Source organism: Salinactinospora qingdaonensis (genome assembly GCF_039539445.1).
Taxonomy (GTDB): domain Bacteria; phylum Actinomycetota; class Actinomycetes; order Streptosporangiales; family Streptosporangiaceae; genus Salinactinospora; species Salinactinospora qingdaonensis.
In genome coordinates, this window is sequence record NZ_BAABDD010000007.1 from 229,665 (window position 1) to 280,338 (window position 50,674).

Annotated in this window: 34 protein-coding genes and 1 pseudogene (1 of these 35 running past the window's edge); 23 read left to right on the forward strand and 12 right to left on the reverse strand. The window is 67.3% G+C overall.

The window, feature by feature from the left end; translation table 11 throughout:
- Positions 1-922, reverse strand: partial view of a sugar ABC transporter ATP-binding protein gene (locus ABD848_RS10185; RefSeq protein WP_344970276.1) — the 5' portion only. Its footprint begins 539 nt before the window's first position; 922 of the gene's 1,461 nt are visible here — the first part of the coding sequence; it begins with the start codon at positions 920-922; its stop codon lies beyond the left edge, outside the window.
- A gap of 355 nt (positions 923-1,277) precedes the next feature.
- On the opposite strand from ABD848_RS10185, the gene ABD848_RS10190 reads away from it, so the two are divergent.
- The 8 genes from ABD848_RS10190 (at position 1,278) to ABD848_RS10225 (ending at position 12,348) form a co-directional block, all read left to right on the forward strand.
- The gene (locus ABD848_RS10190; protein ID WP_344970176.1) at positions 1,278-2,324 is read left to right on the forward strand and encodes a LacI family DNA-binding transcriptional regulator; all 1,047 of its coding nucleotides are present in this window, start codon (positions 1,278-1,280) and stop codon (positions 2,322-2,324) included.
- Positions 2,325-2,630: 306 nt separating this feature from the next.
- A complete protein-coding gene (locus ABD848_RS10195; RefSeq protein WP_344970178.1) occupies positions 2,631-3,692 on the forward strand; it encodes a LacI family DNA-binding transcriptional regulator in 1,062 nt (353 codons plus the stop codon).
- An 89-nt stretch (positions 3,693-3,781) separates the two neighbouring features.
- Positions 3,782-5,053 (forward strand): sugar ABC transporter substrate-binding protein, encoded by a 1,272-nt coding sequence (locus tag ABD848_RS10200; protein WP_344970181.1) that lies wholly within the window; start codon positions 3,782-3,784, stop codon positions 5,051-5,053.
- Positions 5,054-5,084: 31 nt separating this feature from the next.
- On the forward strand, positions 5,085-6,056 hold the full coding sequence (locus ABD848_RS10205; protein WP_344970184.1) for a carbohydrate ABC transporter permease: 972 nt from the start codon (positions 5,085-5,087) through the stop codon (positions 6,054-6,056).
- Positions 6,056-6,925 (forward strand): carbohydrate ABC transporter permease, encoded by an 870-nt coding sequence (locus ABD848_RS10210; protein WP_344970186.1) that lies wholly within the window; start codon positions 6,056-6,058, stop codon positions 6,923-6,925. The genes ABD848_RS10205 and ABD848_RS10210 overlap by 1 nt, the downstream gene beginning before the upstream one ends.
- Before the next feature lie 250 nt (positions 6,926-7,175).
- Positions 7,176-9,170, forward strand: a complete 1,995-nt coding sequence (locus ABD848_RS10215) for a glycoside hydrolase family 31 protein (RefSeq protein WP_344970188.1) — start codon at positions 7,176-7,178, stop codon at positions 9,168-9,170.
- 454 nt (positions 9,171-9,624) lie between these two features.
- Positions 9,625-10,818, forward strand: a complete 1,194-nt coding sequence (locus tag ABD848_RS10220) for a glycosyltransferase (RefSeq protein WP_344970190.1) — start codon at positions 9,625-9,627, stop codon at positions 10,816-10,818.
- A gap of 546 nt (positions 10,819-11,364) precedes the next feature.
- Positions 11,365-12,348 (forward strand): NAD-dependent epimerase/dehydratase family protein, encoded by a 984-nt coding sequence (locus tag ABD848_RS10225; RefSeq protein WP_344970192.1) that lies wholly within the window; start codon positions 11,365-11,367, stop codon positions 12,346-12,348.
- 70 nt (positions 12,349-12,418) lie between these two features.
- Here the strand turns inward: ABD848_RS10225 and ABD848_RS10230 are convergent, their stop codons facing one another.
- Together ABD848_RS10230 and pstS are read right to left on the reverse strand one after the other, a co-directional pair.
- Positions 12,419-13,270: an RNA polymerase sigma factor SigF gene (locus ABD848_RS10230; protein ID WP_425567486.1), complete on the reverse strand. Its 852-nt coding sequence runs from the start codon at positions 13,268-13,270 to the stop codon at positions 12,419-12,421.
- A 713-nt stretch (positions 13,271-13,983) separates the two neighbouring features.
- Positions 13,984-15,114, reverse strand: coding sequence for a phosphate ABC transporter substrate-binding protein PstS (pstS, locus tag ABD848_RS10235; protein ID WP_344970197.1), 1,131 nt, complete (start codon positions 15,112-15,114; stop codon positions 13,984-13,986).
- A 376-nt stretch (positions 15,115-15,490) separates the two neighbouring features.
- On the opposite strand from pstS, the gene glgX reads away from it, so the two are divergent.
- Together glgX and treY are read left to right on the forward strand one after the other, a co-directional pair.
- Positions 15,491-17,647, forward strand: a complete 2,157-nt coding sequence (gene glgX / locus ABD848_RS10240; RefSeq protein WP_344970200.1) for a glycogen debranching protein GlgX — start codon at positions 15,491-15,493, stop codon at positions 17,645-17,647.
- Between the two features lie 92 nt (positions 17,648-17,739).
- A complete protein-coding gene (gene treY / locus ABD848_RS10245; protein WP_344970202.1) occupies positions 17,740-20,067 on the forward strand; it encodes a malto-oligosyltrehalose synthase in 2,328 nt (775 codons plus the stop codon).
- A gap of 6 nt (positions 20,068-20,073) precedes the next feature.
- Here treY and ABD848_RS10250 read toward each other — a convergent pair whose 3' ends face one another.
- Complete coding sequence (locus ABD848_RS10250) at positions 20,074-20,256, reverse strand: hypothetical protein (RefSeq protein WP_344970204.1); 183 nt, start codon at positions 20,254-20,256, stop codon at positions 20,074-20,076.
- 910 nt (positions 20,257-21,166) lie between these two features.
- Between ABD848_RS10250 and treZ the strand changes: the two are divergent.
- A pseudogene (gene treZ / locus ABD848_RS10255) lies at positions 21,167-23,014 on the forward strand (malto-oligosyltrehalose trehalohydrolase); the annotation flags it as partial.
- A gap of 88 nt (positions 23,015-23,102) precedes the next feature.
- On the opposite strand, the gene ABD848_RS10260 reads toward treZ, so the two are convergent.
- Both ABD848_RS10260 and ABD848_RS10265 read right to left on the reverse strand, forming a co-directional pair.
- Positions 23,103-23,288 carry a DUF397 domain-containing protein gene (locus tag ABD848_RS10260; RefSeq protein WP_344970207.1) on the reverse strand — a complete coding sequence of 62 codons (186 nt, stop codon included), beginning with the start codon at positions 23,286-23,288 and terminating at the stop codon, positions 23,103-23,105.
- A 13-nt stretch (positions 23,289-23,301) separates the two neighbouring features.
- Complete coding sequence (locus ABD848_RS10265; protein ID WP_344970209.1) at positions 23,302-24,147, reverse strand: helix-turn-helix domain-containing protein; 846 nt, start codon at positions 24,145-24,147, stop codon at positions 23,302-23,304.
- Positions 24,148-24,330: 183 nt separating this feature from the next.
- Between ABD848_RS10265 and ABD848_RS10270 the strand changes: the two genes are divergently transcribed.
- Positions 24,331-24,675, forward strand: coding sequence for a hypothetical protein (locus ABD848_RS10270; RefSeq protein WP_344970212.1), 345 nt, complete (start codon positions 24,331-24,333; stop codon positions 24,673-24,675).
- A 168-nt stretch (positions 24,676-24,843) separates the two neighbouring features.
- On the opposite strand, the gene ABD848_RS10275 is transcribed toward ABD848_RS10270, so the two are convergent.
- Positions 24,844-26,142, reverse strand: a complete 1,299-nt coding sequence (locus ABD848_RS10275) for a purple acid phosphatase family protein (protein WP_344970215.1) — start codon at positions 26,140-26,142, stop codon at positions 24,844-24,846.
- Positions 26,143-26,951: 809 nt separating this feature from the next.
- Between ABD848_RS10275 and ABD848_RS10280 the strand changes: the two genes are divergently transcribed.
- The 6 genes from ABD848_RS10280 to ABD848_RS10305 all read left to right on the forward strand — a co-directional run bounded on the left by ABD848_RS10280 (position 26,952) and on the right by ABD848_RS10305 (position 36,760).
- Entirely contained in the window at positions 26,952-27,089 is a 138-nt protein-coding gene (locus ABD848_RS10280; protein WP_344970217.1) for a hypothetical protein, read from the forward strand.
- A 72-nt stretch (positions 27,090-27,161) separates the two neighbouring features.
- A complete protein-coding gene (locus ABD848_RS10285; RefSeq protein ID WP_344970220.1) occupies positions 27,162-28,601 on the forward strand; it encodes a non-reducing end alpha-L-arabinofuranosidase family hydrolase in 1,440 nt (479 codons plus the stop codon).
- A gap of 221 nt (positions 28,602-28,822) precedes the next feature.
- The gene (locus ABD848_RS10290; RefSeq protein WP_344970222.1) at positions 28,823-29,482 is read left to right on the forward strand and encodes a TetR/AcrR family transcriptional regulator; all 660 of its coding nucleotides are present in this window, start codon (positions 28,823-28,825) and stop codon (positions 29,480-29,482) included.
- A gap of 578 nt (positions 29,483-30,060) precedes the next feature.
- A complete protein-coding gene (locus ABD848_RS10295) occupies positions 30,061-30,726 on the forward strand; it encodes a PAS and ANTAR domain-containing protein (RefSeq protein ID WP_344970225.1) in 666 nt (221 codons plus the stop codon).
- A 635-nt stretch (positions 30,727-31,361) separates the two neighbouring features.
- Entirely contained in the window at positions 31,362-34,286 is a 2,925-nt protein-coding gene (locus tag ABD848_RS10300; RefSeq protein WP_344970227.1) for a glycoside hydrolase family 48 protein, read from the forward strand.
- A 611-nt stretch (positions 34,287-34,897) separates the two neighbouring features.
- A complete protein-coding gene (locus ABD848_RS10305; RefSeq protein WP_344970228.1) occupies positions 34,898-36,760 on the forward strand; it encodes a glycoside hydrolase family 6 protein in 1,863 nt (620 codons plus the stop codon).
- 620 nt (positions 36,761-37,380) lie between these two features.
- Here ABD848_RS10305 and ABD848_RS10310 read toward each other — a convergent pair.
- Positions 37,381-40,056: a penicillin acylase family protein gene (locus tag ABD848_RS10310; RefSeq protein ID WP_344970229.1), complete on the reverse strand. Its 2,676-nt coding sequence runs from the start codon at positions 40,054-40,056 to the stop codon at positions 37,381-37,383.
- A 515-nt stretch (positions 40,057-40,571) separates the two neighbouring features.
- On the opposite strand from ABD848_RS10310, the gene ABD848_RS10315 reads away from it, so the two are divergent.
- From ABD848_RS10315 to ABD848_RS10325, 3 genes are all read left to right on the forward strand, one after another.
- Positions 40,572-41,900 (forward strand): aminotransferase-like domain-containing protein, encoded by a 1,329-nt coding sequence (locus tag ABD848_RS10315; protein ID WP_425567489.1) that lies wholly within the window; start codon positions 40,572-40,574, stop codon positions 41,898-41,900.
- A gap of 159 nt (positions 41,901-42,059) precedes the next feature.
- Entirely contained in the window at positions 42,060-43,013 is a 954-nt protein-coding gene (locus ABD848_RS10320) for a D-alanine--D-alanine ligase family protein (RefSeq protein WP_344970230.1), read from the forward strand.
- 506 nt (positions 43,014-43,519) lie between these two features.
- Positions 43,520-43,741 (forward strand): hypothetical protein, encoded by a 222-nt coding sequence (locus ABD848_RS10325; protein ID WP_344970232.1) that lies wholly within the window; start codon positions 43,520-43,522, stop codon positions 43,739-43,741.
- Positions 43,742-43,842: 101 nt separating this feature from the next.
- Here ABD848_RS10325 and ABD848_RS10330 read toward each other — a convergent pair whose 3' ends face one another.
- Entirely contained in the window at positions 43,843-44,865 is a 1,023-nt protein-coding gene (locus tag ABD848_RS10330; protein WP_344970235.1) for an aldo/keto reductase, read from the reverse strand.
- Positions 44,866-44,980: 115 nt separating this feature from the next.
- Here ABD848_RS10330 and ABD848_RS10335 point away from each other — a divergent pair, with 115 nt between their 5' ends.
- Entirely contained in the window at positions 44,981-45,613 is a 633-nt protein-coding gene (locus ABD848_RS10335) for a TetR family transcriptional regulator (RefSeq protein ID WP_344970238.1), read from the forward strand.
- 153 nt (positions 45,614-45,766) lie between these two features.
- On the opposite strand, the gene ABD848_RS10340 is transcribed toward ABD848_RS10335, so the two are convergent.
- Positions 45,767-46,240, reverse strand: a complete 474-nt coding sequence (locus tag ABD848_RS10340; RefSeq protein WP_344970241.1) for an SSI family serine proteinase inhibitor — start codon at positions 46,238-46,240, stop codon at positions 45,767-45,769.
- A 750-nt stretch (positions 46,241-46,990) separates the two neighbouring features.
- Positions 46,991-47,458: an NUDIX hydrolase gene (locus tag ABD848_RS10345; protein WP_344970245.1), complete on the reverse strand. Its 468-nt coding sequence runs from the start codon at positions 47,456-47,458 to the stop codon at positions 46,991-46,993.
- Between the two features lie 228 nt (positions 47,459-47,686).
- On the opposite strand from ABD848_RS10345, the gene ABD848_RS10350 reads away from it, so the two are divergent.
- The gene (locus ABD848_RS10350; protein ID WP_344970247.1) at positions 47,687-49,540 is read left to right on the forward strand and encodes a serine/threonine-protein kinase; all 1,854 of its coding nucleotides are present in this window, start codon (positions 47,687-47,689) and stop codon (positions 49,538-49,540) included.
- A gap of 77 nt (positions 49,541-49,617) precedes the next feature.
- Here ABD848_RS10350 and ABD848_RS10355 read toward each other — a convergent pair.
- Positions 49,618-50,674 (reverse strand): MerR family transcriptional regulator (locus ABD848_RS10355; RefSeq protein ID WP_344970250.1); only part of this gene is annotated, 1,057 nt, incomplete at its 5' end.

Here is a 50,674-nt window from a genome sequence, read left to right on the forward strand (position 1 = left end):
CGGGACGCCCCGCAGTCAGCTTGGTACCGCCGACCCGCACCGTTCCGGCGTCGTAGCCGTCGACGCCAAAGATCGCGCGCACCACCTCGCTGCGCCCGGCCCCCACCAGGCCGGCCAGCGCGACGATCTCCCCGCTGCGCACCGAGAAGTTCACATCGGAGAACACGCCGGTGCGGGTGAGCCCCGCAACGTCGAGAACGACCTCGCCCACGTCGGTCTCCTGCTTGGGGAACAGGGCGGTGACGTCGCGGCCCACCATGCTGCGCACGACCGCGTCCACGGTCAGTTCCGCGGTGGGCTCGGTCGAGATGTAGCGGCCGTCGCGCATCACGGTGATCCGGTCGCACAAGGCGAAAACCTCGTCGAAGCGGTGGGAGATGAACAGCACCGCCGCCCCGTTGTCGCGCAGCGACCGCGCCACCGCGAACAGGCGCTCCACCTCGATTCCCGACAGCGCTGCCGTGGGCTCGTCCATGATCAGCACCCGAGCGTCGAAGGACAGCGCCTTGGCGATCTCCACCAGTTGCTGGTCGGCGATGGACAGCCCGCGTGCGGGACGGTCGGGGTCGATGTGCACCCCCAACCGGGCGAACAGCCGGTTGGTCGCGGCGCGCATGGCCGAGCGGTCGATGCGCCGGCCACGGCCCAACGGTTGGCGTCGGATGAAGATGTTCTCGGCGACCGAGAGGTCGGGGAAGAGGGTGGGCTCTTGGTAGATCACGGCCACGCCCGCTCGCTGCGCGTCGGCGGGACCGGCGAACACGGTGGGCTGGCCGTCGACCTCGATGTGGCCCTCATCGGGCTGGTGCACGCCGGCGATCGTCTTGACCAGCGTGGATTTTCCCGCCCCGTTCTCGCCGCACAGCGCGTGGATTTCGCCCGCGCGCAACTCCAGCGAAACGCCCTGGAGAGCCTTGACCATCCCGAAGGACTTGGCCGCCTCGACCAGAGCCAGCGGCGGGGGTGCCGGCGAAGGCTGTGTGCCCACGGCGCCCTCCTTGCCATCAGGGTCACTGCTTGCCGCAGCAATACCAAAAACGTTTTAAGTCAATGAGGACGTTAGGTGGGCCACATGCGTACGTCAAGTGGATGACGCCAATGTTGACATCGTGTGACTTAATCGATGTCTGGCGCGTGCACACCGTAGTTATCGTCGATAGGGCTCTACAAGGTATGATCTAGTTCACGAGCATATATTGACACGTTTCAAACCCCCCTTTGTGACGATGAGCCGCCGGAGGAAACCATCCGGCCCAGCACGCCCGGGAGTAGCACCCTTGTCCTCGTCTGACGACGCGAAACGGCCCGTTGGCATCAACGACGTGGCGGCTCACGCCGGTGTCTCGCCGGGCACGGTCTCCAACGTCCTCAACCGTCCCGAGCGGGTGGCCGAGAGCACGCGCGAGCGGGTCGAGCGCGCCATCCGCGAACTCGACTACGTGCGCAACTCCTCGGGACGCAGCCTGCGCTCTGGCCGTACCGACTCGGTGGGCATGCTCGTTCTCGACGTCACCAACCCCTTCTTCACCCAGGTCGCGCGCGGCGTCGAAGACGAGGCCACCGAGGAAGGGCTGGCGGTGGTGCTGCTCAACTCCGCTGAGCAGGCCCAGCGGCAGCGCCAGTCGTTGCGGCTGCTAGCCGAGCAGCGCGCGGCCGGCGCCGTCGTCATGCCCGTTGACAGCGATGCCGCCGACCTGCTCTGGCTACGCAAGCAGGGCGTGCCGTGGGTGTTGCTGGACCGCGGCGACGTCACCGAGGACCTGGCGTGCAGCGTCTCGGTGGACAACCACGCCGGCGGCATCGCCGCGGGACGCCACCTCATCAACCTCGGCCACGAACAGGTGAGCTTCCTCAGCGGGCCGCTCAGCATGGAGCAGTGCCGCACCCGGTTGGCCGGATTGCGCGCGGCCATGGCCGAGAGCGGCCTCGATCCCGACGCCGCCGTTCGCGTGATCGAAAACGAACAGCTCAACGCCGAATGCGGAGAGAAGTCGGTCGAGGAGGTGCTGGCCGGAGGGCCAAGGCGGCGCCCCCAAGCCGTGTTCTGCGCCAACGACCAGCTTGCCCTGGGACTGCTCAAAGGACTGGGGGGCCGCGGGTTGACCTCTCCGGGAGACCTGTCCGTGGTCGGCTACGACGACGTCGACGTGGCGGCGCTGGTCCACCCCGGGCTGACCACCGTCGCCCAGCCCAAATACGAACTGGGTCGCGCCGCGATGCGGCTGCTGCTGTCCGAACTCAACGACGCTGAACACCGCCATGAACGACTGCGCTTTGCCCCCGAGCTCATCGTGCGCGGTTCCACCGCCGCCTACCGCGAGTAAGTGCTGCATGCGCGCTAGGACAAGGCTCGACAACGCCCGGCGCCGGCCTTGCCTTCAATGCCACCGGTATCACCGCCCACCGTCCTGCCCCTTTTGAAGGCGGGGCGGCGGCGTTTCGTGAGCTGGCCACTACGGGGGAGGGATCGTTCATAACGATTCCCGTTGCCCGGCCCAAGCGTTGGCAGGAAATCTCGGGGCAATGCTTGCGTTACGTGTGACCTGCACACTATGTTCTCTTTCACGCCGTCGAAGCGCTTCGAAATCGTGTCGCGGTTATCGACTGCTTTCGCTCGCCGAGGAGGAGCCATGGTGACCATCGCTGACGTCGCCCGCCATGCGGGGGTCTCTATCAGCACGGTCTCTTATGTGCTGTCGGGCAAGCGCTCCATCTCCGCCGACACCGAACGCAAGGTCCGCGACTCCATTCATGACCTGGGTTATCAGCCCAACGCTGGAGCGCGGGCGCTGGCCAGTAGCAAGAGCAACGTGCTCGCCCTCGTGGTGCCGCTGCGCTCCGACATGAACTTGCCGGTGCTGATGCAGTTCGCCACTGGTGTCGTCACCGCGGCCCGGGCCCACGAGCACGACGTGCTGCTGCTGACCCAGGATGAAGGGGTGGCCGGGCTGCGGCGCGTGGCCGGGACCGCTCTGACCGATGCGATTATCGTCATGGACGTCGAACAGCGCGATCCGCGGATCGACGTCCTGCGACGGCTCCACCAGCCCAGTGTCCTCATCGGCGTCCCTGAGGAACCGTCGGGACTGGCCTGTGTCGATCTCGACTTCGCCGCCGCCGGCGGCGAGTGCGTCGACCATCTGTGCGACCTTGGGCATCGCAGTCTCGGCTTCATCGGAGCACCCACCCCTGTCTATGAGCGCGGCACAAGCTTCGCTCGGCGTACTTTGGCCGGTTTCCAGTCGGCCGCCGAGCGGCGGGGGGTCGCCGCGGCGAGCGTGGCCTGCGATCCAAGCTATGCCGGGGTTCGGGATGCCCTAGCCGAGCTACGGGCCAAAACGCCCGACCTGACCGGCGTGATCGTCCACAACGAGGACGCCCTCGCGCCGCTACTCGACATCGTCCAAGCTGAGGGCAGTGCCATCCCCGACGATCTCTCCATCGTCGCCATCTGCCCCGACCAGCACGCCCAGAACCTGCCCGTGCCCGTCAGCGCCGTGACCATACCGACCGAGGAGATCGCCCGCAACGCGGTCGAGATGGTCATGCACGCCCTCGACTCGGGGATGGACGCCGAGGTCCGGCTGTTATCGCCGGAGTTGCACATACGGGCGAGTTCTGGACCGGCTCCCGTATCGGCCCCGAGGGAAGCCAACGCCGCGTCACCGGACACGGACCAAGCACGACCCTAGCGGCCTGCTGAGATAACTATCAGCCGCCTTGTTGTCGAAGCGCTTCGACAAATTCTGGTTCACCCATAACAGGCTTTGAGGAATTCTCTATGAACACCTCCACCACGGCCGGCCAGCCGCCGGTTCCACCATCCCCTCGCCGTCACCTGCTGGCACTGGGGGCTCTCACGTCCGCCGCGGCCATGGTCCTCAGCGGTTGTGCTTCGGAGTCCGGCGATGGGACCTCGGCCTCGACGACCATCACCGAGCTGGACTACTACACCGACGAGCAGGGCAGTGCCGCCTGGCACGAGGCGCTGTCGACGTGTGAGAACCAGACCGGTGTCACCGTGGAGCGCCAGGAGGTCCCTCCCGACCAGATGTTGCAGCAGGTGCTGCAACAAGTCGGCTCCAACTCGCTGCCCGATTTGATCTTCATCGACAACCCGCAGTTGCAGCAGGTCGCAGAGACGGGCGCGCTCACCCCACTGTCGGACTACACCATCGACACCGAGGGCTACTACGACAGCATCACCGAGGCCGGAACCTACGAGGGGCAACTCTACGGCCTGGCGCCCGGCGTCAACGGACTCGCGCTGTTCTACAACAAGACCTACTTCCAGGAAGCCGGCATCGAGCCGCCCACCACCTGGGAGGAGCTCAGCTCGGCCGCGGCCGAGCTCACCACCGGCGACCGCTACGGCCTGGCCTTCTCGGCCATTGACGGCGAGGAGGGCACTTGGCAGTTCCTGCCGTTCTTCTGGAGTAACGGCGCCCAGCTCGACGAGCTGGACTCGCCCGAGGCCGTTGAGGCGCTGGGCTACGTCACCGGCCTCGTGGAAGAGGGCTCGGTGTCGTCCTCGGTGCTGGAGTGGAACCAAAACGACGTCGCCGACCAGTTCGTGGCCGGCCACACCGCCATGATGGTCAACGGTTCCTGGAACCTGGCCCGATTGCAGGAGGAGCAGGAGCTGGACTACGGAGTCGTGCCGATTCCGGTTCCCGAGGCCGGCGACGAGCCCGTAGTCGCGCTCGGCGGCGAGGTGGGCGCCATCCCCGCGACCGACCCGGAGAGCCAGGAGGCCGCCGCCCAGGTCCTGGACTGCCTCCTCTCGCCCGACGTGCTCATGGACTGGAGCTCCTCCCACGCCTATGTGCCGGCGCGCGAGGAGTTGGCCCAGACCATGGCCGAGGACAACGAGCAGATGGCGCCCTTCGTCGAGGAGGTCGCCACCGCGCGCTCGCGCACCAGTGAACTCGGCAGCTCCTACCCCGACACCTCCTCGGCGCTGATCAAGGCGGTACAGAGCGCGCTGGTGGGCGACCAGTCCCCGGCTGAGGCTCTGGCCACAGCCCAGGAGTCGGTCGCCGGCGAGTCCTGACCCGCCCCGCCGGACTGAGAAGACGATCCTTATGACTTCGACACAGGCACTGCCCGCTCCGCCGACCCAGAGTCGGCGGGGCGGGCGGCCCCGCCCGCCCCGCCGGTCGCGCACGGGCCTCGGGCGGCCCTGGGTAGCGCTGGGGTTCCTCCTGCCGACGATCCTCTATGTCGTCGCCTTCTTCGGATACCCCATCTACTACAACCTCTCTATGAGCCTGCGCGACTTCACGGTCCGCTCCTTCTATACCGGAGAGGCCCCCTTCGTCGGGCTCGACAACTACACAGCCGTCATCAGCGACCCCGTCTTCGGCCAAACCGTGCTCAACACGGTGCTGTTCACCGTAGGCTCGCTGTTCTTCCAGTTCGTCATCGGCCTGGCCCTGGCGGTGTTCTTCCGCCACAACTTCCCGCTCAGCGGCCTGCTGCGCTCGCTGCTGCTGTTGCCGTGGCTGCTGCCGCTGGTCGTCTCCGGCGCGCTGTGGAAGTGGATCTTGGCCCAGGACTATGGGGTGCTCAACCAAACCCTGGAGGGGCTGGCACTGGTCAGCTCGCCCGTGCCGTGGCTAACCAGCACCGAGTGGGCGTTGATATCGGTGACCTTGGTCAACGTCTGGATCGGCATCCCGTTCAACATGGTCATCCTCTACGGCGGACTCCAGGCGATCCCGGAGTCCCTCTACGAGGCCGCTTTCCTGGACGGCGCCGGCCCATGGCAGGCGTTCCGCAACGTGACCCTGCCGCTGCTGCGCCCGGTCATCGCCGTGGTGCTGATGTTGGGCCTGGTCTACACCATCAAGGTCTTCGACGTGATCATGGTACTCACCGGCGGCGGCCCCGCCCAAGCCAGCGAAACCCTGACGACCTGGTCCTATGCGCTGTCCTTCGACGAATTCGCCTTCGGCCAGGGCGCGGCCGTGGGCAACCTGCTCATCGTCGTGGCGCTGGTGTTCGCCCTCATCTACCTGCGCTCGGTGCGCCGTTCGATGAAGGAGGAGCAGTAATGGCCACCACCTCCGCCGCCCGCCGGCGCACCCCCGCCGCGCGTAGGAACATCGTCGTCAACCGCAGTTGGCTCAAGAGCGCACTGGGCGTGGCCATCCTCAGCGTCTTGCTGTTCCCGCTGTACTGGATGGTCAACGCCTCCCTACTGCCCAGCGACGAACTGCTGCGTCAACCGCCGGTGTGGTTTCCGATCAACGGCACGCTGGCCGGCTACGCCTCCGCCATCAGTACTCAAGGGCCGCACCTGGTCACCAGCTTCATCGTCTCCTTCGGAGTGGTCACGGTGACGCTGGTGCTGGCGGCGCCGGCCGCCTACGCCCTGGCCCAACTGCGGGTGCGCGGCGGCATCCCCCTCGTGCTGGTGCTGCTCGTCGTGCAGATGCTGCCCGGCATCGTCATGGCCAACTCGCTGTACGGCGTGTTCAACCAGGTGGGGCTGGTCGACAACTACATCGGTCTGATCCTGGCCGACTCCACCCTGGCCGTGCCCTTCGCGATCTTGCTGCTGCGCACCTTCATGCACGGGGTGCCGCGGGAGCTGTCGGAGGCGGCGCGCGTCGACGGCGCCGGCTACTGGCGCACGTTTTGGTCGGTGATCGTCCCGGTGAGCCGCAACGGCCTCATCACCGCGGGACTGTTCGCCTTCCTGCTCTCATGGGCGGATTTCCTCTTCGCGGTCACCCTGACCACGGGGCGTTCGTTCGAGCCGATCACGGTCGGGATCTACCGGTTCGTGGGCAACCAGACCACGAACTGGAACGGCCTCATGGCCACCGCAGTCCTCGCTTCGATCCCGGCCGCGATCCTGCTCATCCTCGCCCAACGCTACGTCGCCGCCGGTGTCACCGGCGGCGCGGTCAAACAATGACCACCCCGGCCGCGGCATGCCAGATCCACGCCCCGGACCCACCACTCACCTCCCCCGACCGACCGAGGAGCGCGTTGACGTCCCCTCGCTCCCACAGCAGACCGGTGGGCACCGTGCTCACCGGCGCGTTATCCGCCGACCCGGTGGTCCTCATCACAAAACATCGCGTTCACGTCACACCACGGCAAAGGGAGGAGGATGGCGTTCGCCCCGCGGCGCAACCGCCGGCGGGCACGCGCCACCAAAGCACATGACCCTAATCAGCGTTGACGGCCAAAGCCTGGAATGGCGTTCGCACCACGAAGTGCTGCGCATCGAAGCATGGGGTCCCGACTCGCTGCGTGTGCGCGCCGCCCAGCACGCGCTGCGCGACGACACCTACAGCGCGCTGCTGGCACCGGCCGCCGGCTCCGCCCACGCTCACGTCACCGAGGACACCGGGACGGGCGAGCTGGTCAACGGCGATATCCGTGCCAGTGTCACCGCCGAGGGGATGGTGCGCTTCGAGCGCGTCAGCGACGGTGTCGAGCTACTGGCCGAGCAGCGCGCCCACTTCTGGTGGCCCGGTCCGCGCCTGTTTCTGTCCCAGGGCAACGGCTACCACCAACTCGAACAGCGCTTCAGCGCCTACCAGGGCGAGCGCCTCGTCGGCCTAGGACAGCGCACCCACGGCCGGTTGGACCAAAAGGGGCTGGTGCTCGACCTCCAGCAGCGCAATGCCGAGGTGAGTGTGCCGTTCATGGTCTCCAACCGCGGCTACGGGCTGCTGTGGAACAACCCGGCCGTGGGGCGGGTAGAGCTGGCCGACAACGGCACGCGGTGGGTGGCCCAGAGTGCCCGTCAGATCGACTACTGGATCACCACCGCCGCCGACCCGACGGGCATCCTCGCCAACTACGCCGACGCCACCGGACACGCACCGATGCTGCCCGAGTGGGCCAGCGGATTCTGGCAGAGCAAGCTGCGCTACCGCACCCAGGAGGAGTTGTTGGAGGTGGCCCGCGAGTACCAGCGGCGCGGGTTGCCGCTGTCGGTCATCGTCGCCGACTTCTTCCACTGGACCCATCTGGGCGACTGGAAGTTCGACCCGGCGGAGTGGCCCGACCCCGCGGCGATGGTGCGTGAGCTCACCGACATGGGCGTCAAGCTCATGGTCTCGATCTGGCCTTCGGTCAGCCCGCTCAGCGAGAACCACGCCGACATGCAACAGCGTGGCCTGCTCTTGGGAACCGAGCAGGGACTACCCTTCCACGCGCCGTGGGACGACAAGGGCTTCGAGACGGAGATGCCCGTCGCCTTCTACGACGCCACCAACCCGCAGGCCCGCGCCTACGTGTGGGACGTCGTCAAGCGCAACTACTACGACCTGGGTGTGCGCGTGTGGTGGCTCGACGCTTGCGAACCCGAGATTCGCCCGGGCCACCCCGCCAACCTCAGCTTCCACGCTGGTCCGGGCGCGGAGGTCTTCAACGCCTACCCGGCCGAGCACGCCCGCGGCTTCTACGAGGGGATGCACGCCGAGGGCGAGGAGGAGATCGTCTCGCTGTGCCGTTCGGCGTGGGCGGGCAGCCAGCGCTGGGGAGCGGCGCTGTGGTCGGGCGACATCGCGGCGACCTTCGAGTCGCTGGCCGCCCAGGTGCGTGCCGGCCTCAACGTGGCCATGTCCGGGATTCCCTGGTGGACCACTGACATTGGTGGTTTCCACGGCGGCGACCCTGAAGACCCCGAGTACCGGGAACTCCTCGTGCGCTGGTTCCAGTACGCGGCGTTTTGCCCGCTGTTTCGGCTCCACGGCGACCGCGACCCCCGGATGCCGTTGGGGCCGGCTATGACCGGCGGACCCAACGAGGTGTGGTCCTACGGCGAGGAGACGCTGGAGCTGATCACCCACGTGCTGCACCTGCGCGAACGCATCCGCCCCTACGTCATGGAGCAGATGCGGACGGCCCACCAGAGCGGACTGCCGCCGATGCGGCCGTTGTTGACCGACTTCGCCGCCGATTCACGTGCCTGGGAGATCGACGACCAGTTCCTCTTGGGGCCCGACGTTCTCGTGGCGCCGGTCCTGGCCCTGGGAGCGCGCGAACGCGAGGTCTACCTGCCCGAGGGCGCCGAGTGGGTCGACGCGTGGACCGGCGAGTCCTACCCAGGCGGCACCGAGACGGTGGCCAAGGCCCCCCTGTCACACATCCCCGTCTACCTGTGCGGCGCGGCCGACGTTCCCGTGGCGCCGCCTGAGCAGTAGCCAGTCGCACAAGCCCCGCTGCCTCCCTCGATCGGGAGGCGAGCGGGACGGGCCGGGCGTGTACGGGGGACCGCGCCCGGCCCTGCCCCGTGTTCTTGCCCCTCCTGCGCGCCTGAGTCGTACCGCGGATCGGCTCCGCGCACCGCCCAGGCCCGCTTCTGGCGTGCGCCCGCCCCTGGCCGGCGAGCACGGTGGCCAGCCCTTGCCGCGGCCGGGCGCCAGTGTAGGCCCTCTGGGCAGCGGCGCGGCCCAGAGCCGCCGTGCCCACCATGTTTAACGGTGCCTTCCGTTGGTAGGTGGACAGGATGTCCGCTCACCGGGCCCGACACGACCACCGCACTCCCGCGACGACGATTCTCCTCCGCCCGGCGCCCTCGTGCCCTACACCCCTCACGTCCTCGCCCATCAGTTGTTTTCGCTTCGAACGGGGGCAGTCGTCCCAGGAGGTGACACGTTGCAGATCGCCATGGTCTCCCAGCACGCCAGCCCGTGGGCGACACTCGGAGCCGCCGATACCAGCGGCCATACGCCCCACGCCGTCGAGTTGGCCCGCACCCTCGGCGCCGAAGGCCACGATGTCACCATCTACACCCCTCGTCGGGAGCCCGACGCCCCGCGGACCCACCACATCGCGTCCAGCGTGCGCATCCGCCACGCTCCCTCCGATGTGGGGGAGTGGCTCAGTAACGAATTCGCCCGGCACCGTCCCGATCTCGTCCACTCCCATTCCCGCGGCAATGCCCAGCAGGCCCTGCGCGCCGCCCAGCGCGCACGACTGCCGTTCGTGCAGACCTTCCACTCCCTAGCCACGCCCAGCCGCAGCGGTCAGCAGGCAGACGCCGCCACTTTGCCCCAGTGGCGGGCGGAGGATTCCGTGGTCGCGCGCGGCGCGGACATGGTCATCGCCACCTCCACCGCACAGGTCACCTACCTGCGCTCCTGTGGTGTGGCTACCGCCGCGCTCACGATGGTGCCCTGCGGTGTGGACCCGACCACGTTCCTGCCGGAGGGGCCGGCCGTCTCCCGGGGCCGGCGGCCCCGCGTCGTCACGGTCGGCCGCGTCGTGTCGTGGAAGGGGATCGAGACCGTGGTGCGCGCCATGGCGGCTGTTCCCGGCGCTGAGCTCCTCATCGCCGGGGGACCGGCACGCACCGAGATCGACAGTGACCCCGAGGCCGCGAGGCTGCGTCAGCTCGTCAGCGATCTCGGGTTGGCTCCGCGGGTCCGCTTCCTCGGTCGGGTGCCCCATGAGCGGGTGCCCGCGCTGCTGCGTTCCGCCGATGTCGCGGTCAACGTGCCGTGGTACGAGCCGTTCGGTATCGCCACCGTCGAAGCGATGGCCTGTGGGGTACCGGTGGTCGCCGCGGCCGTGGGAGGCCAGCTCGACACCATGATTCACGAGGTCACAGGACTGTTGGTGCCACCACGCAGCCCGGGTACGCTCAGCCGTCACCTGCGGGTGCTGCTGGCCGATGCCGTGCTGCGGGAAAGCTACGGTATCGCTGGCGCCGACCGTGCCGCCGCCCGCTACGCCTGGCCGCTCATCGCCCGACAGACCTTGGACTGCTACCGGCGCGTCCTTGCGCGTGCCCCCGCGGCCCGTGACGAGCCGCCCCCGGCCCCAGCGGCGACCCGGGGCGGTTCCTGAACCCCTCGCCCCGTCGCAGGGAGCTTGTGCTGGGGTGAGCGCACCTCAACAGCCATGAGCCGCCGGCGGCGTGTTGCTGCAAAGCTTGCCGTGCACTGCGCCGGCGGCGGCTCGTTGCGCTGCGGGGAGGGCGACGCCCGCCTCGTGGGTGGTTGCCTCTGCCGTTATGGAGCTCACATGTCGCCCGCTCCCGCCTGCCAGGGCTGGCACAGCGGACGTGACATTTCAGGAGCGGGGCAATGCTCCCGAGCGCGTCGATAGGCACGATAGCTATCACCAGGTATGATTACTAAGAGAAATCGGACATCGACAATTAGTACCTGAATGGGGGTGTCACCGCCTCCCGCCGAGGCTCGTTCGGCGGCGAGGGCGGCGAACCGGCGTCGGGCCACGTTCGTGGTCCCTCCCGCCTGTCCCCGCGACCGTTTTGTTCCCGGGAGCGCAACGCGCACCGGTGGCTCGGTGTGCCCCTGCCCCCTCTGGCTCGGTGTGCCCCTGCCCCCTCGGCTGTTGCGCGCAACGGGGAAACCTCGGGAGGTAGTGCTCATGACACGTACGCATCGCCACCGTGTGGTGGTCACCGGCGGTGCGGGGCTCATCGGTTCCCACCTGTGCGACTGGCTACTGGATCGGGAAAGCCGTGTGGTCTGCGTAGACAACCTCAGCACCGGCACGGTCAGCAACATCGCCCATCTGCGGGGCCGACCCGACTTCGAGTTCGTCGAGGCCGACGTGATCCGCCCGCTGGCCATCACCGGCACAGTCGACCTCGTCTATCATCTTGCGGCACCGGCCGCGCCGACGCACTACCGGCGGTTCCCGGTGCAAACTCTTGAGGCCGGCAGTCTCGGCACCCGTAATGCCCTCCGGTTGGCCTGGGCCAACGGCGCGCGGTTCGTGCTCGTCTCCGCGGGCGGGGTCTATGGCGATCCACAGCACGCACCGCAGAGCGAGAGCTACTGGGGCAACGTTAACCCGGTAGGCCCGCGCAGCGCTCACGACGAGGCCATGCGCTACAGCGAAGCGCTGACCATGGCCCACCGCCACAGCCGCCATACCGACACCGCGATCGCGCGTGTCTTCGGCTGCTACGGCCCGCGGATGCGCCCCGACGACGGCCGGGCGGTGCCTACCTTCATCACCCAGGCGCTGGCCGGGCAGGCCATCACCGTCTCCGGCGACGGTAGTCAGACCCGGTCGCTGTGCCACGTCGATGATGTCGTGGCCGCGTTGCTGGCGCTGGCCGACAGCGACCTCGCCGGACCGGTCAACATCGGCAGCCCGGCCGAGCTGTCCATGGCACACCTGGCCGAGCGCGTGCGCGCGTTGGCCCAATCGGCCTCGCCCATCACCTTCGTCGAACGCCCGCCGGAGGACCCGCAGTCACGCCGGCCCGACATCAGCCTGGCCGCCGAGCGTCTTGGCTGGTCTCCCCAGGTGTCGCTGGACAACGGGCTGCACCGCACCATCACCTGGTTCGAGATCCAGGCGGGCCCCAAGCCGGCCCCGCCTGTGGCCGCACTGTTCTAGGCCAGGCGCGCGGGGCTGGCGGTGGGCCACAGCCCGCGCGGCCTCGCCCATGCAGTGTGCAGCGGTGGGCTCAACTGTCCGGGAGGAGTTCGTTGCGCAGTTTGGCCAGGGTCGCCGACAGTGTCCGTGACACATGCATCTGCGACAGCCCCACCTTCTCGGCGATTTGGGCCTGGGTCTTGTTGCCGACGAAGCGCAACAGCAGAATGCGCCGCTCTCGTGGCGGCAGCGCGTCCAGGGCCGGCTTGAGCGCCGCCCGGTCGACCACGCTCTCCAACGCGCCGTCGAGTTCGCCCATCGTGTCGCCGAGGGTCTTGTCCTCCTCATCGGCTCCATAGGGCACATCCAGGGACAGGGCGCTGTAGGCCGTGGAGGCCTCCAGGAGTTCGACGGTCTCCTCGACGGTCATCTCCAACAATTCAGCAATCTCAGCGACCGTGGGAGAACGGCCATTGCGCTGGGTGAACCACGCGGTAACGCGGTTCAGCTCCGCTCTTTTCTCCTGGTGTTTACGAGGAACGCGAACCGCCCATGTGCGGTCACGGAAATGGCGTTTCACCTCACCCGTCATCATCGGCAAGGCGTAGGAAATGAATTCTTTTCCGAAGTCGGGGTTGAAATCACGGATGGCCTGCATGAGTCCCACCATGGCGACCTGGCGAAGGTCCTCCTCTGGCTCGCCACGGTTGCGGTACTGGCGGGCGATCCGACGCGCGACCGGTGCGTGCAGGTCGATGAGCTGTTGGCAGATCCGTTCGCGTTCAGGGTCCATCCGCCCCAGTTGTTGCAGCTCCGCCAGGAGCTCTCTGGTCTGCTGCCGGTATTCTTCGTCGGTTCGAGAGGAGCGAATCGGACGGGGACGCGGAACTCCAGTTGACTGCGTATTCGTGTGGGTATGGGGATGTGTTTTTGCCGCAGGCATGAATTACCTCTCCCAACGCAGTGAAGACCGCATGTGCGGACACATCGGCTGGTCTCACGCAATGGGCCACCGGGGATCCCCCGCTGTAACCGCGGTGGCAAGGGATTCCGTGCAACGTGCGCCAGGGAATCGTGTCGCAGGGCGCCGGAGCCGGCGACCGCCAGGTGAATTGATTATAAGGAAAGGCCACGCTGTCGGACCTCAGATACGGCATTAGCAAGTCTAGGGAAAGCAGAGCTGAAACGAAACAATCACGAGCAGATATAGCAAGGTTTTACCGGAAGCGGGTATAGCCGTTCCATTCGGGGGTAGCCCAACGTGACGAGCTGGTTCGGAAGCGTTTTCTCCTGCCGTTCGGCGTCCTCGGCTGTAGTGGAGAAGTGCTTGTGCTGCGGCCCAAAGCGCTGTGTTTGCCGTGGCTCTCGGTAGTGTAATGTCGCTCACGTATTTTGAAGATCTACAGTGTAAAAATAGGTTCGTGGTCAATTGGAAGCCAAGGAGTGGTCAGTCAAGCGCCCCAAAGTCGGATCTGAAAGCGAAAAGTGCCCGTCATGTAAGACGTCGTATGCCGATGCACGTTCACTTTCGTGCACGTGCAGAATCCGTGCACGTGCACAATGGTGGAGAAGGTGGAAAACAGTGGGTATGGCAGTGGGGAAGCACCGACCACGATAGGGTCCGGATCGAGCCGAGATTTTTGAGCCCGACCGGCTCTACTCTCCGTTGCTGTCGATAGCGCGCACCGCGGGAGCCAGCTTGGCCAGTATCTCAGCACTGAGCGGCGCCGAGCCCGCCTCCTCAGCAGCCGCCTGCTGCCCTTCTGCACTGAGGATGTAGCTCAAGAACGCCTTGACCCCCCGCGCGTCGACCGGTTTTTCATAGGACAGGCAGGCGATCTCGTAGCTGATGAGCACGATGGGGTAGATGTCTGGATCGTCGGTGCGGTAGTCGACGTTGACGGCGTGGTCGTACTCGCTGCCGCCCTCGCGCTCGGGAGAACTGTTGAGGATCTTGGCGGCCGATTCCGCCGACACCTCGACGAACGTTTCCCCCACGCCGATCCGCGCCGTCGACAGTTCACCCACGTGTGAAGCCTCCACGTAGCCGATCGTGCCCTCGCCGCCTTCGACGGCTTCGGCTATACCGCTGTTGCCTTGGGCGGCCTCCACCGGCTGTACCGGCCACTGCCCGCTGGGCTCGTGCGGCCACGCCTGCCCGGCGGCCTGCGACAAATACGTCGTGAAGTTCTCGGTGGTGCCGGACTCGTCGGAACGGTTGACCGGGGTAATGCGCTGGTGCGGTAGATCGAGGTCGGGGTTGTCGGCCGTGATCGCCGGATCGTCCCAATGAGATATCTCTCCAGCGAAGACATGCGCGAGCGTGTGCGGGCTCAGGTTGACCGAGTCCACGCCCCGCAGCCGGAAGATTACGGCGATCGGCACCACATAGGACGGCAGGTGGATGGCGGGCGCGCCGTTGCAGCGCTCCTGGGCCCACTGTTGCTCTGTCCCCTCCAGCGGCGCGTCGGACCCGGCGAACTCTACGGCGCCGTCCAAAAACTTGCTCCGGCCGCCCCCGGAGCCGATCACGTCATAGAACACCTGAGTGTCGGAGCAGACGGTCATATAGCCGGCCATCCAGACCTGCATAGCGTTTTCCTGGGCGCTCGACCCCGCACCGGAGATGTCGTCCTCAGGTATGCACTCCAAATCCTCGGGAACGGCGAGCGGAGAATTCCCCCGTACGGCTTGGTCACTGCCGCAGGCAGCCAACAGCGCCAGCGCGCTCACGAGCACGAGAACAGCTATGACCACGGGTATCGTGCGGTTTCTCGACGTGGACACGGTCGGCTAACCCTCCCTGCGGTCGTAATATCACTCACAGTGTCCAAGTATCGGCTTTCCGTAGTGGAGTAGTAGCCTGATGACCCGCCAGTAATCAAATGACGCCGAAAAACTTAACAAAAAGTGAATAGAGGTGCAGAGTTGGGAGATTTCCCCGGCGTTGCCGCGTGCGCCCGCCATGACCCCCCATTTCGGCCCGCTCACCCCAGCGCGACATTGGACACGCCATCACGCGAACCGCCCCACGGGCACCTCAGCCGTTTTAACCTGAAACTCTGGGTCCGTGGCCACACTGTGTCCTTAGCCGCCACGCGACCAGCACGCAACCAGGACCCCCAGCACAGCTCGGGTGGGGGTATGCGACGAGGAGTACCTATTGCGACCTTGGCTGGGCCAGCCCTACCCGCTGGGCGCTTCCTTTGACGGCGTGGGCACCAACTTCGCGCTGTACTCCCAGGTCGCCGACTTCGTCGAGTTGTGCCTGTTCGACGAGGGCGGTGCCGAAAAACGAATCCGACTGCCCGAAGCGCACGGATTCGTCCACCATGGCTACCTGCCCGGGATCGGTCCCGGGCAGCGTTACGGTTACCGCGTACACGGCCCCTACGACCCGATGCAGGGGTTGCGGTGCAACCCCAACAAGCTCCTCATCGACCCCTACGCCAAGGCCATCACCGGCGAGGTCGAGTGGAAGGAGGCGCTATTCGGCTACCGCTTCGGCACCGAGGAGCAGCGCAACGACGCCGACTCGGCCGCTTACGTGCCCAAGTCGGTGGTGATCAACCCCTTCTTCGACTGGGGCAACGAAAACCGCCCGCGTATCCCCTACAACGAGAGCGTCATCTACGAGACCCACGTGCGCGGCCTGACCATGCGCCACCCCGACGTGCCCAAGGAGTTGCGCGGCACCTACTCGGGGCTGGCGCACCCGGCCGTGATCGATCACCTCACCCGACTCGGGGTGACCGCCGTCGAACTCATGCCGGTCCACCAGTTCCTGCACGATCACGCCTTGGTCGCGCGCGGGCTGCGCAATTACTGGGGCTACAACACGATCGGCTTCTTCGCGCCCCACAGCGGTTACGCCTCCCAGCCCGGCCGCGGTACCCAGGTGCAAGAATTCAAGGCGATGGTGCGCGCGCTGCACGAAGCCGGCATCGAGGTCATTTTGGACGTGGTCTACAACCACACCGCCGAAGGCAACCACCTCGGGCCGACCCTGTCCATGCGCGGTATCGACAACCAGGCCTACTACCGACTGGTCGACGACGATCCGCGCTACTACATGGACTACACCGGCACGGGCAACTCACTTAACGCCCGTCACCCGCACTCGTTGCAGCTCATCATGGACTCGCTGCGCTATTGGGTGCTGGACATGCACGTCGACGGGTTCCGCTTCGACCTGGCCTCGGCGCTGGCCCGAGAGTTCTACGACGTCGACCGGCTCAGCGCCTTCTTCGACATCGTGCAGCAGGACCCGGTGATCTCGCAGGTGAAGCTGATCGCCGAGCCGTGGGACGTCGGCCCCGGGGGCTATCAGGTGGGCAACTTCCCGCCGCTGTGGACCGAGTGGAACGGCAAGTACCGCGACACCGTCCGCGACTTCTGGCGCGGCCAGCCCGCCACCCTGGGCGAGTTCGCCTCCCGCGTCACCGGCTCCTCCGACCTCTACCAAGACGACGGGCGCCGCCCTTTCGCCTCGATCAACTTCGTCACCTGCCACGACGGCTTCACCCTGGCCGATTTGGTCTCCTACAACCGCAAACACAACGAGGCCAACGGCGAGAACAACCAGGACGGCAGCGACGACAACCGCTCGTGGAACTGCGGCGTGGAAGGCCCCACCGACGACGCCAAGGTCACCGCGTTGCGCCAGCGCCAGCAGCGCAACATCCTGGCCACACTCATGCTGTCCCAGGGGGTGCCGATGCTGTCCCACGGCGACGAGATCGGCCGCACCCAGCAGGGCAACAACAACGCCTACTGCCAAGACAACAAGCTCACCTGGCTGGACTGGTCGAAGGTGGAACGCAACGCCGACTTGCTGGCTTTTACCGCGGCCATCGTCGAGCTGCGCCACCACCACCCGATCTTCCGCCGTACCCGTTTCTTCGCGGGCAGTCCCATCCGCAAGAGCGACGAACTGCGCGACATCGCCTGGTTCACGCCCGACGGCGCGGAGATGACCGAGGAGAACTGGGAAGCCGACTTCGGCCGCAGCATCGTGGTGTTCCTCAACGGCGAAGGCATCACCGACCTCGACCAGCGCGGCGAGCGCGTCACCGACGACTCGTTCCTGCTGTGCTTCAACGCCCACTCCGGCGACGTCGAGGTCACGCTGCCCGACCAGGACTACGGCATCGAGTGGACCGTCATCGTCGATACCGCCCTAGGCGAGGTCCACGTTCCCTCCGGCCCCTTCTCCCAGCACGAGAGCGTGCGCTCGGCCCGATCGGTCAAGGCCGGCGCCACCATCACGTTGCCCGCCCGGTCACTGCTGTTGCTGCGACGCGCCGCCGAAGCCCGCTGAGCTCGGCGCGGCTCCCGCTAGCCTGACGCTGACCTGGCGTTGCGCAAGTAGCGCCAGGTCAGCCGGCCGCGTCGCGGGGAGAGGAGTCGCACATGGCATCTCACACGCCCACGTCGGTCTACCGGCTTCAGGTGGGGCCCGGCTTCACGCTCACCGACGCAGCCGCCACCGTCGACTACCTGCACCGGCTCGGAGTAGGGGCCGCCTACCTCTCACCGATCCTCACCGCCGCCCCCGGTTCCACGCACGGCTACGACGTCGTCGACCCCACCGAGGTGTCGCCGCCGCTGGGCGGCGAGCCGGCCCGCCGGGAGCTGGCGGCCACCTTGAGCGGGCACGGCATGGGCCTGGTCGTCGACATCGTGCCCAACCACATGTCGGTGGCCGTCCCCGCAGCCAACCCCTGGTGGTGGGACGTGTTGCGCCACGGCCCGCAGTCGCCCTACGCCCGGTTCTTCGACATCGACTTCGAGGCGGGACCCCTGCTGGTGCCCGTCCTGGCCGACGACGGCGACGGCGGTGCCGCCGCGCTGGCCGAACTGTCGTTGGACGGGGAGCAGTTGGCCTACCACGAGCACCGTTTCCCACTGGCCCCCGGCACCCGCCACAGCGGCGACGACGCCGATGCGGTCCACCAGCGGCAGCACTACCGGCTGGTATCGTGGCGGCGCGGTACCGCCGAACTGAATTACCGGCGTTTCTTCGACATCAGCGATCTGGCGGCGGTGCGCGTGGAGGACCCCGAGGTGTTCGCCGCCACCCACGCCGAGATTCTGCGCTGGGCCGACGCGGGAGAGCTGACGGGGCTGCGCGTGGATCACCCCGATGGTCTGACCGACCCCGGCGGCTACGTGCGCCGGCTGCGCGCCGCTTTCGACGGCTGGATCGTGGTCGAGAAGATCCTGGGCGCCGAGGAGGCGCTGCCCGCCTCGTGGCCGGTGGACGGCACCACCGGCTATGACGCGCTCCGCGAGGTCTGCGGCGTGTTCATCGACCCCGCCGGCGAACAGCCGCTGACCCGGTTGGCCGCCGCGATGGGCACCGACCCCGACTTCGAGCGCGTCGAGGCCGACAGCCGCGCCGAGGTCGCCGAAACCACGCTGGTCGCCGAGGTGCGCCGGATCGCCGCGCTGCTGCCCGACATCCCCGCCGAGCGGGCTCGACCGGCCGTGGCCGCGCTGCTGGCTGTCTTCCCCGTCTACCGCTCCTACCTGCCCGAGGGCATGTCCTGGTGGCAGCAGGCGGTGTGCGAGGCGTCGCGGCGCGCTCCCGACTACGTCGACGTGCTCGCCGCGATCGACCACCGGGTCCACGCCGAGCCCGCCGGTGACCTGGCGCGACGCATCCAGCAGACCAGCGGTATGGTCGTCGCCAAAGGCACCGAGGATACCGCTTTCTACCGCCACACCCGCTTCATCGCGCTCAACGAGGTCGGCGGCGCACCCGAGCGCTTCGGTCTTGACGTGGCCGGCTTCCACGAGCGCGCCGCGCTGCGCGAGGCCGCCTGGCCGCACTCGATGACGACGCTGTCCACCCACGACACCAAACGCTCCGAGGACGTGCGGGCGCGGCTGGCGGTGCTCAGCGAGATCCCCGAGGACTTCGGTGCCGCCGTGCGCCGCTGGACGGGCCGCTGCGGCATCGAGGAGCCCGCGCTGAACCTGCTGGCCTGGCAGACTTTAGTGGGGGTGTGGCCCATCAGCGAGCCGCGGCTGCGTGGCTACCTGGAGAAGGCCGCTAAGGAGTCCGGGCTGCGCACCTCCTGGACCGACCCCGACCCCCGGTTCGAGGAGCACGTGCGATCCTGGCCCGAGCGGGTCCTCGACGATGCCGACCTCTCCGCCGACGTGGCCGCCTTCGTCGCCCGCATCCGCGACGCCGGCTGGTCCAACGCCTTGGGCCAGAAGCTCGTCCAGCTCACCGAGCCGGGGATTCCCGACGTCTACCAGGGCAGCGAGCTGTGGGAACTGTCCTTAGTCGACCCCGACAACCGCCGTCCGGTCGACTTCACGGTGCGCGAGGCGCTGTTGGAGCGGCTGGAGCACGGCTGGCGTCCTGACGTCGACGTCAGCGGCGCGGCCAAACTGCACGTGATACGCCAGGCGCTGCACCTGCGCGCCAGCCGCCCGTTGACCGGCTACCGCCCGCTCACCCCCGTGGGGCCGGCCGCCGAACACGCGCTGGCCTTCGCCCGCGGCGAGCGTTGGGAGGTGGTCACCATCGCCACCCGGCTGCCCCTCGGGCTGGCCGCCTCCGGCGGCTGGCGCGACACCGCCGTGCCGCTGCCCGCCGGGTCGGGAGGCTGGAGTGACCTGCTCACCGGGCGCGCCCTCGCCCCCACCCAGGAATACGAGCCAACGCTCGCATTCCTGGGGGAGGTGTTGGACCGCTACCCGGTCGCCCTGCTGGTGCGCCGTTAGAAGTCGCTAGAGGACCTCTACGGGGGAGTCCGTGTTGTCGAGTTCAAGGTCCAACGGGACGCTGATCTCGTCGACGAGGGGATCGTGGCTGCCCTCGGGCCCGTGGACGGCCCAGGCCGGGGCCGCCATCGACAGCGCGAGTCCGGTCGCGGCGGCCGTGGTGGTCACGGCGGTGACGAGTTTGCTCATGAGCTTCTCCTTCGCTGGTGCGGTTGACGATGTCGAGAGTCGAGGGCGCATCGGCGCGTGGCCGGCAGGCGACGGCGGGGCCAAGGAGCGCTGCCATCTGTCCAGCGCGGGTCACCCCTGGCCATGACTGCCCGACGACCGCCCGGCCATGGGGGATGGTCATGCAGCTCAGGGCGGCGCCTACCTGGCCACGTGTTTGGCGCTCTTCGGCGTGGGGCGATCGAATCCCGCAACCACGACCCCTCACGGCTTCACGACTCTGCGTCGCTTTCAATCTCCATTTAATCACTATCAGTGGTCAATTGGTTGCGTTCTGCTTTGTGCTGCTAGCGCCGCAGGTCAACGAGGTGCGCTCCGTGTGTGCGGGGAGGTGCCGATGCCGGATGGGTTGTTCGGTTGCCGCTCGGGTGTGTGCTCTGCGTGGGTGTCGGGTTGTGGTTGGTGGGAGGGTGGGCGTCGTTCGCTCGTGCTTCGATCGCTGCGCGATCTCGGCAGCCTGAGGGGGTGCGTGGGGTGAGGTTTCGCGAAGTGATGCGGGGGTGCGGGAGCTGAGGTTTCCTTAAGCAGTGCTAAGGCGTGGGGTGGGTGGGCTGGGGAGGTAGTCGGCTGGTGGGTGAGGCAGTGTCGTTGTGGCTCGGGAGGCTATAGCTGGGGGGATGGCAACGGGCGGTGGTCTTTTGGGCATGGTGGCAGGGTCAGGCATCCGTCCCTGAGTGCAGTTCACGGAATTTGGGGTTGTGTTGTGGTTGGTTGGGGAGTTGTCATGCACCCGCCCCGAGCACAGCCCACCCCCGGCTGCCGAGATCGCGCAGCGATCGAAGCACGAGCGAACGACACCACCTCTCCCCACAGCCGGACAAAAACACAGCGAGCCCCACACGCACCCAAACGGTGGTGGTGAGCGCGGCCCCGCCCACCACCTCGGAGCCCCCCACGCCCACCCAAACGCGCTCAACCACCCGTATTACACGCGCGTGACCTGGGTAGACATAAGTGCGTGAATGGGAGTGCGGTGCAACGGTTCGCGGTGTGGGCCCCCGAATGCGCGCGGGTGCGGCTGTGGTTAGACAACGGCGAGGGCGCGCGCGAGCACGCTATGGCGCTGGACAGGCACGACTGGTGGCACGCCGAGGTGGCCGACGTCGCCCCCGAGGCCGACTATGCTTTCCTGCTCGACGACGACCCCGCCCCGCTGCCCGATCCGCGCTCGCTGCGCCAGCCCCACGGCGTCCACGGCCCCTCGCGCCGCTACGACCACACCCGCTTCGACTGGACCGATGACCACTGGACCGGCAAACCCCTGCCCGGCAGCATCCTCTACGAACTCCACATCGGCACCTTCACCCGCGAGGGCACCTTCGACGCCGCCATCGACCACCTCGACCACCTCGTCGGCCTCGGTGTCGACCTCGTCGAGGTCATGCCCGTCAACGCCTTCGACGGCCACCACGGGTGGGGCTACGACGGGGTGCTCTGGGGCGCGGTCCACGAACCCTACGGCGGCCCCGACGGCTTCAAACGCTTCGTCGACGCCTGCCACGCCCACGGCCTGGGGGTAGTGCTCGACGTGGTCTACAACCACCTCGGCCCCTCCGGCGCCTACCTGCCGCGCTTTGGCCCCTACTTCCGTGGCGAAAGCGCATGGGGACCCGCCCTCAACCTCGACGGCCCCGGCTCCGACGAGGTCCGCCGCCTCATCATCGACAACGCGTTGGGCTGGCTGCGCGACTACCACCTCGACGGGCTGCGCCTCGACGCCGTCCACGCCCTGACCGACCGCCGCGCCACCCACATCCTCACCGAACTTTCCGCCGAGGTCGACGCGCTGGCCACCGGCCTGGGCCGCCCACTGAGCCTCATCGCCGAGTCCGACCGCAACGACCCGACCACCGTCACCGCGCGCGAGGCCGGCGGCAACGGCATGACCGCCCAGTGGAGCGACGACCTGCACCATGCGCTGCACACCGCACTGACCCACGAAAAGCAGGGCTACTACGCCGACTTCGCCGTCCCCGAGGCGCTGGCCCGCACACTGCGCCGAGTGTTCTTCCACGACGGCACCTGGTCCTCGCACCGCGGGCGCACCCACGGCGCGCCCGTCGACACCCACCGACTGCCCGGCAGCCGCTTCCTCGCCTACCTGCAAACCCACGACCAGATCGGCAACCGGGCGCGCGGCGACCGCATCTCGCAGTCGACCACGCCGGGCCTGCTGGCCTGCGGCGCGGCGATCGTGCTGTGCTCGCCGTTCACCCCGATGCTGTTTATGGGCGAGGAGTGGGCCGCGACCACCCCGTGGCGATTCTTCGCCTCCTTCTCCGACCCTGAGCTGGCCGAGAGCGTGCGGGCGGGGCGACGCCGCGAGTTCGCCTCGCACGGCTGGGGCGAGATCGATCTCCCCGACCCACTGGACCCGCGCACCCGTGAGGCGTCGGTCCTGGACTGGTCCGAGCCCGACCACGAGCCCCACCGGAGGATGCTGGAGACCTACCGGGCACTGATCGCGCTGCGCCGGGCCTACCCCGAACTGGCCGATCCGCGGCTGGCCCGTTTCACCGTCGACGCCGGCGCCGACGGCCGGGTGCTCACGCTCTACCGCGGCGAGCTGCGCGTGGTCTGCAACCTGCGCGCGGAACCGGCCGGCGAGATCCTGGACCGGCCGGTACGGCGCGTGCTGCTGGCCTCCTCAGGCGTGGAGGTCGACGACGCCACTGACGTCGTGCTGCCCGCCGAGTCCTTCGCCATCCTGGCCACGTGAGCCCGGCACAGGGGCGGGGAGCGGGCACAGGGCGCGCGACGGGGGAGTGGTGGCGAGGACTCGGGAGGGTCGCAGGCGTGCTCGCGCGCTAGCTCCCCCGCACCTGCCCGAGGAACGCCGCCCACTCGCCGGGCGAGAAGACCAGCGCACAGTCATCGGGGTGCTTGGAGTCGCGCATCCCGTAGGCCCCCGGCAAGTGGCCCACCTCGACGCAGTTGCTGCTGGTGCCGTTGCTGTAGCTGGACTTGTACCACAGGGCACCGTATAGGTCCATGGAAAGCGTAACCTCAATCGGATAGGCGGGACAGGTGTTTCTCCAGGTATGAGACGGAGTCATCGGTTGACAGCGCCTTGTCCTGGATCAAGTCGAAAACGAGTCGGTATCGGGTGATCTCTACTTCGGTTTCCATGTAAAGACCGCTAATGTCATTCTCCAGATACACGATCGGCGACGATGCGGGGAATTCCAGCAGGACAAACGGGCCACCCATCGCCGCGTGCGCTCCCCGGGCGAGGGGCAGGACCTGCACGTTGATGTTGGGCAAGCCGCCAAGTTCGAGAATCCGCTGTAGCTGCCCACGCATAGTCTCCCGCCCTCCCACCTCCCGTAAGAGGACAGCCTCGTCAATGACAAGCCAGAGTTTGGGCGGCTTATTTTGGTTCAACAGCGTCTGGCGGCGGTTGGCTCGGGCTTCTGCTCGGCGTTGCACCGTCGTCTCCTCGGTCTCGCCTGCGGCCCACGTCAGTGCGGCGGTGTATTCCTCGGTTTGCAGTAGTCCGGGGACACAGAGCGGCTCATAGTTTGAGATGTAGGAGGCGTCTTCCTCCAATGCCACATAGGCGTCGGGAAGCACGTCCTCGTATCTGTGCCACCAGCCGGGCGTTCGGGCGCGTTTGGCTAGCTCCACCAGAGCGGCCTTGCGCTCTGGTCCAAGACCGTAGAGGTCGCCCAGTGCTCGGACGTCGCTGGCTTTGACCGTCAGTACTTTCCCACTCTCGATGCGCACGATCTTGGAGCGGTCCCAGCCCATCTCCTCGGCGACGGCCTCCTGCGACATGTCCGCCTCTGTGCGCAGCCGTTTGAGCTGGTTGACTAGATGTCGCTGCCGAATCGGATCGCTGCTACCGCGCATACCCCGCTCCTCTGCCACTAGCCAAGGGGAGACATCCTTATTACCCAACGAACTTTGATGCTTTATGTCCGAATAATCAAAATGCCTCAGCGTTGCATTATGACTTTCTGGTGCATCATTATAGACCCAGTCAACCACGCTGGGTGACGGGCTCAGCACCTACGTTGTGAGGATGTGATGTCCATGTCCGCACGCATCATGGTCGGCTGCGAGCTTTCGCTGCTGGCTCCGAAGCCGGGCTTCTTCGGGACCTACCGGCAGATGGCCCACACGCTTTTTGAGGTGGACCAGTCCGAGCTTGTGGCCCGGAGCCGGGAGCTGCGCGGCTGGGCGCTGGAACGGCTCGCCGAAGGCCGCTGCCCGCACGGCTTCTACGAAGCCCAGTTCTTCCGTGTCGCAGAGGAGGACGACCTCGTCGAGATCGAACCCGGTTTTGAGGCCCGTGACGAGCTGCGCTGCGAGCCGATCCTGTGGAACGGCGAGGAGGAGGTTTCCGTCGAGCCCTGGGTCTCATCCGTGCTCGGGTGAGCGTGCGCGCCCCCGTAGGATCGCTTGCGGCAGGGTCAGGCATGTGAAACCGCCCCGGCGCGGTCGCGCCGGGGCGGTCGTGGGGCCTGCGGCGGGCCGGAGCAAGGAACGGCGCCGCGGCCCCCGGGGGAGAGGCCGTGGTGGGTGGGCGGCCCCTCGTTGGGAGTGCTAGCCCACGTTGGTGTCGGTGACGCGCTTGCTCTCGGCGTCCTTGGTGATGGTGAAGCTGTCGACGATGGAGCCGTCGATGGTCTTGGCGACGTAGTCCATCTGGTTACCGTCCACCGAGACGACCTGGTAAGTCTGGGTGTCGGCCAGTTGCACGCGGGCCTCGGCGCCGTTGTTGACCCAGTTGGAGTCGTCGACGTCGTACATCTTGGGGCCGGTCACCGCGACCACATAGACCGGTCCGGTCTGTACGGCCGGGTCGTCGGTGCGGTTGGCGGTCAGGTTGCCGCGGCCGTAGCTGTGGTCGTGGCCCTGCAACACTAGGTCGACGTTGTACTCCTCCAACACGTCGAGCCACATCCAGCGCAGCGGGCCGTTGCTGCGGTCGGGCTCGTTGGAGAACATCGGCTGGTGGAAGGTGACCACGGTCCAGTCGTTGGGGTTGTTCTCCAAGACGGTGCGCAGCCAGTACTCCTGGTCCTCCAGCCAGTCGACGATGTCGAGCCAGGGGGCGTTGACGTAGTTGGCGTTGAGCGAGATGAAGCGCACGCCCTGGTAGTCGGTGTAGTAGACCGTGTTCTCCAGGTCGTCGTCATCGGGGCCGTTGCCGGCGCCGGGGAACTGTAGCGGCCAGTAGTCGCTGACGCTCCAGACCTTGTACTCGTGGTTGCCCGGGGTGGTCACGTGGTTCATGCCCGCCGTGGCCTCGGTGCCGAAGGCGTCGTACCACTCGGCCCACTCGGAGTCGCTTTCGGCGGTGTTGATCAAATCGCCGGGGTGGACGGCCAGCTCGGCCTCGGAGGCGTCGGCCAGCGCCGCCTCGATGACCGGCGCGGCGCCTTCGGTGATGTCGTTTTGCACGTCACCGAAGTAGAGGAAGTCGAAGGGTTGGGCGGTCTCGGCGGCGGTGGTGAAGGTCTGCCACTCGCTCACCGCATCGGCGCCGTCGCCGACGCGGTAGCGGTAGGTGGTGTCGGGGGTCAGGCCACTCACCGTGGCGCGGTGGTAGACGCCGCCATTGATACTGCCGGTGCGCTCGCCCTGGACCACCTGCACCTGGTCGGGGGTGGCGGCCGGGGCGATCTCCAGGACGGCCTCGGCCTCACCGGAGGTGCGCCAGGTCACGGTCTGGGAATCGCTGGGATCGGCGGTGGGGGAGAGGGCAAGACGCTCGGGTGCGGCGGCGGCTGTGGCCGCGGGAGTGGCGGTCACGGCTGGGGCCAAGGCAAGGGTGAGGCCGCCGAGCACGGCCAGCGCGCGGCGGGGGAGCAGTCGGGAGGTATGCGGGGAGGCCGACATTCGGACATCTCCTAGGCGTCAGGGAGAACCGGACCGCACGGGACGTTATCGAGCGATAACCGACGTGGGGTGAACGCCGTTCAACAGCGAATCCGTAGGTGCTGAACCGCCGGTGGCGCGGGAGAATACGGTTCGGTTTCCGGCCTTGGTCATGGCCTTCATCCGGCGACGCCAGGATGGGCGCTTTCGCCTTCCACCTTCTTTTTCTCGCCTTTCTCGGGATGCCGGCTACGGCCGCCGTACCCGCAGCGTTTCCTCTTCTGAGGAGGGGTGGCGGCCTCCGTTCCACGAGGGTGGAGCTTTCCCGTGGGACACGACGACCGCTATTCGGGAATCGTTGCGAACGGGCTCCGGAAGCAGATCTTCGAGTCCCGAGGTTCCTTTGACGTCGTCCCGGCGGTTCCGGCGGATACCGGTGCTGCGGCGCGTTCGATGCGCTCCGTCTGGGTGAAGGCAGCGACGCCACGAACAAGAAGAGCAGGGAAAACACCGAAAGTATCTGGTGGGGGAGGGATGTCGGTGTCGGCGGCGGTCGGGGGCGGTCGCACGTGATCGCGGGCGACGGTGGATATAAGTTCCAGCAGGTCAGTCGCAATTCCACGTCACATGCGATACGAAACCCTCTTGATTTTTTCGAGTTTTATTGACGGTCCGCCGATGTGGTGTTTCACTGGGATATGTGTTGCTGTCCCTTTTCTTTGTCTCTTTGGGGGTGTTAGCGATAACATAATCATGCTGGCGTGCAGGTGAATAGTCTTAGTCACCCCTTTGTAAAACGTTTCTGTGTTCCCTGATTCGTTTCATGGGCGTTGGCTGTCGCCGTGCTCGTCGGTGCGGCGTCGCGTCCCGAGGTCGCTCGCATCCTGGTGCCGTCCGACCGCCGGGATCGCATGTGGCACGCCGCCCCCCGTTTCCAACTACGCGAGATCGCGGATGCCGCCGCGTGATCGGCGGCTACCCGTCACGTCGACTACCGGCACCGGTGGCCGACGCACATCCCCCAATCTGCAAGGAAGATCATGACTGCCCTACGATCGAGGATTTTCGCCTTCCTGGCGTCGGCTCTCCTGCTGAGCCTGTGTTTCACGGTCACGACGTCCGCGCAGGCGGCGTCCCTGCCCTCCAGCTTCCAATGGTCCTCCAGCGACGTGCTGATCAGCCCGCAATCCGACGCCACCCACGACATCGTGGCGGTCAAGGACCCCACGGTCGTGCGCCATGACGGCGAGTGGCACGTGTTCGTCACCACCCCCAACACCGACGGCGAGTGGAGCCTGAGCTACCTGAGCTTCGCCGACTGGGACCAGGCCGGCAGCGCTCAGCAGTACCACCTCGACACCACCGCGATCGGTGAGGGCTACCGCGCGGCACCGCAGGTGTTCTACTTCGCTCCAGAGGGCAGGTGGTACCTCGTCTACCAGACCGGTGTGCCGTCGTATTCCACCACCACCGACATCAGCGACCCGAGCAGTTGGTCGGCCCCCCAGAACTTCCAAGACGGGATGCCGGCCATCATCTCCGACAACATCGGCGACGGATACTGGGTGGACTTCTGGGTCACCTGTGACGACACCATGTGCTACCTGTTCTCCTCCGACGACAACGGTCACCTCTACCGCGCCGAGACCACGGTCGGGCAGTTCCCCAACGGCTTCGGCAACACCCAGATCGCGCTGGAGGACGACAGGAACGATCTCTTCGAGGCCAGCAACGTCTACAAGGTGGAGGGCAGCGACACCTACCTGCTGATCGTGGAGGCGATCGGCGGCGACGGCAGGCGCTACTTCCGCTCCTGGACCTCTGAGGCCATCAACGGGTCGTGGACGCCTCTCGCGGCCAGCGAGGGTGCCCCCTTCGCCGGGGCCGCCAACGTCACCTTCCCCTCCGGAGCCTGGACCGAGGACATCAGCCACGGTGAGATGCTGCGTTCGGGCGTCGACCAGACCATGCAGATCGACCCCTGCGAGATGCGCTACCTCTACCAGGGCATGGACCCCTCGGCCAGCGGCGACTACTCCCAACTGCCCTGGCGGCTGGGTCTGCTCACCCAGACCAACTCCTCGTGCGACCCCGGTGATCCGGGCGATCCCACCGAGACGCCTGAGCCCACCGAGACGCCTGAGCCCACCGAGACCGATGACCCTGGCGACCCGGCGAGTCGCTGCGTGGCCGACTACCAGGTCGTCAACGAGTGGCCCGGCGGGTTCCAGGGCGAGGTGACCGTGACCAACACCAGCGGCTCCTCCACCGCGAACTGGCAGGTGAGCTGGACCGCGCCCGGTGACCTGTCGATCGACAGCCTCTGGAACGGTGAGTTGAGCCAGAACGGTTCGGCGATCACGGTCAGCAACGTCTCCTGGAACGGCCAACTCGCCCCCGACGCATCGGCGACGTTCGGCTTCACCGCCTCGGGCTCGCCTACTGTTCCCGAGACCGCCTGCACCGCCGACGCCGGCTAGGGGCTGCGGGAAACCACGGTTCGGCGCCGAGGCCACTCCCGGCGCCGAACCGGCGTGGGGCCGGCGCCGCCACGGCGGGCGGGGTTCGGCGCGCCCACCGCCGGACCCCGCCTCCGGGGGATGTGGCTGCGGTGGAACCCCACCAAAAAGCGATAAAATGCTCGCGTTTTGATGCGCCAAAAAATACGAGCATTTACTCGTTTTCATCAAAGGGGCGAGCTATGGCACCCGGCCGGTCTCAGCAACAGCGATCGGCGCCGATACGCCGCCAGGAGCGCGGGCGCCGACGCATAGCCGAGATCCTCGACGCCGCCGAAGAGGTCATCGCCGAGGTGGGCTTCGAGGAGGCCACCACCAACGCGATCGCGGCGCGAGCCGGGGTCTCGCCGGGCTCGCTGTATCAGTTCTTCGCCAACAAAGAGCAGATCCTCGACGGTCTGCTACCGCGCTACACCGAGAGCTCCCGCGATTTCTGGAACAGCCGACTCAACGCGGAGGTGGCGCGGTTGCCGCTGGCCGAGCTGCTCGATCGCGTCGTTGAAGCCATGGCCGCGTTCAAGGTGCAGCGCCCGGCGTTTTGGGTCCTGTTCCACGGCTCACCCGCCTCGCCGCGGCTGACCGAGGTCGCCGAGGAGGTACGCGCCGGTATCGCGGCACGGGTGCGCGACGTCTTCGCCATCCGCGAGCCTCAACTCCCCGACGAGCGCCTAGAGCTGCTGGCGACCGTGTCCATCGCCATCGTGCGTGGGGTTTTTCCGCTGGCGATGGCCGCTGACGAGTACCGCCGTGCCCAATTGCTCGCCGAGGTCAAGGGGGCGCTGCTGGGCTATCTGGGGCCGGTCGTGGGCTACGGCGCGGTCGCCGACGACCGGAGGTCATGACGCGGCGGGCGCCATGCCGCTTAGGTTGTTGTTTTTTGAACGGCTGGGATTGGGGGCCGGTGGGGAGCGTTCTCCGTTCGCTCGTGCCTCGATCGCTTCGCGATCTCGCCAGCCTGCGAGGGTGCTCACCCGCGTGCGTCCACCGCCCGCTCTCGCCGTCCTTTTCAAATTCGAAAAACAGAACCTAGAGCGGGGCGGGTGTGAGGGGTCTCCGTTCGCTCGTGCCTCGATCGCTTCGCGATCTCGGCAGCTTCGAGGTGACACCCCAAGACTGGGCGGTCGCGATGGGGTGACCTTCGGAGGGGATGGAAAGTGCCGGGACGCCAGCTAAAAGACGAGCTTATGCTCGTGTTTTCCGGTGTTTCTGGCTGGGTGTCGCGCCAACGCGCTTATACCGGACACGGCGTGGCCGTTGCGGTCCTCGCTGCTCAGATAGGGGTCAGCTAGCCTCTCCCACGAGTGCCGACGGAACCGGAAACCGTCCACCGTCCGGGGTGCGGGCGAGCCCGCGCCGGGTTCTCGTGCCGGAGTCGAGACGGCCGCCGTTAGGCGAGCGCGCGAGCCGGGAGGGGGAGGCGATGGCGCGCGAGACCGAGCTTGGGGCCGGTGCCACCGGCAGTTACACCTGGGACCTCGCGACCGACGTGTGGTGGTGGTCGCCTGAGCTGTACCTGATCCACGGCTATCCCCCCGACAGCGTCACGCCCACCACCGAACTGTTCTTGGCTCACAAGCACGACGACGACCGCGAGCGCGTGGCCGCGGCCATGGAGCGGGTGAGGCGTACCGGCCGCCCTTTCAGTTGCTGGCATCGCGTCGTCTGCTCGGGGGGCGCCGAGCGCGTCGTGGTCATGGTGGGCGCGGCCGGGGTGAGTGCTTGCGCCGATGACAACACCGTGACGGGATGTATCACCGACGTCACCGGCTCCTGCGACGGCAACGCCGCGGAGGACAACGTTCGGTTGCGGCGTCAGCTCGCCGCCATGCGTGAGGGCTTTGCCGCCCAAGCACTCATTGAGCAGGCCAAAGGCATGATCATGTTGAGCTGTGGCTGCGAGGCCGCCATGGCCTGGCAGGCGCTTGCCCGCGTCTCCCAGGCCACCAACGTCAAAATTCGTGACCTGGCTCCCGCCGTGATCGCGCTCCTTTCCGGCCTGGTCGAGCCGCAGGTGGATCGCGCTGTGGGGGCTGCGATTCAGCGCGAGCTGACTCGTCTCAAATCAGGACGTTCCAGTCGAAATTAATAAAAAACCAGGTCAGTGAGGTGAAGCACAGTGAAGCCCCAGGTGTTGTGGGGACGTTGATCCAAAATTCCGATTTACAGGCGGTTTACAGGCCGTCTGGCGCCCATTACGCTCCTTGTGTGGGAGCGCTCCCGTGATGGAGATCACATCCGGCGCTTTTCGGGGTGGTGCCCCTCAGCACCCCGGGATGGCAAAGGAAGGATCTCGTCGGCCTCTCCCTCTATTTTGGGAGCGCTCCCACACAACCGAACAGCAACACCCTTAATATCCCCCACAGTGGCTCCAGCCACGCCTATCCCCCAGAGGAGGTGGCCGTGTTTCGGCTTGCTCCCGCTCCCGCCACGGGACCGCCATCGTCGTGTCGCCCCTCGCCCGAAGTCGCGCAGCCGTACAGACCTCGTCACCACCCACGGTGACGCGGAGAGGGCCATAGCCCTCTTTTGGCGGCGGCTTGCGGGCGCGGCCCGGCGAGTCTCCGCCGTCCATGTAACCCGCCTGATTTTCGACGACGCGGTCCCCACCCCCGCCGCGCCGTTGCTTGCTATGCCCGGTGACCCCATTTCCGGGCGGTCGTGAGCACGGTCTTATGGCGGCTCCCCCGCGGGGACCGGGGAAAACTGGAGGTTGTCCCGAACATGAGTTCCCGACTGTCCCCCTCCCGATATCGGCGAAAGCTGATACCGGGGGCACTGGCGGCGGCGATGGCCGCTGCGGTGCTTTCGCCGGGCCAGGCCGCAGCGGCCGAAACCTGCTCGGTGGATTACCAGATCGCCAACCAGTGGAACAGTGGTTTCACCGGCAACGTCACCCTCACCAACGAGGGCTCCGCGCCGATCACCGACTGGACCGTGGGCTGGACCTTCGCCGACGGCCAGCAGATCACCAACGGCTGGAGTGCCGACATCACCCAAAGCGGTGCCGACGTCACCGCCGCCGCCCCCTCGTGGGCTTCCGACGTGCCCGCGGGCTCTTCGGTCTCGTTCGGCTTCAACGCCTCGCACTCGGGCACCAACACCGTGCCCACCTCCTTCACCGTCAACGGTGAGCCCTGCGGAGGCTCCGATCCCGAGAACCAGGCGCCCGAGGTGTCGCTGACCGCCCCCGCGGACGGCTCCTCGTTCCTGACCGGCGAGAGCATCGAGCTCACCGCCGACGCCAGCGACGCCGACGGCAGCATCTCCTCGGTGGAGTTCTCCGCCGACGGCACGGTGCTGGGCAGTGACGACACCGCCCCCTACAGCTTCACCTGGGACGGCGCCGAGGTCGGCTCCTACTCGCTGACCGCCACCGCCACCGACGACGCCGGTGCCACCACCGAGTCCAGCCCGGTCGCGGTCGAGGTGCTCTCCGAGCCCACCGTCGAGGCACTGCCCTCCTCGCTGAGCGTGCGCCAGGGTGAATCCGCCACCTTCGACGTCAGCCTCTCCAGCCAGCCCTCCTCCGACGTCACCGCCACGGTGGCGCGCAGCGGCGGCAGCTCGGACCTGACCGTCTCCGGCGGCTCCAGCCTGACCTTCACCAGCAGCAACTGGGACACCGCCCAGGAGGTCACCGTGGCCTCCGCCGACAACGGCGGCGACCTGGCCTCGGCGACCTTCACCATCTCCGCGGACGGCTACGAGTCGGCCACGGTGGACGTCAGCGAGATCGACGCCTCCACCTCCGACTACGAGGCCGCCTTCCTGGAGCAGTACGAGAAGATCAAGGATCCGGCCAGCGGCTACTTCCGCGAGTTCGGCGACCTGCTCGTGCCCTACCACTCGGTCGAGACCCTGATCGTCGAGGCTCCCGACTACGGCCACTCCACCACCTCGGAGGCCTACAGCTACTACCTGTGGCTGGAGGCCACCTACGGCCGCGTGACCGGTGACTGGCAGCCCTTCAACGACGCCTGGGCCTCGATGGAGGAGTTCATCATCCCGGGCAGCGCTGACCAGCCCACCAACTCCTCCTACGACCCCTCGTCGCCGGCGACCTACATCCCCGAGCACACCACGGTGGACGGTTACCCCTCCGCCCTCGACGACAGCGTCGAGGTGGGTGAGGACCCGCTGGCCGACGAGCTGAGCAGCACCTACGGCACCGACGAGGTCTACGGCATGCACTGGCTGCTTGACGTGGACAACATCTACGGCTACGGCTTCTGCGGTGACGGCACCGACGACGCCCCCGCCTACATCAACACCTTCCAACGCGGCTCGCAGGAGTCGGTCTGGGAGACCGTGCCGCACCCCTCGTGCGACACGTTCGACCACGGCGGTGAGAACGGCTACCTCGACCTGTTCACCGACGACGACTCCTACTCCGAACAGTGGCGCTACACCAACGCTCCCGACGCCGACGCGCGTGCGGTGCAGGTGGCCTACATGGCCCAGCAGTGGGCCTCGGAGCAGGGCAACTCCGCCGCGATCTCCGACGCCATCGCCAACGCGGCCAAGATGGGTGACTACCTCCGCTACGCGATGTACGACAAGTACTTCAAGGAGATCACCGGCGACTGCACCAGTGCGTCCTCCTGCCCGGCCGGTAGCGGCAAGAACAGCTCCCACTACCTGATGTCGTGGTACTACGCCTGGGGCGGCGCGCTCGAAAGCGCCGAGTACCCCTGGGCCTGGCGCATCGGCGGCAGCTCGGCCCACCAGGGCTACCAGAACCCGATGGCGGCCTACGCGCTGTCCGAGGTCGACGCCCTACAGCCGCAGTCGCCCACCGCCGTCGACGACTGGTCCACCAGCATGGACCGCCAGTTGGAGTTCCTCCAGTGGTTGCAGTCCTCCGAGGGCGGTATCGCCGGTGGCGCCACCAACAGTTGGGAAGGCAGCTACGCCGACCCGCCGGCCGACGTCGAGGCATCGCAGTTCTACGGCATGTACTACGACTGGCAGCCCGTCTGGCACGACCCGCCGTCCAACAACTGGTTTGGCTTCCAGATCTGGGACATCGAGCGTGTCGCCCAGCTCTACTACGAGACCGGGGACAGCCGCGCCCAGCAGATCCTGGACAACTGGGTGCCCTGGGCTATGGACAACACCACGGTCGGCACCGACGGCGACTTCCAGGTCCCGTCCGACCTGGAGTGGAGCGGCCAGCCCGACAACTGGGACGGCACCTACACCGGCAACCCCGACCTGCACGTCGAGGTCGTGAGCCACGGCCAAGACGTCGGTGTGACCGCCGGCCTGGCCAAGACGCTGCTCTACTACGCCGCCGCCTCCGGCGACAGCGACGCCCGCACCATGGGTGAGGAGCTGCTGGACGCTCTGCTGGCCAACAAGGACAGCCTCGGTGTCGCCGTCGAGGAGACCCGTGGGGACTACGACCGCTTCGACGACGAGGTCTACATCCCCGAGGGCTTCTCCGGCACCATGCCCAACGGTGACCCGATCGAGCCCGGTTCCACCTTCACCTCCATCCGGTCGTTCTACGAGGACGACCCGCAGTGGTCGAAGGTTCAGGACTACCTCAACGGTGGTGACGAACCGACGTTCACCTACCACCGCTTCTGGGCCCAAACCGACGTCGCCACGGCCTTCGCCGTGCACGACGAACTGTTCGGCTAACTGAAGCGACGGGTCCGTGGCGGCGCAGCGCCGCCACGGACCCCCACCCCGCCCCCTTACCTTTCGTCCCGCCGCACCACAGGAGGAGGCCACCGATGCGAAACCCCCACCCATGGGCAGCGCTTCCCACCGGGTTCGCCGCAGCCCCCTCCGTGCAGCGCCGTGCCACGGGCCGCAGCGACCACGCGCGACACCCCGCCGGCACCGCACCCACCGACTTCCGGATCGGTGCGCCCAGCCATGCAGCGCACCCCGATCCGGCCCGTAAGACGTCGTGCTCCGGCGTGAATCCCCACCGCCGGAGTACGACCGGGGGAGCGGCCCCCTGCGCGGTCGCCCCCCGAGCAACCGCATCGGAGCTAGCCGTGCTCGGCACGCCAGCGCGTGGACATCCCCCAGACGCGCTGTCGCCGCCGGTAAGGAGGTCGCCTTTGGCTCGATGACGGCCTGAGGAACAGCCGGCCGGGGCGCTCGCTCGCCACGGTGACGGGTGCCCCGGCCACCGCAGCCGGCCCGGCCCCACGGTCGGAGCCCGGCTCCTGAGATTCCTGATTTTTTAAGCCATGGGGACACGACACGCGTCCCGATGGATGACGTCATGAGGAGACGCCATGAAACCGGTCCGCTGGAACGGTGCCATGCGCTCGTGGACTGCTCGCGGCATAGCCGCGGGTGCCACGCTCGCGCTGGGCTCCGGACTTCTCATCGCGGCCAACCCCGCCAGCGCAGCCGCCGGCTGTGAGGTGGACTACAACGTCGCCAACCAGTGGCCCTCCGGCTTCACCGCCAACGTGACGATCACCAACCTGGGTGACCCGATCGACGGCTGGACGCTGGAGTGGGACTACGCCAACGGTCAGCAGATCACCAACGGCTGGAGCGGCTCGTTCTCGCAGTCGGGCTCGAGCGTCACGGTCGACAACGCCGGCTACAACGGCCAGATCGCTGCCGGCTCCTCGGTCTCGTTCGGCTTCAACGGCTCCCACTCGGGCACCAACGACGCTCCGTCGACCTTCACGCTCAACGGCGTGGAGTGCACCGGCGAGCCCACGGATGACCCGACGGATGACCCGACGGACGAGCCGACGGATGACCCGACGGATGACCCGACGGACGAGCCGACGGATGACCCGACGGACGAGCCGACGGATGACCCGACGGACGAGCCCACCGACGAGCCCACCGACGACCCGACCACGGACCCGGGTGAGCGGGTCGACAACCCCTTCGTGGGGACCGACCTCTACGTGAACCCGGTCTGGTCGGACAACGCCGCCGCCGAGCCCGGCGGTGACGCCGTCGCCGACGTGTCCACCGCCGTGTGGCTGGACCGCATCAGCGCCATCGAGGGCAACGACAGCCCCACCACCGGCAGCATGGGCCTGCGGGACCACCTCGACGAGGCGGTCGCCCAGTCCGACGGCGATCCGATGACGATCCAGGTCGTCATCTACAACCTGCCCGGCCGTGACTGCTCCGCCCTGGCCTCCCACGGCACGCTGGGCCAGGAGGAGATCGGCAAGTACAAGACGGACTACATCGACGTGATCGCCGACATCATGGACGATCCCGAGTACTCCGATCTGCGTATCGCCACGATCATCGAGCCCGACTCGCTGCCCAACCTGGTCACCAACGTCGGCAGTCGCGAGACGGCCACCGAGAACTGTGACATCATGCTGGAGAACGGCAACTACGTCGAGGGCGTGGGCTACGCGCTCAGCGAGCTGGGCGAGATCCCCAACGTCTACAACTACGTCGACGCCGGTCACCACGGCTGGCTCGGCTGGGACAACAACCTTGGCCCCTCGGTCGAGATGTTCTACGAGGCCGCCAACGCCGCCGGCGCCACGCCGGACGACGTCCACGGCTTCATCGTCAACACCGCCAACTACTCCGCCACGGTCGAGCCCCACTTCGACGTCAACGACACGGTCAACGGCCAGCAGGTGCGTCAGTCCAACTGGGTCGACTGGAACCAGTTCGTTGGTGAGCAGCCCTTCGCGCAGGCCCTGCGCGACGAGGCCGTGTCGGTCGGCTTCAACTCCGACATCGGCATGCTGATCGACACCTCCCGCAACGGTTGGGGCGGCCCGGAGCGTCCCGAGGGCCCCAGCTCCTCGACCGACCTGAACACCTTCGTCGACGAGAGCCGCATCGACCGCCGTATCCACACCGGTAACTGGTGCAACCAGTCCGGCGCCGGTATGGGCGAGCGTCCCACCGCCGAGCCCGCGGCCGGTATCGACGCCTACGTCTGGGTCAAGCCCCCGGGCGAGTCGGACGGCTCCAGCGAGGAGATCGACAACGACGAGGGCAAGGGCTTCGACCGGATGTGCGACCCCACCTACGGGGGTAACGTGCGCAACGGCAACAGCGACACGGGCGCGCTTCCGGACGCCCCGGTCTCTGGCCACTGGTTCTCCGCGCAGTTCCAGGAGCTGCTGGCGAACGCCTACCCGCCGATCAACTAACGGCGGGGAGCCGGGGTGCCCGCCCGCGGTGGGCACCCCGCGGTGAGTGAAGCATCCCCCGCGGGGCTTGGCGCGGCCGTCACGGTCGCACCAAGCCCCGTTCGCGTGTCTGGGCACCGACGGGGCACCTCCCTCCACCACCGGCACCGCCTTAGGGGCCTCGATGAGCAGCCCTTCAGGCGATAGCCCTGGGGGAAACGGCGGGCAAGGGGAGCACCCCGCCGAGAATATAAGAATCTACATCGTAAAGGCAGGGAGGTATGTTTTTCCTGCCGGCGGAACCAGTGTGGGGGGCGAGGCAGCCGCCCCACCTCTTCTGAACCCAGCGTTTCTGATCGGCCACGGCCGCTTCGAGTGGTCCGCACCGAAACGGTACCGTCCCTGGGCACGGCGCAGCTTCGGGGAGACTCCTAGGTTGTTGTTTTTCGGACGGCTGGGGTGGGGGTGCGTGGGGGTGTTCGTCGTCCGCTCGTGCCTCGATCGCTGCGCGATCTCGGCAGCCGGCGGGGCGACAGCGGAGGCGCCCACCTGGCCCTCGCAGCCCTTTTCGAAAAACGGAGCCTAGCGGCGGCGGGCGTCGCAGCGGCGAAAGCTGCGGCGCCCGACCATCTCTCAGCGCGTCAGGGGGCCAAGACGAGTTCGTGCTCGGCCGCCTCCTCGACCGCCGAGCGGGTGAACGGCATCGGCGCGCTCTCTCCTTGGGCCCACATGGGCAACTGGTCGGCGTAGTTGGGGTGGAACGCATGCCCCGAGGTTCCGGTGAGGTTGCTCCACCGCGAGGCGTCCAGATCCGACAAGTCCAGCACCATCCGCATTGACGGCCCCCGGTAGATCTCATAACCGGGAGTGGAAGTATCCCAGCCGGTGGCGTTGACGATGCTGGTGCCGCCCGGGGCCTCGACCGGCCCCCGATTGAACAACCACTCCACCGGAGCCACCCCCGAGGTCCCCAACGACTCGTTGCGCACCGTCAACATGTGCAGCTCCCCCCAGCGCCACTGACTCGGGTCATCGCCCAAACGTTCCGACAACTCCACCGCGGCCCGCTCCAGCGCCGCGGCCACCACCGCGTCACGCCCGGAGGCACCGCCGCCGGGACTGTCCCACCACGGCGAGCCCGGATCGTCCAGCAGCCGCGACACCACCAGGAAACCGCGCGAGCCCCCCGACATGGCCATCTCCTCGTCGAGCTCGTCGAAGGTCAACGCCAACAGGTGGCGCCAGGTGGCGTTGTAGAACGCCGCCGCAGCCGAGTCGACGTCCTGCTGGAAATCCCACTCGCCCAAGAGCCGTTGGGCCTGCGCCGCCACCCCCTCGACCTGGGCCTGCAACAGGTGCGGCACGATCGCGCGCGCACCGGCGTTCAAGCTGTCGTACTGCATCTGCGACATGTCGGCCACCGTCAGCCCGCCACCGTCGTCGGTGGCCGTGGCCAGCATCGTGTTGATGCGCTGTGACCGGTAGCCGTAGGCCCAGTCCGTGGTGAGCAGGTTCGTGTAGTCGGTGTCGATCACGGCCTGGTTGGCGGTGACGATATAGCCCCGCTCGGGGTTGAACGCCCACGGCAGTTGATCGAAAGGGATGACCCCTGTCCAGTCGTAGGCCGAGTTCCAGCCCGGCGCCGGCCAGCGCCCCTGCCCCCGGCCGCGTATCGGGATCGTGCCCGGCGCCTGATATCCGATGTTGCCCTCGACGTCGGCGTAGACCAGGTTCTGCGCCGGGACCTCGAACAGCCGCGCCGCCTCCCGGAACTCGGCGAAATCACCGGCTTGGTTCAACTGGAAGATCGCGTCGGCGGTCGTGCCCGGCTCCAGCGCCGTCCACCGCAGCGCCACCCCGTAGTCACCGCCGGGCTGGGCCTGCTCCGCCGGTTCGCCCTCGGCCGTCACCGGCGGCGTCGCCCCGATCTCTCGCAGCTTCGCCCCGGCCGCAGCGTCGGACAGCAGCGGTCCGTGCTCAGTCGAGCGCACCGTGATCTCCACATCGTCGGCGCCGGCAACCGTGATGGTCTCGGTGCGCGTGCGCAGCGCCCGCTTCTCACCGTCGACGAGGTAGGTGTCGCCCTCGATCTTTTCCAGGTACAGGTCGGTGACGTCGGGGCCCAGGTTGGTGAGCCCCCACGCGATCTGCCGATTGTGGCCGATGACGATCCCCGGCAACCCCGCGAAGCCGAACCCGACCACGTCGAAGGGGCACTCCGGACCCACCTCCACACAGTGCAGCCCCGACTGGTGCCACACCGACGGCATCGAGGCCCCCAAGTGCGGATCGTTGGCCAGCAGCGGCATTCCGGAGGCGGTGTGCTCGCCCGAGACCACCCACGAGTTCGAGCCCAGCCCGGTCGAGTCGCGGCCCACCATCCCCGAAAGGGTGGACAGGTCTGTTCCCACGGCCCGCACCAGGCTCGCCGCCTCCTCTTGGGCGCGCTCCACCTGCGTGGCGCTCATCTCCCCCGACTGCGGGGGGCGCGACTCGTCGGCGGGAGATCCGTCTCCTTCGGCCGCACCCTCCTGAGGCGGCTGCCCAGCGCTCCCGGAGCGCTGCCCGGCATCGGGCTCGAACGCTCCACCGTTCAACCGCCCAGAGGTCACGATCGGCGTGTGCTGCTGCTGGGGGTAGGCCGGGTAGAGCTCCTCGACCTGGGCACGGGTGAGGCCGTTGGCCAGCATCGTCGCCCGGTCGATCTCTTGGACCATGTTGCCGCGCAGGTTCCAAGCCATCGCCTTGAGCCAGGCCAGGCTGTCGACCGGGGTCCACTCTTCGATGGCGCCGCCGCCTCCGATCACCCCGAGAACCGCATATTCCAGGCTGACCTCGGCCCCGTCGTGCTCGGCGAGGTAGGCGTTAACCCCTTCGGCGTAGGCGTCCAGGTAGCGGCGGGTATCGGCCCCGAGCAGCTCGTACTCCTGCTCGGCCACGCGCCGCCACCCCATGGTGCGCAGGTAGATGTCGGTTTCCAGTTGGTCGGGACCGAACAGTTCGGCGAGCCGGCCCGCCGTCAGGTGCCGCCGGAAATCCATTTCCCAGAACCGGTCCTGAGCGTGGACATACCCCTGGGCACGGAACAGGTCCTGCGTCGTCTCGGCATAGATCTGGGGAACGCCGAGAGCATCCCGGTAAACCGTTACGTCGCTGTCGAGTACGGGCACGTTGAGCTGGCCGTCGAACTCGGGAAAGGAGCGTTGCACAGTCCAGACGAGCGCGCCGGTGGTCACCATGACGACCACGGTGACCACGGCGATCACACCCAAAATCCAGCGTCTGGCCCGCGTGCGGCGAGAAGGGGGGACAGTCATGGGACGACTCTAGGTCGCGCCGCCAGAACTCAGCCACACCCAGGGGAAGCCGTCAGATCTGGTCACCCCCCGCAAAGGCAGTAGCCCACCGGAATCATCGGCAAACACGGTGTCATCGCCGCACGCCAGATCCGGCCCCACGTGAGCTCGGCCGCCTTCGCCAGCCCTCATGCTCGTGCGCCGCGTCGCCACTTCGTTATCCCGCCGACGTCGCCCCTTGTCCCTGCCGCACCCCGCTGCGCGTGGGGGAGCCGCCCTGGCCACATGCGGCCGGTCGGCAGTGTCGTCAACTCCTGGCCTACTGCCTGGTAGCGGGTAGGGAGGATCTCAAACCGCTCGCCTGATCGCTCGGGCGAGCCAGTGCGTACACTGTCACAAAGTCCCGGTCGCCCCGGCCCGCCGGTGGAGCCGTCGCCAACCAGCCAGTCGGTGTCCACAGCCGCCCGTCCCGCCCCAGTGCGGGCCTCGACCGTGCCGCGACCGGCCGACACCCACATGACACGCGGAGGTGGATCGTGTCCGTTGATCCCCGAGAGTCCCATAACCCACCGGCGTCGCAAGGCTCGCGTCTTGACCCCTACGTCGACGCCTACGCCGCCAGAGCACAGGGGATGGTGGCCTCGGAGGTCCGGGCACTGTTCGCCGTGGCGTCGCGCCCGGAAGTCGTCTCACTGGCCGGCGGCATGCCCAACGTCAGCGCGCTGCCACTGAACGAGCTCAGCGAACTCGTCTCCGGAGTCGTCTCCGAACAGGGCGCCACCGCCCTGCAATACGGCTCCGCCCAAGGCGACCCCGTCCTGCGCGAGCAGATCTGCGACGTGATGGGTCTTGAGGGCATCGACGCCGTCCCCGACGACCTCATCGTCACCGTCGGCTCCCAACAGGCGCTCGACCTCATCACCCGGGTCTTCGTCGACCCCGGTGACGTGGTGCTGTGCGAGGCGCCCACCTACGTCACCGCCATCAACACCTTCGCCGCCTTCCAGTCCCACATCGAGCACGTGGCCATGGACGACGACGGCGTCGTCCCCGAGGAACTGGAGCGGCGCGTCACCGAACTGCGCGCCCAAGGCCGCACCATCAAGTTCTTCTACACCGTGCCCAACTTCCACAACCCGGCGGGCGTCACCCTCTCCGCCGAGCGCCGGGCCCGCGTGCTGGAGATCTGCCGCCGCTTCAACCTGTTGGTGCTTGAGGACAACCCCTACGGCCTGCTGCGCTACGAAGGCGAGCAACTGCGTGCGCTGCGCGCCGACTCGCCCGACAACGTCATCTACCTCGGCTCGTTCTCCAAGATCCTGTCGCCGGGGTTTCGCATCGGCTACGCGCTGGCCCCGCCGGCGGTACGCGCCAAGCTGGTGCTGGCCGCGGAGTCGGCCATGCTCAGCCACTCCAACTTCACCCAACTCGCCGTGGGGCGCTACCTGGCCAACCAGCCCTGGCGCGAGCAGATCAAAGACTTCAACGAGATGTACCGCGAGCGCCGCGACGCGATGCTGTCGGCATTGGATGCGCTCATGCCGCCCGGTGTCACCTGGACCCGGCCCCAGGGCGGCTTCTTCGTCTGGGTCACCCTGCCCGAAGGGCTCGACTCCAAGGCCATGCTGCCGCGTGCCGTCCAAGAACGGGTCGCCTTCGTTCCCGGGACCGGCTTCTACGCCGGCGACGACGGCCACCGCCACATGCGGCTGTCGTTTTGCTACCCCACTCCCGAGCAGATCCGCGAGGGGGTGCGGCGCCTCGTGAGCGTCATCGAAAGCGAGATCGCCGTGCGTGATACTTTCGGCAACGCCTCAGCGCGCCCCTCCGACGGTGGGGATGCGCCAGGACCCGATCTGCCCTAGCCGCGTTTTCACCCCGCGGGCCGGAAGAGCAGCCCCGCCCGGCCGGTCCGGGCGGGGCACAGGCGCTTGCGAGGACAGATCGGTGGGGCGGCTCCCGAGGAGCACACCGCAACGGCAACGGGCAGGGCAGGCGAAGTGGCACGACAGGAAGGCGAAATCGTGGCCGATCTCGAACGGGTGCTCGTGCTCGCCGGGGGTATATCCCCCGAGCACGAGGTGTCGGTGCGCTCAGGCAGACGGGTGGCCGAGGCGTTGCGACGCACCGGTGTCGAAGTCCAGCTTGCCGACGCCGACGCCGAGCTGCTGCCGCTGCTGTCCACCGACCCGCCGCAGGTGGTGTTCCCGGTGCTGCACGGCGCCTCCGGCGAGGACGGCGCCATCCGCGAGGTCCTGGACGTGGCGGGGATGCCCTACGTGGGGGCCCCGCCGCACGCCTGCCGCGTGGCCTACGCCAAGCCCGTCGCCAAAGCGCTCGTCGCCGAGAAGGGGGTAGCGGTTCCGCGGGGCGTCACCCTGCCCAAGTCGGCCTTCCACGACCTGGGGGCTCCCGCGGTGCTCCAGCGCATCGTCGACCGGATCGGCGTGCCGCTGTTCGTCAAGCCTGACCAGGGCGGCTCGGCCTTCGGCGCGAGTTCGGCCGATTCCCTCGAAGCGCTCTCAGCCGCGCTGGTGAGCTGTTTCGCCTACAGTGACGTCGCCGTCATCGAGGAACGCATTGAGGGAACCGAGATCGCGGTGGGCGTGCTCGACCTCGGCGAGGGGCCGTTCGCGCTGCCGGCCGTGGAGATCGTGCCTGACGGCGGCATTTACGACTACGCCGCGCGCTACACGCCGGGCCGTACGGAGTTCTTCTGCCCGGCGCGGCTCGAGGGAGAGGTGGCCCGGGCCGCGGCCGAGGTCGCCATCACCGCGCACCGGGCGCTGGGGCTGCGCGACCTTTCGCGCACCGATCTCATCGTCGACGCTCGGGGGCGAGTGCACTTCTTGGAGGTCAACGTCGCTCCGGGGATGACCGAGACCTCGACCCTGCCGCTGGCGGTCGAGGCCGCCGAACTCGACTTCGCCGTGGTCTGCCGCGAACTCGCCCACCGAGCCCTGCTGCGGGGGTGCTGAGGCTGCAAGTCGAGAGCCGCCATGGGTTTCCCGACGGGCAAATCGCTATCTTCTCGATAAAATCTACAGTGCATAGGTGGCAGTTTGTGGTCAAAAAAGCTTAGACGCCACCGCGACAATAGGACAAACAAACAATTCTCCCGATAGAGCCCGCGTCACTTCAACCCTCTACCTGGGTTCACGCGAGACGTAATTGCCGGTCTACGGCGCTTCTCACGTTTAGCCGCTGGCGGTCATGGAATGGCGGGCATCCCCGTTGCCGCGGCCACCGTTGTGGTCTTGATGAGGCCGTCGAACCTGACGCACTGTCCGGCTGCACCGACAGCGACGAGCGCATGCGGGAAGCGCCGGCCGTTGCTTGGATCGGGTGGGTGGGGGCTGGTCGGCCCCCACCCACCCTGCTCACGCGATTCCCCGACCAGAAAATGCGGTTCTGTAGCGGCTGGCCGCCGTTCCAACCGCAGCCGTACTCATCCGGAGCCGATGCAACCTCCGCCAGCGAGTAGGTGGCGGAGGAGGCGGGAACAGCAGCGGCCAACATCCCCGCGGTCGTGGCGGCCGTGGCCAGTCCTGCGGCGGCAATCTTCTTCCACGCGCGCATGATTATTGTATTTCTCTTTTGGTTTCGACTCCGCTTCGACATCCAAGGAAAGACAATAAAGAGCCTGGTTTCTACTGAAAATAGACGTGGTGGGTTTTCGGTTGAAGGTGAAAAACCCAGTTCATAGGAGTGTGATATGTCTCCCGAGGCTCGATGGGGCGTCATAGTGGCATGAGGCCCTGTACCGAGCCCCGGGATGTTCATTTCGCAGCCCTAACGCGACCGCCGCTACTGCTCTCGGGCGACCGCCGTGCTACTCATGTCGGGGTAGCGTTCGCCGGCCACCTGCTCGGCGAGTGGTTCGAGCAGTGCCAGCTCCTCGTCGGTGAGCGTGATCCGGGTCGCGGCGATGTTCTCCAGCAACCGGCTGCGCTTGCGGGTGCCCGGGATGGGCACCACCGGCAGGCCGTGCACCTGGGCTTGGTGGTGAACCCAGGCCAGCGCGATCTGGGCAGGCGTTGCTGTGTGGTGGGCGGCGATCGTGCGGATGGGCTCCAGCAGCGCCGTGTTGGTTTTCGCGTTGTCCCCGACGAACCTCGGTAGGTACTGACGGACATCGTTGGCCGGCATGGCTGCGTTGGAGTCGGCGAACGTGCCGGCAAGGAAACCCCGGCCCAGAGGGGAGTAGGGCACGAAGGCGATTCCGAGCTCGGCGGCGGCTGGGACCACGCTGTACTCGACGTCGCGGCTAAACAGCGACCACTCCGACTGCACGGCGTGGATCGGGTGGACGGCGTTGGCCTCACGCAGCTCGGCCCCGGTGACCTCGCTCAACCCCAGGTATCTCACTTTCCCCTGCTGTACCAGTTCGGCCATCACTCCGACCGACTCGGCCAGCGGCACCTGCGGGTCACGGCGGTGCATGTAGTACAGATCGATCACATCGACACCGAGGCGGCGCAGGCTGGCATCGGCCGCCTGGCGGATGTAGTCGGGGTCGTTGCTGACGGTGGAGTTGGGAGTGTCGTCGAAGCGCACGACCCCGTACTTGGTGGCGATCGTGACCTCGTCGCGGTGTGCGGCGAAAAACGGCGCGAGGAACTCCTCGTTGGCGCCGCGTCCGTACATGTCGGCGGTGTCGTAGAGCGTGACCCCCGCCTCGAAGGCGGCCTCCAGGGTTTCGCGGGCCGCGGCCTCGTCGGTATCGCCGTAGAAGTCGCTGATACCCATACAGCCAAGCCCTTGCACGCCCACCTCGGGGCCGCCGTTAGCCAGGTGTGTCGTGGTGATGCGCTCATCGTGGTTGCTCATCAGGCGTTCCGTGCCTTTCCAGCGCCCGGGCGGCGCCGTCGTGGAAACCAATGCTTGATACTCTACATCACTCTTGAGACTGAGTCTTATATTCAAGCGCAGGTATGCTCGGAGCATGGCTGCCACTCCAAACAGCTCCGCCGAGACCACCGGCGACCGTCCCCCGGGCCTGCGCGATCGGGCCCGCCGCGCGGTGCGCTCCGAGGTTGCCGCCGTGGCCACTCGGCTGTTCCTGGAACGCGGTTTCGCCCAGACCACCGTTGACCAGATCGCTGCCGAGGCGGGGCTCTCGCGCGCCAGTTTCTTCCGTTACTTCGCGACCAAGGAGGACGCTGTCCTGGGCCATCTGGAGGGGTATGGCCAGCAGTTGCGGCATGCTCTGTCCGAGCGTCCCCGACAGGAACCGGTCTGGGAGGCGCTACGCCACGCCTTCGACGTGGTCCTCGAGGTCATAAGCCAGCCCGAGGCGCTCAACATCGGGCGCATGATGAACGAGACGCCCTCGCTCAAGGCACGCCATATCGAGAAGTGGCTGGCCTGGCAGGAGCTCCTGGTTCCCGAGATCGCCGAGCGCCTCACCGAATCGGCTGCGCACTCCCCCGATCCCCGCCCCCGGGCGTTGGCCGCCGCCGCGCTCGCCTGCCTTGACGCCGCGCTGGAAGCCTGGGTGGATTCCGAGGGCACTGAGGATCTGCGAGGGCTGTTCACTGAGGCTATGGCGGCTGTGTCTGCCCCTGTGCACGCCTGATCCCGGAGTATCTCGTGCTGTTGCGCTCACGTGGCGGGGAGAAAGGGGCTCGTGGGGGCCGGCGGTAGCCGCTGGGAGCCACGCAAACGCGCGGGTACCTTTTCGTGGCGGTGGGCCGGCGTGGGCCGACCCACCGCTGCGGGGGAGGGGTGCTTAGAAGGCGAACACGTGGTCAGACTGCACTGCGGCCTGGCAACTGTTGCTGTAGGTCCGCTTAAAGTCGATCGGTCGGACCGGTCCCATCGGGGAGCTTTGCCAGTGCCCCTTGACCACCACTGTCACCGGATCGTAGAGGGCGATGCAGTAGGTTTCGGGGGCGGTGGGCAGTTGGTCGAAGTTGCCGCCCACGGCGCGCAGTGAGTCGCAGGCGTCGCCGGGAGTGGGGTGAGTGCCGCCGTCGGGGGTGCACTCCAAGGTGGCCTTCGACAGCACTGGAGCCTTCGTGGATAGGTCGGACTCGACTGGGGTGGGGGTTGCTCCGACGTCGTACATCACCATGCGCATGCTGGCCAGGGGCTTGCGTTCGTCTGTAGCGGTGTCGGCGACGGCTGGGAGAGCCAGGCTGACGATGAGGGTCGCGGCGGCCGTGAGTACGGTCGCGAGCGCGGTTTTGGGGGATGTTGACATAACAGACTCCTCCGCTAGGGAAGCGCCGGGGGTTTGCGCAGCACGGCCGGGTGCTGCGTGGCGAACAGTCACGGCAGGCTTGTCGGCCGCTAGTGGGTGGCGGGCATAGCCTGCGGTGACATAGTGACGGCGTAAACGGCTATGCGGGATCTTTTGTCGGCACCCCTTCATATTTCCTCTCTGCCCAGGGCGGTTGATATCGCTTCCCGTTAGGGAAGTCTTACGGCATGCCGCCCCGCTTTTCGTTCACGCTGTGTCCTGACCACATTGTAGGCCCTCGTGGATGGTCTCAATAGAGGAAGAATCGGAGAACGCACGCTGCAAGGAAGCGGGGAGGTTTACTTACCGGTAGCCTCGACTTGTCACTACCTGCGGTCGTAACTCTCAGCGGCCTGTTAATAGCCTGTCTTCGCTGTGCAGCGAGGGGGAGTAGTTGGGGGTACGGCTGACGGAAAAGTCCAGGACAAGCATATATTCACTGCTTGGAAGCCAATTCCGTAGCCCTGACGATCCACGAGTGCTTTCGAGGCTTCGCGCTGCCTTCAAACGGATGGTCGGCTCTATTGGCCCAGCCGGTCCCCACAGGTTTCTGTGATCATTAGACTTTCGGAACGCCGTGGTTCTTGCGCCCGGCTCGGTAGCTTTCTCGCGAGGCGCTCGGGGAAATCCAGGTGCGCCGGGCGCGGCTCGGAAGTTGGGGGCGTAATTGCTATGGGAGAGAGAGGAGTTCCTGCGAGACACCGGCCGTAGTCAGGCCACGTAGATGGCCGCACCCTCGGTTCGGGCGCGCAGGGCGGCTTCGAGGCGAGGAGCGATGTGGGGGTGCAGCATCGTCACGGCGCGCTCAGGGGCGACGAAGGCGTAGTCGTCGAGTTCTTCGGCCTGTAAGCGCACGGGAGTGGTGGAGTCGATAGTGCCGCAGTCGAAGACAAAGGACAGGAACGGCTTGGGGCGTACGCCCTGCGGCGCACTCCAATGGCAGGCCAGCAGGGGACCGGCCGGCAGCGTCAGACCAAGCTCTTCGGTGACCTCGCGTTCGCAGCCGGCATGGGGCGCCTCACCGGCCTCAACGACCCCGCCAGGCAGGGTCCAGTCCTCTCGATAGTTGGGGTCGACGAGGAGGACGCGTCCGGACTCGTCGGTGATGAGCCCCGAGGCGGCCAGATAGGCGGTGGGCAGGGAGGCGAACCACTCTGCTGGAGGCAACTGCGCAGACATACCCGTACGGTATTAGCTCCTGCCGAGGCCGAGTGCGCGGCTCCCCCTCTCTCTCCTTTTAAATCTACATCGTAAAGGTGACTGTTTTGTCAACAACATCGAAGGAACAAAAAGACAACACCGAGGAAGGGGAGTCGCCTCGTCAAGGCGATCCGGTCAGGGGCGAGGATTCGTTACGATCGCAGTGGTTTTAGGGCGCATCGCGGAACACACAGACGGAGGTTGGGTGTGGGACCACTGGAGAATGGTGATCCGGAACGGGTCGGCCGGTACCGGTTGATCGGACGGTTGGGGGCCGGCGGTATGGGCCAGGTGTTCTTCGGTCGTTCCGCGGGTGGGCGTGCTGTGGCGGTCAAGCGGATTCACCCGCACCTGGCCACGGATACGTCGTTCCGGCAGCGTTTCGCGCGTGAGATCACTGCGGCGCGGCAGGTCAGCGGAGCGTTCACGGCGCCGGTGATCGATGCTGATCCCGAAGGGGAGGTGCCGTGGCTGGTGACCTCCTATGTACCGTCGCTGCCGTTGAATGAGGCGGTGGGCAAGCTTGGTCCGTTGCCAGAGCACTCGCTGCGGGTGTTGGCGGCCGGGCTGGCTGAGGCGCTGGTCGAGATCCACCGTGTGGGGCTGATCCACCGGGACCTCAAGCCGGGCAATGTGTTGTTGGCTGATGAGGGGCCGCGGGTCATCGATTTCGGGATCGCTCGGGCCACAGAGGGCACGGCGGCGACGCAGTCGGTGATCGGTACGCCGGGGTTCATGTCGCCGGAGCAGGTGCAGGGCCAGGAGTTGACTCCCAAGAGCGACATGTTTGCGTTCGGGGCGGTGTTGGTCTATGCCGCCGCCGGGGTGGGCCCGTTCGGTGAGGGGTCGGTACCGACGATGGTCATGCGCGTCATGCAGGAGGACCCTGACGTGTCGGGGGTGCCGCAGTCGCTGCGTCGACTGGTGAATGGGTGCCTGACCAAGGATGCGCGTTACCGGCCTGGCCCGGGGGACGTGCTGGATTTTCTTGGGGATGTGCCCATTGGGGACTCGTGGCTTCCCCCGGCGTTTATGCGGGGGGTGCAGGAGCAGGTGGCCAAGGTCAACGCGGCATTGAGTGCCGCTCCGGCGGGCGCGGATGCTGATGCGGCGACGGTGGCTTTGGGGGCGGTGAGCACGGCGGCGACCGAGCGGTTGGTTGAGGCCGACGGTGAGCCGATGCGGGCCAAGACGTGGCAGTCGTCGGAGGCGACCTCGGCGATGGGCAGTGATTCGGGGCGCGGTGCTGTGGCGCCGAGCGCTGGTGGAGACGCTGGTCTTGGGGGTGCGGGCAGAGCTGATGTGGGCTCGGCTGGTGGTGAGGGGGGTGCTGGTCGTACTGCTCCGACGGCGGCGATGCCGCCGGGGGTGGGGGATGGTGGTGCGGGGGCGCCGGTGCGGCGGGGTCCTGGAGAAGGGGACCGCGGGTATGAGGAGCTGTATCGGGGGTCGCGTTCGGGGGAGGATGAGCGTTATCGGGAGGGCCAGGAGGAGCGGCGTCGGGCTGAGTGGCAGCGTGAGGAGCAGCGTCGGCGGCGTGAGCAGCAGGATCGGTGGCGGCGTGAGGAGGCCGAACGGCAGCGTCGGGATGAGGAGGAGCGGCGTCGGGCGGCTGAGGAGTCGCAGCGTCGGCGGCGTGAGGACGCTGAGCGGGTGGCTCATGAGGAGCGGATGCGTGCGGAGCGGGCGGCGGTGCGGCGGGATGGTCCGAGGTGGGGTACGGGTGAGCAGCCTGGTTTGTGGAGTTTTGTGAAATTGCTGCCGTTTTTGGTGATTCCGTTGATCCAGTTGCCGTTGGGGTGGGGGGTGTCGTTGGGGCTGGACTGGATGTTGGCCAATGATGTCTTTTGGCGTACGGATTGGTGGCGGCATGAGCCGTTCTTCACGGGGCCGGGCTTTGTGCAGGCGTTGTTGTTGGGGTATTTCGTGTTGAACAACCTGATCGCGGTGGAGTACTTGGTGCGGTCGTTGCGTCGGGGGTTTGTCACGGGCGTGGTGTTGGCGGTGGCGGTGAGTGTGGGGACTAATGGTGCGTTGTGGTCGTTTGGGTTCTTTTCCTGAGGTTGTGGGCTGAGGGGTGATGCCGGTGGGCCCTGTGGGCCCACCGGCGGGGTGGCGGTGGTCGGTGGTGGGTGGGGTTAGTGGGTGGGGGTGGCGCGGAGGCCGGTGATGAACCATTCCCAGGCGGGCACCTGGGGGGTGGGGGTGGGCCAGTCGTTGATGACGGCGATGAGGTGGTAGTAGCGCTCGACGCGGGTGTCGGTGAAGGTGGCGAGTTGGTCGGCGAGGTCGGCGCGGTAGTGGGGGGTGTCGGGGGTGTTGTGGTGGTGGGCGAAGGCGGTGGCGAGTTCGGTGACGATGGTTTGGCCGTGGGGTGAGGTGGGGTCGGTGCCGTCGTTGAGGGCGGGGGTGACGGTGTCGATGACGCGGGTGGCGAGGTCGGTGGCGCCGGTGTGGGGTGGCTGGAAGGTGCCGTTGGCGCGTTCGTGGGCTTGTTGTTCGGTCATTTCTCGCACGCGGGTGCGGAAGGTGGGGTCGGAGACGAGTTCGGCGAGTTCGACCCAGGCGTCGACTTGGTCGGGGGTGGGGTTGTCGGGGAGGTCGACGCGGATGGAGCGCATTTTGGTGACGAAGGTGGGGTCGAGGTCGAGGCCGTCGAAGATGGCGTCGTGGTAGTCGTCGAGAATGCGTTGGCGTTCTTCGGCGGAGAGGTTGGCGAGTTTGTTCATGAGTGTCACGTCCCGTGGGGTGGGGTTGCGGTGGGCAAGGGTTTGCAGCACGGCTCTGCGCAGTCGCAGCATCCGGATCTGGGCGCCGAGGGCTTCGGCGTGGGCGGCGGCGACGTGGCCGAGGTCGGCGTCGCGGTTGAGAATCCGGCGGATGGTGCTCAGGTCGATGCCGAGTTCGCGCAGGGTGCGGACGAGGTCGAGGCGGGCTGCGGCGTCGGCGTCGTAGAGGCGGTATCCGTTGGGGCTGCGGGTGGTGGGGGGCACGACGTGGGTGTCGGCGTAGAACCGGATGGTCTTGACGGACAGTCCGGTGCGTTTGGCCAGTTCACCGATGGTGTGCAGGCCGCGGTGCGGTTCCATGTTGTCGATGGTGGACTCTCCTGTGGCTGGAGGGTCAAGGGGGTGGGTGTGGGGTGGTGGGGGCGGGGGGTATTGGTGGGGTATGGAATTGGTTGGCATTGCTGAG

Bases quoted from the DNA above. Each gene is read 5' to 3' on its own strand.
- ABD848_RS10260 (WP_344970207.1), bottom strand. From the start codon at position 23,288: ATGGACCTATACGGTGCCCTGTGGTACAAGTCCAGCTACAGCAACGGC.
- ABD848_RS10195 (WP_344970178.1), top strand. From the start codon at position 2,631: ATGGTGACCATCGCTGACGTCGCCCGCCATGCGGGGGTCTCTATCAGC.
- ABD848_RS10290 (WP_344970222.1), top strand. From the start codon at position 28,823: ATGGCACCCGGCCGGTCTCAGCAACAGCGATCGGCGCCGATACGCCGC.
- ABD848_RS10215 (WP_344970188.1), top strand. From the start codon at position 7,176: ATGACCCTAATCAGCGTTGACGGCCAAAGCCTGGAATGGCGTTCGCAC.
- ABD848_RS10285 (WP_344970220.1), top strand. From the start codon at position 27,162: ATGACTGCCCTACGATCGAGGATTTTCGCCTTCCTGGCGTCGGCTCTC.
- ABD848_RS10305 (WP_344970228.1), top strand. From the start codon at position 34,898: ATGAAACCGGTCCGCTGGAACGGTGCCATGCGCTCGTGGACTGCTCGC.
- ABD848_RS10345 (WP_344970245.1), bottom strand. From the start codon at position 47,458: ATGTCTGCGCAGTTGCCTCCAGCAGAGTGGTTCGCCTCCCTGCCCACC.
- ABD848_RS10275 (WP_344970215.1), bottom strand. From the start codon at position 26,142: ATGTCGGCCTCCCCGCATACCTCCCGACTGCTCCCCCGCCGCGCGCTG.
- ABD848_RS10300 (WP_344970227.1), top strand. From the start codon at position 31,362: ATGAGTTCCCGACTGTCCCCCTCCCGATATCGGCGAAAGCTGATACCG.
- ABD848_RS10200 (WP_344970181.1), top strand. From the start codon at position 3,782: ATGAACACCTCCACCACGGCCGGCCAGCCGCCGGTTCCACCATCCCCT.
- treY (WP_344970202.1), top strand. From the start codon at position 17,740: ATGGCATCTCACACGCCCACGTCGGTCTACCGGCTTCAGGTGGGGCCC.
- ABD848_RS10310 (WP_344970229.1), bottom strand. From the start codon at position 40,056: ATGACTGTCCCCCCTTCTCGCCGCACGCGGGCCAGACGCTGGATTTTG.
- ABD848_RS10270 (WP_344970212.1), top strand. From the start codon at position 24,331: ATGTCCGCACGCATCATGGTCGGCTGCGAGCTTTCGCTGCTGGCTCCG.
- ABD848_RS10265 (WP_344970209.1), bottom strand. From the start codon at position 24,147: ATGCGCGGTAGCAGCGATCCGATTCGGCAGCGACATCTAGTCAACCAG.
- ABD848_RS10225 (WP_344970192.1), top strand. From the start codon at position 11,365: ATGACACGTACGCATCGCCACCGTGTGGTGGTCACCGGCGGTGCGGGG.
- ABD848_RS10250 (WP_344970204.1), bottom strand. From the start codon at position 20,256: ATGAGCAAACTCGTCACCGCCGTGACCACCACGGCCGCCGCGACCGGA.
- ABD848_RS10295 (WP_344970225.1), top strand. From the start codon at position 30,061: ATGGCGCGCGAGACCGAGCTTGGGGCCGGTGCCACCGGCAGTTACACC.
- ABD848_RS10330 (WP_344970235.1), bottom strand. From the start codon at position 44,865: ATGAGCAACCACGATGAGCGCATCACCACGACACACCTGGCTAACGGC.
- ABD848_RS10210 (WP_344970186.1), top strand. From the start codon at position 6,056: ATGGCCACCACCTCCGCCGCCCGCCGGCGCACCCCCGCCGCGCGTAGG.
- ABD848_RS10205 (WP_344970184.1), top strand. From the start codon at position 5,085: ATGACTTCGACACAGGCACTGCCCGCTCCGCCGACCCAGAGTCGGCGG.
- ABD848_RS10340 (WP_344970241.1), bottom strand. From the start codon at position 46,240: ATGTCAACATCCCCCAAAACCGCGCTCGCGACCGTACTCACGGCCGCC.
- ABD848_RS10230 (WP_425567486.1), bottom strand. From the start codon at position 13,270: ATGCCTGCGGCAAAAACACATCCCCATACCCACACGAATACGCAGTCA.
- ABD848_RS10335 (WP_344970238.1), top strand. From the start codon at position 44,981: ATGGCTGCCACTCCAAACAGCTCCGCCGAGACCACCGGCGACCGTCCC.